Origin of the sequence: Pseudomonas algeriensis (assembly GCF_048847255.1) — a bacterium.
Classification (GTDB): Bacteria; Pseudomonadota; Gammaproteobacteria; order Pseudomonadales; family Pseudomonadaceae; genus Aquipseudomonas.
Window position 1 is genome coordinate 170,448 of the sequence record NZ_JBKKRK010000010.1, and the last position, 56,789, is coordinate 227,236.

The window sequence follows — 56,789 nt, forward strand, 5'->3', positions numbered from 1 at the left end:
AACAAGGGTTTCGAAGGGCTGGCCTATGACTCCATCGGCAAGCGGCTGTTCGTCGCCAAGGAACGCGACCCGATGCTGATTTATGAAGTACACGGATTTCCCCACCACAATCCGGAAAAATCCTACGCTGTCCACGTAATCAACAACCCCAAGCGCGATGCAGGACTGTTCGTGCGCGATCTCTCCAGCCTGCAATACGACGAACGCAGCGGCCATCTGCTGGCGCTGTCCGATGAGTCGCGGTTGATTATCGAGTTGGATATCGATGGTCGGCCGTTAAGCACGCTGTCGTTGAGCAAGGGCCGCCACGGACTGGAGAAAACCATTCCCCAACCGGAAGGCTTGGCCATGGATGACGATGGCAATCTGTATGTGGTGAGCGAGCCGAATCTGTTCTATGTGTTCAAGAAGCCGCAGCCTTGAACCACTCCTGACCCAGCTCGCTCCCACAGGGTTTGGTGTTGAATCAGCCCGGATTATTCCGCCCGCAGGGTCTTCACGCCATCAGCAGTCCCCAACAACAGCACATCCGCCGGGCGAGCGGCGAACAAGCCGTTGGTGACTACGCCGACGATGGCGTTGATCTGGCTTTCCAGTTCAACCGGGTTGGTGATCTGCAGGTTATGCACGTCAAGGATGATGTTGCCGTTATCGGTCAGCACGCCTTCGCGATACACCGGATCGCCGCCCAGCTTCACCAATTGCCGGGCAACGTGGCTGCGGGCCATCGGGATGACTTCCACCGGCAGCGGGAACGCGCCGAGCACCGGGACCAGTTTGCTGGCATCGGCGATGCAGATGAACGTCTTGGCGACGGCCGCAACGATCTTCTCGCGAGTCAGGGCCGCACCGCCGCCCTTGATCAGGTTCAAGTGCGCGTCGCTTTCGTCGGCGCCGTCGATGTAGAACTCCAGGTCGCTCACGGTGTTGAGCTCGTACACTGGGATCCCGTGGCCCTTGAGGCGCGCGGCGGTGGCTTCGGAGCTGGCGACCGCGCCGTCGAACGCGCCTTTGTGCTGCGCCAAGGCGTCGATGAAGCAATTGGCGGTAGAGCCGGTGCCGACCCCGACGATGCTCTTGTCATCCAGTTTCGGGAGGATGAGGTCGACAGCGGCCTGGGCCACGGCCTGTTTGAGTTGATCCTGGGTCATGCGGGCTCCGAAGGTGCCGAGAGAGAACGAAAGGCCGGCATTATAGGCGTAGAAACCGTGGCGAGGGAGCAAGCTCGCGCTTGAGTGCGAAGCGCTCATCGCTTTTTCTGGGGCCGCTGCGCGACCCAACGGGAGCAAGCTCCCTCGCCACGGGGGTTCCTGCGCTCAAAGTGCCTTAATTCGTGTGGTCGCCCGGCCAAAAGCCGGGTTAGACTCCTTGGCCCTGCCCAACCCGCTCAGTGATGCTTTCCGATGCTTGAACAGTACGTCAAAAAGATCCTCACCTCGCGCGTTTACGACGTTGCCGTAGAAACCCCGCTGCAGACCGCCCGCCAGCTCTCCGAACGGCTGGGCAACGAGGTCTGGCTCAAGCGTGAAGACTTGCAGCCGGTGTTCTCGTTCAAGATTCGCGGGGCCTACAACAAGCTGACCCAGCTCACCGACGAAGAGCGCGCCCGTGGCGTTGTCACGGCCTCGGCGGGCAACCATGCCCAGGGCCTGGCGCTGGCCGCCAAGGTGTTGGGGGTCAAGGCCACCATCGTCATGCCCAAGACCACGCCGGAAATCAAAGTCGAGGGCGTGCGCTCCCGGGGCGGCAAAGTGGTGTTGCATGGCGATTCGTTCCCTGAGGCCCTGGCCTATTCGTTGAAACTGGTCGACGAAAAAGGCTACGTCTACATTCATCCCTATGACGATCCTCACACCATTGCCGGGCAGGGCACCGTGGCGATGGAAATCCTGCGCCAGCACCCGGGGCGCCTGGACGCGATATTCGTCCCGGTGGGCGGTGGCGGGCTGATCGCAGGCATCGCGGCCTACGTGAAATACCTGCGCCCCGAGATCAAGATCATCGGCGTCGAACCGGACGATTCGAACTGCCTGCAAGCGGCCATGGCTGCTGGCGAACGCGTGGTCCTGCCAACCGTGGGCCTGTTCGCCGATGGCGTGGCGGTGGCACAGATCGGCCAGCACACCTTCGATATCTGCAAGCACTACGTGGATGAAGTCATCACCGTCAGCACCGACGAGATCTGCGCAGCGATCAAGGATATCTACGACGATACCCGCTCGATCACCGAACCTGCCGGCGCCTTGGGTGTTGCCGGCATCAAGAAGTATGTCGAGACACGCAGCATCAGCGGCCAGACGCTGGTGGCCATCGATTCCGGCGCCAACGTCAACTTCGACCGCCTGCGCCACGTGGCCGAGCGCGCCGAACTGGGCGAGGGCCGCGAGGCGATCATCGCCGTGACCATCCCCGAGAAGCCGGGCAGCTTCAAGGCGTTCTGCGAGGCCATCGGCAAACGCCAGATCACCGAATTCAACTACCGCTACAACACCGGCAGCGAAGCGCACATCTTCGTAGGCGTGCAGACGCATCCGGAAAACGACCCGCGCAGCAAGCTGATTGCCAGCCTGACCGAGCAAGGCTTCCCGGTGCTGGACCTGACCGACAATGAACTGGCCAAATTGCACATTCGCCACATGGTCGGCGGCCATGCCGCTCACGTCATCGACGAGGTGGTCCTGCGTTTCGAATTCCCGGAACGCCCGGGGGCGCTGTTCAACTTCCTCAATAAACTGGGCGGGCGCTGGAACATCTCGATGTTCCACTACCGAAACCATGGTGCGGCGGATGGCCGCGTGGTCGCCGGGCTGCAAGTGCCTCACGATGAGCGCCACCTGGTGCCGGCCGCCCTGGAGGAAATCGGCTATCCGTACTGGGATGAAAGCGATAACCCGGCCTATCAGCTGTTTCTCGGCTGAAGGGCTACGCTGAAGGACACCAGCCTAAGGAAACCCCATGGAAACTCTGCTGACCTTGAAAATCCTGCACGTCGCGGCCACGGTCTTGCTTCTGGCTTGCGCTGCAAGCCTAGCCGTTGTGGCCTGGCGCAAACGCAGCGAGGCACCAAGCTGCACGCTGCGGCGCCCTTGGCTGCTGGCGTGGGGCACGATGCTGGTCTGCATGCTGAGCATGCCGTTTACCGGCTGGTGGCTGGTTCATCTGGTGGGCTGGCCGCTGGGGCAAACCTGGCTGCTGGGTTCCAGCGTGATCTACACCGTGGCGGCGCTTTGCGTTTTCTGGCTGCTGGCACGGCTCAACCGCCTGCGCATGGGCAACGGTGGCGGCGGCAGGTTTACCCTGGCATTGGCGATCATCGGTGGCGTCGGCTTCCTGTCCATCGCCGCATTGATGGGTGCCAAACCGATCTAACCGACAAGGAACGTCATGAAAATCCTACTGGTGGGAGGCAGCGGCTTCATTGGACGCCACCTGCTGAGGGCGCTGCACGACGCCGGCCACTCGATCATCGCGACCCGTCGTGAACCCGGGCCGCCGAGTTCGCCTGGGGTTGAATGGCGGCAGCTGGATCTCGGCGTATTGTCGGCCGACCCGGCACATTTCGTCCTCCCTACGGACGTTGATTTGCTGATCAACGCGGCCGGCTTGCTCAGCGTAAATGCCCAAGCGCTGAGTCTGGTCCAGGATCGTGGCGCGTGCGCGTTGTTCGAGCAGGCCGCCCGCCGTGGCGTTCGCATCTTGCAGATTTCCGCACTGGGCGCGAGCGCTCAATCCGACGTACCGTTCCTGGCAAGCAAGGGACGGGCTGACGGATATCTGTCCAGCCTCCACATCCCATCGGTTGTGCTGCGGCCTTCGTTGGTGGTGGGGCCAGGCGGCGCGAGCAGCGGCTGGATGGAGGGCCTTTCACCGTGGCCACTGATTCCCTTGCTGGATCTGACGGCGCGCATCCAACCCGTGCACATCGATGACCTGACGGGCGCGGTGCTCGCCCTGCTGCGGCAATGGCCAACCGAGTCGGTGGTGGTGCCGCTGGTGGGACCCGAGCCGATGACGCTGGCCCGGCTCATCGATCATTTGCGAGCCGCGCAGGGCTGGGCGCCGGCACGCTACATCAAGGCGCCTGCGCTGTTGACCGAAGTGGGCAGCCGGATGGGGGACCGGTTCGGCTGGCGAGCGTTGAACCGGCAAAGCGTGGCCCTGGCACAACGGGACAACCTGGCCGACCCCGAGGTGCTCGCATCAATCTGCGGATACCGCGCCGCCCCCGTACAGACCCGCTTGCAGGGGTGGCCCGCCGTCGCCCAGAGCAGCCTTCGGGCGATCCGCCCGTTGATGCTGGCGGTGCTCGCACTCATCTGGTTGGGAACCGCCGTGGTATGCCTCGGCCCAGGCTTCGACTGGGGCCTGCGCATCATGGCCGAAGCCGGCGTGTACGGCGCCTGGGCCAAGCTTGCGGTCGTCAGCGGCGCGCTGCTTGATGGCGCGCTGGGCGTGGGCATGCTGTTCAAACGCTGGCGCCAACAGGCATTGCGGCTGCAGTTGGGTCTGATGCTCGGCTATACGCTGTGCATCAGCTTTATCCTGCCGCACTATTGGTTCGACCCTTTTGCGGCTGTCGCCAAGAATCTGGTATTGGTAGTCGCGACGTTATGGTTGCTTTGGACTGAGCCCCGCCGATGAGCATCTACTTGCTGTTGAAAACCCTGCACATCCTGTCTTCCACCATCCTGTTCGGCCTGGGCGCCGGGTCTGCCTACTACGCGCTCCGGGCCTGGCGCAGCGGCAAGGTTGAAGTCATTGCCGTCACCTTCAAGCATCTGGTTTTCGCCGATTGGGCATTCACCGCCACCACCGCCGTATTTCAGCCACTGAGCGGACTGGCCCTGATGCACATCGCCGGCTGGCAATTGCAACAGAGCTGGTTGGTGTGGAGCATCGGCCTTTATTGCCTGGCGGGCGCCTGCTGGCTGCCGGTGGTCTGGTTGCAGATCCGCGTACACAAAATGGCCGAGCAAGCCTTGCGGGACGGCACACCCATGCCAATCAAGGCCGCCACCTACATGCGCTGGTGGTTTGCGCTGGGCTGGCCGGCGTTCCTGGCATTCATGGCGATTTTCTACCTGATGGTAGCCAAGCCCGCGTAAGCGGCCCGCCGGTGTTTGCCCGGCGGGCGTGAGATTCAGTCGCGCAGACTGATGACCGGCCAACCACGCTTCTGGGCCTCGGCCCGAAGGTTCGGGTCCGGGTCGACCGCCACCGGATGCGTCACCGCTTCCAGCAGCGGCAAGTCGTTCATCGAATCGCTATAAAAGTAGCTATCGTCGAGGCAATACCCAGTCTCTTCCAGCCAACGGTTCAACCGGGTCACCTTGCCCTCGCGAAAGCAGGGAATGTCGGTGCTGCGGCCACTGTAACGGCCATCGATCATCTCGCATTCGGTGGCGATCAGGGTTTCTACTCCGAGTCGCTCGGCGATCGGCGCGGTGACGAAGCGATTGGTGGCGGTGATGATCACCAGTTTGTCGCCGGCGTCACGGTGTTTCTTCAACAGCGCGATCGCTTGGGGCAATACGATAGGTTCGATGCAGTCGCGCATGTAATCGAGGTGCCACTGTGCCAGCACTTCCATCTCGGTACGACCCAGGATTTCCAGGCAAAAATTCAGGTACGCGGCGTTGTCGAGCTTACCCGCCAGGTAGTCCTGGTAGAACTCATCGTTGCGTGCCTTGTAGCTCACGGCATCGAGGAAGCCGCGTTCGCACAGGTAATCGCCCCAGGCGTGATCGCTGTCACCGCCCAGCAGCGTGTTGTCCAAGTCGAATAAAGCCAGCCGCATTGCAGTTACTCGCTGAAATATCTGAAGAAAGGCGCCCAGAATACGTACTTTTCACAAGAGTGCACATAAGCTCGGCAGTCTCGTTGCTGCTTTCACAACCTTTGTGGAACAATGCGGCGACATGCGTTTGCGAGGTTGTTGCCGTGATCGATCCCGATGGTTTCCGTCCCAATGTGGGGATCATTCTTACGAATGATGCTGGGCAGGTGCTATGGGCACGCCGTATCAATCAAGACGCCTGGCAGTTTCCCCAGGGTGGGATCAACCCCCAGGAGACGCCGGAAGAAGCTTTGTACCGTGAGTTGAATGAAGAAGTCGGGCTGGAGCGCGAAGATGTCGAAATACTCGCCTGCACCCGAGGCTGGTTGCGCTATCGTTTGCCGCAACGCCTGGTCAGGACGCACAGCCAACCACTGTGCATCGGCCAGAAGCAGAAATGGTTTCTCCTGCGCCTGATCTCCAATGAGCAGCGGGTGCGGATGGATTTGACCGGTAAACCGGAGTTCGATGGCTGGCGCTGGGTCAGTTATTGGTATCCGTTGGGCCAGGTGGTGACATTCAAGCGCGAGGTGTATCGACGCGCTCTCAAAGAGCTTGCCCCGCGCCTGCTGACGCGCGACTGACGACGGAGTTCGACCCCGAGCCATGCTCAATACGCTGCGCAAGATCGTCCAGGAAGTTAACGCCGCCAAGGATCTCAAGGCGGCGTTGGGCATTATTGTATTGCGCGTCAAAGAGGCCATGGGCAGCCAAGTCTGCTCGGTCTACCTGCTTGACCCCGAGACCAACCGTTTTGTGCTCATGGCCACCGAGGGCTTGAACAAGCGCTCCATCGGCAAGGTCAGCATGGCGCCCAATGAAGGCCTGGTCGGCCTGGTCGGCACGCGGGAAGAACCCCTGAACCTTGAAAACGCCGCGGACCACCCGCGCTACCGCTACTTCGCGGAAACGGGTGAAGAGCGCTATGCGTCTTTCCTCGGCGCGCCGATCATTCACCACCGCCGCGTCGTCGGCGTGTTGGTCATCCAGCAGAAAGAGCGCCGCCAGTTCGATGAGGGTGAAGAAGCCTTCCTCGTCACCATGAGCGCGCAACTGGCCGGGGTTATCGCCCATGCCGAGGCCACCGGTTCGATCAGCGGCCTTGGCCGCCAGGGCAAGGGCATCCAGGAAGCCAAGTTCGTCGGCGTGCCAGGTTCCCCGGGCGCGGCGGTGGGCACCGCAGTGGTCATGTTGCCGCCCGCCGACCTCGATGTGGTGCCTGACAAGGCCATCGCCGACATCGACGCCGAGCTCGGTTTGTTCAAGACCGCCATCGAAGGCGTGCGGGCCGACATGCGTGCCCTTTCGGCCAAGCTGGCGACGCAGTTGCGCCCCGAAGAGCGCGCGCTGTTCGACGTTTACCTGATGATGCTTGACGATGCGTCCCTGGGCAGCGAAGTCACCACGGTCATCAAGACCGGCCAATGGGCCCAGGGCGCGTTGCGCCAGGTGGTGACCGACCACGTCAATCGTTTCGAGTTGATGGACGACGCCTACTTGCGCGAGCGCGCCTCCGACGTCAAGGACCTCGGTCGCCGGCTGCTGGCTTATTTGCAGCAAGAGCGCCAGCAGACCCTGGTCTATCCCGACAACACCATCCTGGTGAGCGAGGAGTTGACCCCGGCGATGCTCGGCGAAGTGCCGGAGGGCAAGCTGGCGGGCCTGGTCTCGGTGCTCGGTTCGGGCAACTCCCACGTGGCGATCCTGGCCCGGGCGATGGGCATCCCGACGGTCATGGGCGTGGTGGACCTGCCGTACTCCAAAGTCGACGGCATCCAGATGATCGTCGACGGCTACCACGGCGAGGTCTACACCAACCCCAGCGACGTGCTGCGCAAGCAGTTCGCCGACGTGGTGGAAGAAGAAAAGCAACTGTCCCTGGGACTCGATGCGCTGAAGGACCTGCCGTGCGTGACGCTCGACGGCCACCGCATGCCGCTGTGGGTCAATACCGGCCTGCTGGCCGATGTCGCCCGGGCGCAGAAACGTGGCGCCGAGGGCGTGGGCCTGTATCGCACCGAAGTGCCGTTCATGATCAACCAGCGCTTCCCCAGCGAAAAGGAACAGCTGGCGATCTACCGCGAGCAACTGTCGGCGTTCCATCCGCAGCCGGTGACCATGCGCAGCCTGGACATTGGCGGCGACAAATCCCTGTCCTATTTCCCGATCAAGGAAGACAACCCCTTCCTCGGCTGGCGCGGCATTCGCGTGACGCTCGACCACCCGGAAATCTTCCTGGTCCAGGCCCGCGCAATGCTCAAGGCCAGCGAAGGCCTGAACAACCTGCGCATCCTGTTGCCGATGATTTCCGGCACCCATGAGCTGGAAGAAGCGCTGCACCTGATTCACCGGGCCTGGGGCGAAGTGCGCGATGAAGGCACCGACGTGCCGATGCCACCCGTCGGGGTAATGATCGAAATCCCGGCGGCGGTGTACCAGACCAAGGAACTGGCGCGGCAGGTGGACTTCCTGTCGGTAGGCTCCAACGACCTGACCCAGTATTTGCTGGCCGTGGACCGCAACAACCCTCGGGTGGCCGACCTGTACGACTACCTGCACCCGGCGGTGCTGCAGGCCCTGCAGACAGTGGTCCGTGATGCCCATGCAGAAGGCAAGCCGGTGAGCATCTGCGGCGAAATGGCCGGCGACCCGGCGGCGGCGGTGCTGCTGATGGCGATGGGCTTCGACAGCCTGTCGATGAACGCCACCAACCTGCCGAAAGTGAAGTGGATGCTGCGCCAGATCAACCTCAGCAAGGCCCAGGAACTGCTGGCGGAGCTGATGACCATCGACAATCCGCAGGTGATCCACAGCTCCTTGCAGTTGGCGCTGAAGAACCTTGGGTTGGCGCGGATGATCAATCCGGCTTCGAGCAAGACCCTATAGGCACGAGCACCTGTGGCGAGGGAGCTTGCTCCCGCTGGGCTACGAAGTAGCCCCCGCTTTTATTGGGCGGGCTACGCCCACCAGCGGGAGCAAGCTCCCTCGCCACGGGTTCCTTGCTGCATTCAAACGATTAGCTCCACCTCCCCCAAATGCCCCCCATGGGGCCCGAAACTGCGCTCGACCATCTGCCGCGTTCCATCGGCATGGACGATCAGCGCCGTGCTCGCCCGCGTCCCGTAGGCCGGGCTGGCGATAAAGACACTCGACAGCAGCATTTCCGTCGCCAGCCCCACACCAGTGTCCGGCAACTCGGCCACTGGGGCCGGTTGCGGATCGCTCAACAGCGCCAGCAAGGCCTGGGGGTGCGGGTCATGCAATACCTCACTCAACGCAGCCCGGGCCTTGAGCAACTTGGGCCAAGGCGTGTTCAGCCCAGCGTTCGACAAGCCATAGACCCCTTCAGCCAACTGCTGAGGCCGGGCATCGCGTGCGTTGTAGTGCCACAGCTGCGTGCCGTCGCCAAGCAGCAGGTTGAAGCCGCCGTACTCGCCGGCACGCGGCACCACGTCGCTTAGATAATCAGCGATCGACAGATCCCCGATCAGGAACCGCGCCACCAGCTCGCCGCGAGACTTGAATGCTGGTAGCTGACCGGGGTCGCGGATGTTGGTCAGGGCCGCGAAGCGAGCACCGGCACCTACGCCAAGCCAGGTGCCGCCAGCCTCCAGGTCACGACCGGCATGGACATGGGGCGCGTCGGGCCACTGGGCCAGGGGCAAGGTCGGTCGCGCGTAGAACTCGTCGCGGTTGGCCGCGACGATCAGCGGCTGGGCGTGGCCAGGGCGCCAGGCAAATACGATCAGGCACATCAGGTGGTCCTGTTATAGGAATAAAACCGAGCAGCGTTTTTGTGGCGAGGGGATTTATCCCCTCGCCACAGAGATTCTGCGCAAGTCAGCTATGGGTCACTCTACCCATACATCACTGACGCATCCATCGCCTTCAGTGGAGCCGGATGCCCTCGATCCGTTACCATGCCGCTCTTATTTGCGATGGTCGAGGCAACGCTGGTGGAATTTGTGCTCTATCTGCTGCTCGGCGCCTGTGCCGGGGTGCTGGCCGGGCTGTTCGGCGTGGGGGGCGGCATGATCATCGTCCCGGTGTTGGTGTTCAGTTTTACCCTTCAGGGGTTCGATCCGCAGGTGTTGACGCACCTGGCCGTGGGCACTTCCCTGGCGTCGATCATCTTCACTTCGGTGAATGCCGTGCGCGAGCATCATCGAAAAGGGGCCGTGCGCTGGCAGATCTTTACCTGGATGACCGTCGGGATCCTGATCGGTGCCGGTTTCGGCGCGATCACCGCCGAAGCGATTTCCGGTCCGCACCTGCAAAAAATCATTGGTGTGTTCGCCATGCTCGTCGCCGCGCAACTGGCCTTGGATTTCAAGCCAAAGGCCAGCCGCACGGTACCGGGCAAGGTTGGCTTGTCCCTGGCCGGCACGGTGGTCGGCTGGGCCTCGGCGATTTTTGGCATCGGTGGCGGTTCGCTGACCGTACCGTTCCTGACCTGGCGCAGCGTACCGATGCAACAAGCGGTGGCGACTTCTTCGGCCTGTGGATTGCCCATCGCCCTGGTCAGTGCGTTAAGTTTCATGATTCTGGGGTGGCAGGATCCACTGTTGCCACCCCATAGTCTCGGTTTTGTGTATTTGCCGGCGCTGCTGGGCATCGCCTTGACGAGCATGGTCTTCGCTCGCGTCGGCGCGAGGTTGGCCCACCGTTTGTCGCCGCGCTTGCTCAAGCGGCTGTTCGCCGCCTTGCTGTTCAGCGTGGGCTTGAGTTTCCTGCTCTGACACAATCCTGGCTTAATCCCGAGGTGGCAGCGTCGCCCGGGAATTTTTGACGTTCATGAGGAATGCCCATGCTGCCTTACCCGCAGATCGATCCGGTGGCCCTGGCCATCGGTCCGCTGAAAATCCACTGGTACGGCCTGATGTACCTGATCGGTATCGGTGGCGCCTGGCTGCTGGCGTCGCGGCGGCTCAACCGCTTCGACCCGACCTGGAACAAGGAAAAGCTCTCCGACCTGGTGTTCTGGTTGTCCATGGGGGTGATCGTCGGCGGACGCCTGGGCTACGTCCTGTTCTACGACCTGAGCGCCTATCTTGCCAACCCGACGTTGATATTCGAAGTCTGGAAGGGCGGCATGTCATTCCACGGTGGGTTCATCGGCGTGATGCTGGCGGCGCTGTGGTTTGGCAAGCGCAACAACAAATCGTTTTTCGAGCTGATGGACTTCGTCGCGCCGATGGTACCGATCGGTCTGGGGGCCGGGCGCATCGGCAACTTCATCAATGCCGAGCTGTGGGGCAAGCCGACCGACGTACCGTGGGCGATGATCTTCCCACCGTTCAGTGACCCGTCGCAGTTGCCGCGCCACCCGTCGCAGCTCTATCAATTCGCCCTCGAAGGCGTGGCACTCTTCCTGATTCTCTGGCTGTTTTCGCGCAAGCCGCGACCGACCATGGCGGTGTCGGGCATGTTCGCGCTGTTCTATGGCATCTTTCGCTTCATCGTCGAGTTCGTCCGCGTCCCGGACGCCCAGCTCGGCTATCTGGCGTGGAACTGGCTGACCATGGGCCAGGTGCTGTGCCTGCCGATGATCATTGGCGGTCTGGCGCTGATCTGGCTGGCCTATCGTCGCGCGCCGGCTGCAGTGGCCAAGGTTTAAAAATTCGAACCCCGGGGCACGGCCTCGGGTTCAAGGACACAGGTAATCCATGAAGCAATATCTCGATCTGGTGGCCCACGTCATCAAGAACGGCACCAAGCAAGCCAACCGCACCGGCGTGAACACCATCAGCTTCCCTGGCGCCATGCTGCGCTATGACCTGAAGGAAGGCTTTCCCGCCATCACCACCCGCAAGATGGCCTTCAAGTCGGCCATCGGCGAGATGTGCGGTTTCCTCCGTGGCGTGAATAACGCCGCCGAGTTCCGCGCCCTGGGCTGCAAGGTCTGGGACCAGAACGCCAACGAAAATGCCCAATGGCTGGCCAACCCATTCCGCCAGGGCGAAGACGACCTGGGCGAGATCTACGGCGTGCAATGGCGCAAATGGCCGGCGTACAAACAGATCCCCCTGAGCAACCCGGCGGCCATCGAGCAGACGCTCGTCCAGGGTTACCGCCAGATCGCCGAGGGCGAAGAAAACGGCCAAGCCTACGTGGTGCTGTACAAAGCCATCGACCAGGTTCGCCAGTGCGTCGACACCATCATCAAGGACCCGGGCAGCCGGCGCATCCTGTTCCACGGCTGGAACTGCGCCCAGCTCGATGAAATGGCATTGCCGCCGTGCCATTTGCTCTACCAGTTCCACCCGAATGTCGAGACGAAGGAAATCTCCCTGACCCTCTACATCCGCTCCAACGACCTGGGCCTGGGCACGCCATTCAACCTCACCGAGGGCGCCGCGCTGCTGAGCCTGATCGGTCGCCTGACCGGCTACACGCCGCGCTGGTTCACCTATTTCATCGGCGATGCTCACGTCTACGAAAACCACCTGGACATGCTCAACGAACAGCTCACCCGCGAGCCGTTCCCGATGCCCAAGCTGGTGATTTCCGAGCGTGTACCGGAATTTGCCAAGACCGGCGTGTACCAGCCGGAGTGGCTGGAACAGGTGGAGCCTAGCGATTTTTCCCTGGAAGGCTACCAGCACCATGCGCCGATGACCGCGCCGATGGCGGTCTAAAAAACAGCACCCTTCCCTGTGGGAGCGAGCCTGCTCGCGATAGCGTCCTCACATTCATTACTTATGTGACTGATCCACCGCTATCGCGAGCAGGCTCGCTCCCACATTGGTTTTCCTTGCCGCTCAATGCCCATGGCTCCTGCCTACATGGGAATGTTCCACATCCGGCGCCACCGCCCCGCTCACTTCCAGCCGCTGCAAAATCCCACATTGGTCCAGATCCGGCCCTTCGCCACAGCGATGGCGCAGGTCGATCAGTTGTGCCTGCAACGCCATCAGGCCATCGATGCGGGCCTTGACGTGATGGATGTGCTCGTCGATCAGTGCATTGACGCTTTCGCACTGGTCCTGGGGGCTGTCGCGCAGGGCCAGGAGGCTGCGGATTTCTTCCAGGGTCATGTCCAAGGTGCGGCAGTTGCGGATGAACGTCAGCCGCTCGGCATGGGCCTGGGTGTAGACGCGGTAATTGCCGTCGCTGCGGGCCGGCTCCGGCAACAGGCCCTCACGTTCGTAGTAGCGGATGGTTTCCACCTGGCAGTCGGTGATTTTCGCCAGTTCTCCGATTTTCATGATGCAGCCTCCGAAATAGGTGCTTGACCCTATAGTGGCTACAGGGTCTTTACTGCGCAACAGGTACTTTTCATGGACGTCCCCGATGAGCGATTCCCTTCACCTTCATAACCCCGACCACGGCCACGGCCACGGGCATTCCTGCTGTGCTGCTAAAGCAGCACCGTCGGTGATCAACCTCGGCAAAACACCGACGGACGGTGCGCGGCTGAGCAGCTTTCGCATTCAAGCCATGGATTGCCCCACCGAGCAAACGCTGATCCAGAACAAACTCGGCAAGCTCGAAGGTGTGCAACAGCTGGAATTCAACCTGATCAACCGGGTATTGGGCGTGACCCACGACTTGCCCAACGACACCCCGATCATCAAAGCGATCGAGTCCCTCGGAATGCAAGCCGAGGCGTTGGCCGACGGCCAGGAGAACCCCACCCACACCCCACCCGCCCCAGCCAAGCCTTGGTGGCCGTTGGCACTGTCCGGCGTGACGGCATTGGCTGCCGAGGTGATTCATTTCACCAATGCCGCGCCGAACTGGGTGGTGGCGCTGGTTGCATTGGTCTCGATTCTCAGCGGCGGCCTCGGCACCTACAAGAAGGGCTGGATTGCCCTGAAAAACCTCAACCTGAACATCAATGCCTTGATGAGCATCGCCGTGACCGGCGCCGTCTTGATCGGCCAATGGCCGGAAGCGGCGATGGTGATGTTCCTGTTTACCGTGGCCGAGCTGATCGAGGCGAAATCCCTCGACCGGGCGCGCAACGCCATCAGCGGCCTGATGCAAATGGCGCCGGAGCAAGCCACGGTGCAACAGGCCGACGGCACATGGCAGGTAGAGGACGTAAAAACCATCGCCCTCGGCGCAAGGGTGCGGGTTCGTCCTGGCGAGCGGGTTGGGCTGGACGGTGACGTGGTCGCTGGACGCTCGACCATCGATCAGGCACCCATTACCGGTGAAAGCCTGCCGGTGGAAAAAACCGTGGGCGACAAAGTGTTCGCCGGCACGATCAATCAGGCCGGCGAACTGGAATACACCGTGACCGCCGGTGCCGACCAGTCCACCCTGGCGCGGATCATTCACGCCGTGGAGCAAGCCCAGGGTTCCCGGGCGCCGACCCAGCGTTTCGTTGATCAATTCTCGAAAATCTACACCCCGGCGGTGTTTGCCCTGGCCCTGGCCATGGCGGTCATCCCTCCGCTGTTCATGGACGCGAGCTGGTTCGACTGGATCTACCGCGCACTGGTCCTGCTGGTGGTGGCCTGTCCTTGTGCGCTGGTGATTTCCACCCCGGTGACCATCGTCAGCGGCCTGGCGGCTGCGGCGCGCAAAGGCATATTGGTCAAGGGCGGCGTTTACCTTGAGGGTGGCCACAAACTCGATTATCTGGCTTTGGACAAGACCGGCACGATTACCCATGGCAAACCGGTACAGACCGATTACGTACTGCTGGACCCGACTCTGGAGACGGCGGTCCCGGCCCTGGCCGCCAGCCTCGCGGCGCGCTCAGACCATCCGGTATCCCAGGCGATTGCCGAGGCGGCTGTGGATAAAAAACAGCCGCAGCAGACTGTGGATAACTTTGCGGCGCTCCCTGGGCGCGGCGTCCGTGGCGACATCGGTGGCCAGACGTATCACCTGGGCAATCATCGCCTGGTGGAAGACCTTGGCCTCTGCTCCCCTGAGCTTGAAGAGAAGCTCTTCGCCCTGGAAAAACAAGGCAAATCCGTGGTGCTGCTGCTCGACAGCACAAAACCCTTGGCACTGTTTGCCGTCGCGGACACCGTCAAGGATTCCAGCCGCGAAGCCATCCGGCAACTGCATGACCTGGGTATCAAGACGGTGATGCTGACCGGCGACAATGCCCACACCGCCGAAGCGATCGCCAGGCAGGTGGGCATGGATCAGGCCCGTGGCGACCTGCTGCCAGAGGACAAGCTACACGCCATCGAAAGTCTTTACGCCCAAGGCCACCGCGTCGGCATGGTCGGCGACGGCATCAACGACGCCCCGGCGCTTGCCCGCTCGGAAATCGGTTTCGCCATGGCGGCGGCCGGCACCGACACGGCCATCGAGACCGCCGACGTGGCCTTGATGGACGATGACCTGCGCAAGATTCCGGCATTCATCCGGCTGTCGCGGCAGACCTCAAGCATCCTCAAGCAGAACATCGCCCTGGCGCTGGTCATCAAGGCGATTTTCCTTGGGGTGACCTTTGCAGGGCTTGCGACCATGTGGATGGCGGTGTTTGCCGACATGGGGGTGAGTTTGCTGGTGGTATTCAATGGGTTGCGGTTGTTGCGCAAGTAAAAATTGCGCGCTGCCGAGACCAGACACCTAACCTGTGGCGAGGGGATTTATCCCCGCTGGGCTGCGAAGCAGCCCCAAAAGGCTGCAAACCCGGTGTATCAGGTTGAATGAGGTTGTTTTCTTTGGGGCTGCGGTGCAGCCCAGCGGGGATAAATCCCCTCGCCACATCTGACAGTACTCGGCCGCCTCAATCGCGCTTCGGCTCACGGATCTTGTACCAGGCCACGTACAACGCCGGCAGGAACAGCAGCGTCAGCAGCGTGGCGACGATGATGCCGCCGATCATCGCGTAGGCCATCGGCCCCCAGAACACTTCCCGGGCAATCGGGATCATCCCCAGGCTCGCCGCGGCAGCTGTCAGCAGGATCGGCCGGCGCCGATGCTCGGTGGCTTCCACCACGGCGTCCCACGGCTCGTAGCCGTCACGCTCATACTCATCGATCTGGGTCACCAGGATCACCGAGTTACGGATGATGATGCCGATCAACGCGAGGATGCCGAGGATCGCCACGAAGCCCATGGGCGTGCCCGTCGGAACCAGCGCCAGCACCACGCCAATCAGGCCCAACGGCGCGACGCTCGCCACCAGAAACAGCTTCTGCACGCTGTGCAGCTGGATCATGAGGAACGTCGCCATCAAGAACAGCATCAGCGGCACAACGCTGGCGATTGGCCCTTGGGCCTTGCTGCTTTCTTCCACCGTACCGCCGGTGGCGATCTTGTAGCCCACTGGCAATTTGGCGGCGAATTTGTCGATGTCCGGTTGCAGTTGCCGCACCAGATCCGTGGGCTGGATTTCATCGCGCACGGCGGCCTTGATGGTGATGGTGGGCTTGCGGTCGCGACGCCACACCAGCGGCTGCTCCAGCTCGTAACGCACCGTGGCGAAGGCCAGCAATGGAATCGACGTGCCGCTCGGGGTAACGATCTGCAGATTCTGCAGGGTTTCCGGCGAGCCGCGCTCGGCGTCTTCGGCGCGCCCTACCACGTCGATCAGGTAGATATCGTCGTTGACCTGGGTCACCGGCGAGCCGCTGACGATGCTGTTCATCAGCCGGGCGACATCGTCTGAAGACAAGCCCAGTTGCCGCGCCTTGTCTTGGGCGATGTCGATGCGCAGCACTTTGCCTGGCTCGTTCCAGTCGTAGATGATTTCGCCGATGTGGGAGTTCTTGTCCAGCTCGGTGGCCAGCTCGATGGCGTGCTTGCGCACCTGGTCGATGTCCTTGCCGCTGACGCGATACTGGATCGGACGGCCCACCGGCGGGCCCATTTCCAGGGCCTGCACGTAGCTGCCAATGCCGACGAAATCCTCCCGCAAGCGCTTTTGCAGACGTTCGGTCAGGGCCGCGCGCGACTCCAGGCCCTTGCTGACGATAACCAGTTGCGCGTAGTACGGATTTTGAAGCTGTTGGTCCAGCGGCAGATAGAAACGAATCGCGCCTTCGCCGATGTAAGTACTCCAGCGCGCGATGTCCGGGTCATCCTTGAGGGTCGCTTCCAGGCGATCGACCGCCCTGCGCGTCTCGTCCATCGAGGCGTTCTGCGGCAGGTTGAGGTCCACCAGGATCTCTGGGCGGTCCGAGGACGGGAAGAACTGGTTCTGCACGAAGCGCATGCAGAACACCGCCAACGCAAACAGCAACACCGTGATGCCAATGGCCCACCAGCGATTGCGCATCGCCCACAACAGGCCACCGTTGAAGGCCCGACCAATGCGCCCCGGCTCGGCGCTGTGGGGTTTGATGTTGGTGCTCAGGATGTGCACGCCGATCACCGGCGCAAACAGCACCGCGACGATCCATGACACCAGCATCGCCACGGCAATCACGGCGAACAGGGTGAAGGTGTATTCGCCCGCCGAACTGGCGTTCAGGCCGATGGGCACGAAACCGGCCACGGTGACCAGGGTCCCGGTGAGCATGGGGAAGGCGGTCGAGGTATAGGCAAAGGTGGCGGCCTGGTCCTTGGTTTCGCCTTTCTCCAAGCGGGTGACCATCATCTCCACGGTGATCATTGCATCGTCCACCAGCAGGCCCAGGGCGATGATCAGCGCGCCGAGGGAGATCCGCTGCATGGTGATGCCGCTGTATTCCATGAAGACAAAAACCATCGCCAACACCAGCGGGATCGAGCAGGCCACCACCAGCCCCGCCCGGATGCCGAGGCTGATGAAACTGACGACGAGCACGATGATCACCGCCTCGAACAACGCGCTGGTGAAGCCGCCGACGGCCTCCTCCACCACTTCGGCCTGGTCCGACACCGTGTGCACGCCGACGCCCACCGGAAGGTCGGCGGTCAGTTCGTTCATGCGTACATGCAGGGCCTTGCCGAATTCCTGGATGTTGCCGCCCTTCTTCATGGCGATGGCCAAGCCAATGGCCGGCGTGCCGTTGAAGCGGAACATCGGTGTGGCGGGGTCGACGTAGCCACGGCGGATATCGGCGATGTCGGCCAGTCGATAAAAGCGATCGTTGAGTCGCAGGTTGACGTTGGCCAGGTCCTTTTCCGATTGGAACTGGCCCGAGGTGCGCACGGAAATCCGCTCTGGCCCGGCGTCGATCACACCGGCCGGGGTCACCGCGTTCTGCGATTGCAGGCTCTGCACCACTTGGCGCTGGTCGATTCCCAGCGCCGCGAGTTTGCGGGTGGAGAAATTCAGGTACAGCACTTCGTCCTGCTCGCCGACCATTTCCACCTTGCCCAGGCCAGGCACCTCGCGGATCTCGGCGCGTACTTGCTCCACGTAGTCGCGCAACTGACGCATCGACAAGCCGTCGCCGGTGAAGGCGTACACCGAGCCATAGACGTCACCGAACTCGTCATTGAATCCCGGCCCTTGGAGGCCTTCCGGGAAATCGCCGCGAATGTCGTTGATCTTCTTGCGGACCTGGTACCAGATCTCGGGAATCTCTTCGGCGCCAGTGGTATCGCGCAGATAGACGAACACCGTCGATTCCCCGGGCCGGGTGTAGCTCTTCACATAATCGAGGGAGTCGAGCTCTTCGAGTTTTTTCTCGATGCGGTCCGTGACCTGCTTGAGGGTTTCTTCCTGGGTCGCGCCAGGCCAGCGCGTCTGGATGACCATGGTCTTGATGGTGAACGAGGGGTCCTCTTCGCGGCCCAGATTCAGGTACGAAAACACGCCCATCAGCAACGCGACGAACATCAGGTACCACACGAACGACTGATGCCGCAGGGCCCATTCCGATAAGTTGAAAGGCCCTTTCATCGTGCGTCCTCGTCGAGTTTCACTTTTTGCCCCGGCTGGAGGCTGTTCACGCCAGCGCTGACCACGCGGTCGCCGGGCTTGATGCCGTTGGCCACCAACACCGAGCCGTCCGACCGTTCCAGCACCTGCACGTCCCGTGGCGAAACCGTCTGGTCCTGCGGGTTGATCAGCCAGATTCGCGACTTGCCATCAACCTCTTGCAAGGCGCTGAGAGGCAGTTCGATGCGTGGCTCGATGGCCGAGCTCAGGGTCACGCTGATCGCCGTGCCCAGGCGAAATCCCGGTGGAGTATCGGTCAGCGTCAGGCGCGCGCGACGGGTGCGGGTGGCGCTCTGGGCCTGGGGCTCGATCTCGCGCACGATGGCCGTGGTGCGGGTCGCCGGGTCCAGTTGCGCGGCGACTTCGAACACCACGTCCTCGGGCAGGCGCTCGGCCAGCCCGGCGGGCAGGTCGATCACCGCTTCCTTCACGTCGGGCCGGGCCAGGGTCACTACTTGCTGGCCGGCGGTCACCACTTGCCCCGCCTCGGCATTCCAGGCCGTGACGACAGCGTCATGGTCGGTATGCAGCTCGCTGTAGTTGAGCTGGTCGCGGGCTTGCTCCACCGAGGCCCGGGCCTGCTCCAGGGACGCCGCGGTGGTTTTCAGGTCCGTCTGGGCGATGTCCAGTTGCGCCTGGGCACCGACCCCTCGGTCGAATAATTGTTGCTGCCGGCGAGCGTTGGCCTGGGCATTGATGTACTGCGCCTGGATCCGCGCGAGATCGCCTTGGGCAGCGCGCAATTGGTTCTGCTGATCAGTGGGATCGAGGGTCGCGAGCAGGTCGCCCTTCTTCACCTCGGCGCCGACATCGACGTTGCGGCTGGCAATGCGGCCCGGCACCCGGAACCCCACGTTGGTCTCGTAACGCGCCTGGATATTCCCCGCGAAACGTCCCAGCGCCTGTTGGTCCAAAGCCCGGACTTCGATGGACAACACCGGTCGCACCGGCTCCGGCGGCGCCTCTTCCTTCGAACAGGCGGCCAGCAGCAGGCCGGCCAAGACCATCCATAAGCGCTTCATGGCTGGGCTCCTGTCGGGGCTTTGGCGTAATTGTTTTCGGCGACCTCAACGCGCACGCCAGGATGGAGCAGCTGCCCGCCGGCAATGATGACCTTCTCGCCGCCCTTGAGCCCGTCGCTGATGATGACCTTGCCGGTCAAGTAACGACCGACCGTGACCGTATGCAATTGCGCCTTGCCTTCGTCGTCCACCAGCCACACGGCGGGCTCGCTGAGGTTCTTGGTCAGTGCCGACCAGGGCAGTTCCACGGCCGTCTTTCCGGCGGACTTGGCCGTGGCGCTGACCACGGATCCCAGGCGCATGCCTTCAGGCAAGTCATGAAGCGTGACCTTGACCTGCACGGTGCCGGTCTCGGCGGACACCGCCGGGGTGATCTCACGCACCGTACCGGTGGTCTTGATAGCAGGGTTGTCCAGCAGACTGATGGTGATAGCCGGGTCCGACGGCGGTTCGCGCAGCAGAGATTCATAGATGTTGAACACTGCGTCACGTTCACCGTCCCTGGCCAGGCTGAAGATCGGCTCGGTGGCCTGGACCACCTGGCCGACTTCCGCCTGGCGTGCCGTGATGATGCCAGGCGCCTCGGCGATCAGCGCGGTGTAGCTCAGCTGTTCGCGAGCATTGGCCAGTTGTGCCTGGGCCGCCGTCAGCGCGCTCTGGCTACTGCGCAGTTGAGCCTGGGCCGCGTCGTATTCACTCTGGCTGGTATAGCCTTTGGGCAAGAGCTTTTGCTGGCGCACGAAGGCGGCGGCGCTCTGCTTGACCCGCGCCTGTTCGGCGGCCACCTGGGCTTGGGCGGAGTCGACGTTGGTCTGCAAGTCGCGAGGATCGAGCCGGGCCAGCACTTGCCGGGCCGAGACCCGGTCACCGACGTCAACCTTGCGCTCGATGATCTTGCCGCTCACGCGAAACGAGAGGTCGGCCTGAACGCGGGCCTGGACATCGCCGGTCAGCGTTACGGAGGCCGCGTATTCGCTGGGCGTGGCTTGCTGTATGAACACCCGTGGCAAGGCTTTTTCCTCGGGTTTCTTATCACCGCACCCCGTCAACAACGCACACACGCCCAAGCCAACAATCAATTTGATTCCGGGACCAGTCATGCAGACTCCTTTGCGTTGTACCGACGTACCAGTGACGATACGACTCTGAGCTTAGAACAGGGTTCACCGAATGCACGGCAATCGGGCAGACTTGATTGCGACCACGCAAAGGAAATATGCATGCTCAAGACATTGGCGGTGGCCAACTACCGATCCATCAATAAATTGGTCATCCCGTTGGGTCGGTTGAACTTGATCACCGGCCCTAACGGCAGCGGCAAATCCAATCTGTACAGGGCCTTGCGACTGTTGGCGGAGACGGCACAGGGCGGAGTGGTAAATGCCTTGGCCCGTGAAGGCGGGCTGGATTCGACCTTCTGGGCCGGCCCCGAAGAAATCAGCCGGCGCATGCGCAACGGCGAAGTGCCAGTGCAGGCGGTCGTGCGTCAGGGCACCAAGCGCCTGCGCCTGGGATTCGCCAGTGAAGACTTCAGCTATTCGATCGCGCTCGGCCTGCCGGCGCCCAGTCGATCGGCGTTTTCATTGGACCCGGAAATCAAGCGCGAGTGCATCTGGGCCGGCCCCGTGTTCCGACCGGCCAGCCTGCTGGTGGACCGCAACGGGCCGATGGTCCGTGCCCGCGAAGGCCGGTCGTGGGATGTCCTGTCCCAGCACACCCCGACCTTCGATAGCCTGTTCGACCAGGTCGGCAGCCTGCGTGCTTCGCCGGAAGTGCTGCAAATGCGTGAATTCATCCGCCGCTGGCGTTTCTATGATCACTTTCGCAGCGACGCCGACGCCCCGGTGCGCCAACCGCAACTGGGCACACGCACCCCGGTGTTGCATCACGATGGGCGCGATTTGGCCGCAGCCCTCCAGACCATTCTTGAAATCGGTGACGTCGACGCGTTGCATGGGGCCATCGGCGATGCGTTCCCCGGTGCCCATCTGCACATCGACAAGCTGCAAGGCGGACGTTTCGCCATCGCGTTCCAGCAACACGGCCTGCTACGGCCGCTGACCGCCGCCGAACTGTCGGACGGGACCCTTCGCTACCTGCTGCTCGTGGCCGCGCTGCTCACACCGCGACCGCCCTCGCTGATGGTGCTCAACGAACCGGAAACCAGCCTGCACCCCGACCTGTTGCCGGCCCTGGCGCGCTTGATCATCCGCGCTTCGGCCAGTTGCCAGGTCTGGGTCGTATCCCACGCCTCGCGCCTGATTGCCGCGCTGGAGCAGGACGAGCACTGCAATTGCATCGTGCTGGAAAAGGACTTTGGGCAGACCGGGATTGCCGGGCAGCGCGCGCTGGATGAGCCGGCGTGGCATTGGCCGGACTAGTCGGCGCCAGATAGACCGCCTTCGCGAGCAGGCTCGCTCCCACAGTAAACCTTCAGTGAACACAGAACTGTGAGCATATGAAAATCCATTGTGGGAGCGAGCTTGCTCGCGATGGCTATCGGAAGGTCACCTCAACAATCAGAGAATCACCCCTGCCACTTACCCCCCTCGACAATCACGCTCTCAGGCTTGGTGTCATCGCTCAGTTCCTTGCGCACATATTGGTCGTACAGCTTGAGCAGGTATTTCTCTTCCCCCAGCTTCGCCAACTCGGCATTGACCCAATCACGCAGCTCAACATTGCCCTTCTTCACCGCCGGTGCGATCGGTGCTTCGGCGCCCAGTGTCTGCTCGAGCACCCGATAGCCGGGGTTCTGCTTGGCCCAACTGAACAGCACCAGATTGTCCTGGGCATAGGCATCGCCACGGCCGTTGGCCAATGCTTGCAAGGACTCGGAATTTTTCTCGAACTTGAGCAGTTTCCAATCCGGGTGATTCTTGGTCAGCCAGATATCCGCCGTCGTACCGGTCGTGACAATGGTGGTGCGGGTCGCCAGGTCATCAAGGCTTTTCACCGTGCTGGCCTGCGGCACCAGCGCCTGTACCGCGACCTTCAGATTCGGGTTGGTGAACTCCACCGCTTCCTTGCGCTCCGGGGTCACGGTCATGTTCGCCAGGATCAGGTCGACCTTGTCACTTTGCAGGAACGGAATCCGGCTCGCCGGCTCGACCGCCACAAACTCGACCTTGTTTTCATCGCCAAGCAGGTCCTTGGCAAATCGACGACCGATGTCGGTATCGAAGCCGACATACCGCCCCGCCTCGTCGACAAAACCAAACGGCGGCTTGTCCGTAAAGACGCCGACGATCAGCTTGTCCCGCGCCTTGATTTTTTCCAGGTAGCCGGCTGGCGCGCTGCTCTGGCTGGCGGTGTTCGGCTTCGGCGGTTCTTCGGTTTTATTGCAGCCGGCCAGCAGCGCAACAGCGAGCAATGGCAATAGCAGCAGAGAAGACTTGGCAGTTTTCATGACAGTTCCAGTTCCTTTGTTTGAGTCGTGTTGGGTAGTGCGGCGACGTAGGAGAACTTCTCCAGGAACTGCTGCGCTCGTGCGGTTTGCGGGTTCGTAAAGAAAATCTCGGGAGGGTTTTGTTCAAGGATGCGCCCGGCATCCATGAACACAATGCGGTCAGCCACGGCACGGGCGAACGCCATTTCGTGGGTGACGATCAGTAGGGTCATGCCTTCGCGAGCCAGGCCCTGGATGACGTCCAGCACCTCCTTGACCATTTCCGGATCGAGGGCGGCGGTGACTTCATCGAACAACATGACCTTGGGGTTCATGCACAGCGAACGCACGATGGCGATGCGTTGCTGCTGGCCGCCAGAGAGCTGGCGCGGGAAGGCATCGCGCTTGTCCAGCAGGCCCACCCGCGCCAGCAGGGCTTCGGCCTGGGCGCGCGCTTCGCGGCGGTCGCGTTTTTGCACCTTGACCGGGCCGAGCAGCACGTTGTCGAGCACGCTCATGTGCGGGAACAAGTGGTAGCTCTGGAACACCATGCCGATCTGTTGCCGCACTTCGCGCCAATCGGTGCCTTTGTCCAGCAGCTCGCGTCCGGCAAATGCCAGGCTGCCACCGTGGGCCACTTCCAGGCCGTTAAGGCAACGCAGCAAGGTACTTTTGCCGCAACCGCTGGGGCCGAGGATGACAATCACTTCGCCAGTCTTCACGTGCAGGTCGATGCCGTCGAGCACCTGCTGTTCGCCGAAAAACTTGTTGAAACCCTTGAACTCGATCAATGCGCTCATGCTTGCGTCCAGCGCCGCTCCAACACGCGCGAGGCGGCCGAGAGCGGGTAGCAGATGAAAAAGAAAAACAGGAACAGCGCGCCGTAAATCAGCACGGATTCGTAGGTACGCTCGATGATCTGCTGGCCGACCTTGATCACGTCCACCACGCCGATCAGCACGGCCAGGGAGCTGGTCTTGATGATGCGGGTGTAGACGTTGATGGTCGGCGGCGTCATGCGCCTGAGCGCTTGTGGCAGCAGCACATGGCCGTAGAGTTGCGGCCCGTTCAGCCCAATCGACAAGCCCGCCTCCCGTTGGCCCCGCGGCAGCGAATGCAAGGCGCCGCGCACCACTTCGCCGACCTCACTGGCGCCCCACAACGACAACACCAGGACGGCACACCAGAAGCTTGGAATGCTCAGGCCGAAAAAAATCGGCAGACCGAAAAACAGCAGGTACAACCAGACCAGCACCGGAATCGCCCGAAACAGCTCCAGATAGACCCGCAGGACGGCGTCCAGCCACTTCACGCCCAATGTCCGCAACACGCCATAAAGCACGCCGCCAACAGTGCTGAAGGCGATTCCCAGAAAGGAAATCGACAAGGTTTGGACGGCGCCCTCGCCCAGTTGCGGCAACGACACCCACAGCAACTCAAGACCCGAACTGGCCATGCTGGAGCCTCCTTTCCAGACGGCTGAGCAACAGCGACAGCGGCAAAAACAGCAGCACGCAGATCAGCGTCAGCACGGCGAGCATTTCGTAGGTCTTGTAGTAGAGCGCGATGTAGCTTTTGGTGGTGTAGAGAATCTCCGGCACCGCCACGGCCGAGACCACGGTGGTCTCCTTCAGCAGGAAAATGAAATTGGCGAACAGTGACGGCAGGCTGAGGATTCCGGCCTGCGGCAGGATCACGTAGCGCAGCAATTGCCCGTGGGACAGCCCGATGGAGCGACCGGACTCCAGTTGCGCCTGGGGCACAGCATCCACGCCGGCCCGCAGCACTTCCGTGAGGTAGGCGCCGCCCAGGAAGGTCATGGTGATGATCGCCGCCGCAAACCCCGAGATCTTGATGCCCAGCACCGGCAAGGCGAAATAGACGAAGAACAGCTGGATAAGCAGCGGTGTGTTGCGGGCCAGTTCCACATACAACCCCACCAGGCGTTGCAGATAAGGCGTGCGCAGCACCAGGATCGTCGCGTTGACCAGCGCCACCAGCAGCGACGTTACGATGGCGATAAGACCGACCTGCAGCGTCACGCCCACAGCCTTGAGAAACGCCGGGAGGGTGCTGAGGATAAAAGCGTAATCGAAGTTCATTGAAGATCCTGGACGCCACTGGGTAAGCGGCGGTGATGCGGTCCATGGGCAGCGGATGACTGCTCGCAGGCACTGACTTTATAGGTATAAGAAGTAGAATTTAAATACCGTTAAAGCATATTAATATCACACAAAAAACTATCTTCGGATTTGCCGGAAAGGACAAAGACGACTATTTTCCTTGCGCCGCAGGGAGGATCCTTTCGACATCCCCTCACCATTACAAGGAAGAAAAAAATGGCTGACGTGAAAGTGCCACAGCGACTGGAACCGCAGGAAATAGTCAAATTATTGGTGGCGTTGCGCCGGGCGTTGAAGACCAGAATGGCCTGATTTTCGCCTTTGATCTTGTGGCGAGGGAGCTTGCTCCCGCTGGCCTGCGTAGCAGGCCCCCAGCCGTCCTTCATGCAGATCGCATTAGCGGGTTTTGCGACTGCTGCGCAGCCGAGCGGGAGCAAGCTCCCTCGCCACAGGTAATCCTGTCCCTGACCCAAGCAATCTTTCGAGCATAAAAAACGCCGACGCTGTATCAGCCGTCGACGTTTGAAACCGTAACAGGGTTTACCGCGCGAATCAGAACGCCGGCAGTACCGCGCCGCTGTACTTCTTCTCGATGAACGCCTTCACTTCCGGGCTGGTCAGGGCCTTGGCCAGTTTCTGGATGGCGTCGCTGTCCTTGTTGTCCGGACGGGCGACCAGGAAGTTAACGTAAGGCGAATCCGAACCTTCGATCACCAAAGCGTCCTTGGCCGGGTTCAGGCCTGCTTCCAAGGCGTAGTTGGTGTTGATCATGTCCAGGTCAACCTGATCCAGCACGCGCGGCAACATGGCCGATTCCAATTCCTTGAACTTGAAGTTCTTCGGGTTCTCGGCGATGTCTTTCGGCGTCGCCAAGGCGTTTTTCGGATCCTTGAGTTTGATCAGGCCAGCCTTCTGCAGCAGGATCAGGGCCCGGCCGCTGTTGCTGCCTTCGTTAGGGATGGCGATGGTTGCGCCGTCCTTCAGCTCAGCCAGGCTCTTGACCTTTTTCGAGTAGCCGCCAAACGGTTCGACGTGCACGCCGATTACGGTTACCAGATCAGTGCCTTTGCCTTCGTTGAAGCTCTTGAGGTACGGCAGGGTCTGGAAGTAGTTGGCGTCCAGGCGCTTTTGGTCAACCTGTACGTTGGGTTGAACGTAGTCGGTAAAAACCTTGATCTCCAGGTCCACGCCTTCTTTGGCGAGGGCTGGCTTGATCAGCTCAAGGATTTCGGCGTGGGGTACCGGGGTGGCTGCGACGACCAGCTTCTCTGCGGCCTGGACCAGGCCCGAGGTGAGGGCTGCCGCCAATGCGGTGAACAATAGAACCTTTTTCATGCGGTGTCCTTATCGAAAATCACAGGCGTCATGGACGACGGCCAGAAGTAAAGTGCCAGCGAAGTGCTATCGCTGGCGTGATGCGCAAGATACCGATAATTTTTATGCCTTAACAATATCTTTTATTCAAGTTCATATTCATTTTACTCATATACGAAAACCGTAGATTTTGGTTGCGAGGGAGCGGGCACCTTCGCCGCCGTTGAACGGGTCCGGTCTAGAGCGTTTGGCTCAATTGAACGAGCAACGCTTTAAGGGCCAGGCGTTCGGTTTCCGAGCCCTGGGCGATAACCTGCGCCACCTGGCCGTCGATCAGTCCCAGGGCCGATGGCCGGGAGGGCAGATTCAAATGCTCCGGCAAAATCTCGTTTCCCGTGCTCACCAGCAATGCGAAGTGAATGACGTTTTCCAACTCGCGTGTATTGCCCGGCCAGCTGTGCCGTTCGAGGGCATGCTGCGCCGCTTCGCTGATCAGCGGCACCGTCAAACCAAGCCGCTGGCTGTAGATGCCCAAGAAGTATTCGGACAGGGACAGGATGTCGCCCACTCTTTCGCGCAAGGCCGGCAGCTCAAGCTGACCCTCGCAAAGGTAGTGGTAGAGCCGATCATGGAATTTTCCAGCCGACACCGCTTGCGCCAGATCGATACTGGTGGCCGCGACCAGACGTACGTCCACCGGACTGGGCTGGTGCGCACCAACGCGAGTGACTTCATGGTTCTCCAGGGCCGCCAGCAATTTGATCTGGATCGGCAACGGCAAGTCGCCAATCTCGTCCAGGTAAAGCGTGCCGCCGTTGGCCGAGCCGAACCACCCCGCCCGGCTGCTGGCTGAACCGCTATGGCTGCCAGCGGCGTAGCCAAACAACTCGGCATCGGCGTAAGTAGGGCTGATGGCGCCGCAATTGACTGAGACGAACAACCCGCCCCGATTGCTTTCGCGGTGGATGTGCCTGGCCAACAGCTCCTTGCCGGTGCCGGTTTCGCCGCGGATCAACACCGAGACCGAGCGCGGTGCCAATCGCTCCAGCTCCTGGCGTAACTGCCGCGAACGTGGGTCGACGAAAACCAGCGCCTTGGCGCGGATGCTCAGAGGGCTTTTTTCAGAGTCGGGAAAGGTCAGCAATGGCTGGCCAAAGGTTTCGTGCAAGGTCATGGCAGGCTCCCGCCCAAACCGCCGGGAGACGGAGGGCACTAAAATTCAGGCACGACGCAGGGCGTGATGCTCCATGCGCGTTTGCAGGCGGTAGAGATAAGCGAAACCCTGCTCCCAACGCTGATGTCCGGATTTCACATTGATATGCCCGGCCCCCGCCAGAATCCCGGCCTCGGCTCCCCAGTTGCGTGCAAGCTCCAGCGCACGCGGGGCACTGACTGCCGCGTCGTTGTCGGAACTGACCACTTGGCTGGGGAATGGCAGCAGGTTCGTCGGGATCGGCGCGAAATTGCGCAACGCCGGGGCGCAGGCCGGCCGCTCCACATCCGCCGGTGCCACGAGCAACGCGGCGCGCACCTGTCGTAACAGCTGCACCGGAGCTGTAGCAGCCCAATGGGCAACCGTGATGCAACCCAGGCTGTGCGCGATGAGAATCACCGGCGTGCTGTCAGCGGCGATGGCTTCTGCCAGCGCGGCGACCCAATCTTCTCGGCGTGGCGTCAACCAGTCAGCCTGTTCGACCCGGGTGCTATTGGGCAGGCTGGCCTGCCAGTGGGTTTGCCAATGATTGTCTGGCGATCCTTGCCAGCCCGGCACAATCAGGTAGCGAATCGATTCGTTGCGCATGGGGCTCTCCTGCGTATCTGTTTGCGAACGAGTATAAGGAGGAGAGCTGCATTGCTTAAGGAATAAGAAGCTATTTATTAAGGCTTAAATAGCATAACTGATCAGCCCATGGGGAAGCGCGCTTGCTCGCGATCTGTTGTGTCTGGCATCGGCACTGATTGATAGGCCGCTAGCACAAGTATTGCAGCATAAGCCTCAACCACTTCGGCCCTTGCGCAGCAGCACGTCGAGCTGATCCACCACCACCGCCCAATCGGCATCTTCGAGAATTTCATCACGCAGCAATTGCCGCTGGCTCTCGTTCCAGAAGAAAGCGTCGGCCAGATGCAATTCGGGCTTGAGCGGCGAGTGGCTGGCGATGAATTGATCAATGCTGACGGCGTCGTCGGGCAGGCCGAGTTGTTTGAAAAGCGCGGGAAGGTTATGGATCGGGGTTTCCATGCGAAACTCCTGAGCATGAAAGGATCGGCTGGGGGACTCTCGCAGTCTAGTCCTTTGAAGCGAACGCTGGACCCTTTGTGGCAAGCGCCTTCACCGCAGAAGCGGGATCGCCTGGACTACAACGATCTCAACGCTTCATAGGGTGCCTGCGCGTAACACCTGACCCGCTCATGCAACAGTGCCGAAGCCTCCCGGCGCTTGTCCTCGCTGTCGCCAGTGAACGCCTGCGCCGGCTGCTTGGCATGCTGCCCCACTTTTGCGAACACTCGCCTGCGTTGCTCATCATCAAGCCGGAAAAACGCCGCCAGCCTTCCCGTCATCGCCTCGGGCAGTTCGGTGTAGTCCACCGCCATTGCGGCAAATGCCTGGCAGTGCTCCAGACCCGTCGCCAACAAACGGCCCACCCGGCGCGAGATGAAATCTTCCTGGCTGACGAAGGGTAATTCATCGTCGAGCACGCTCGCCCCGATCAACCCCGGCACCATGTGCATGCCAGGGCGGCGCAGATGGGAGACGGCAATTTCCAGCGGATCGCGGTACAGGAACAGCCGAGGCGTATCGGGAAAACATTCGCGCAACAGCGCCAATTCGCCGATGTTCCAGGCGTCGAGCTTGATCACCAGCCGTTGCTCCCCACCTCGACGGCGCTGCCCATAGGCCGACACCAAGCCCTTGAGCGCCACGCGCCGTCCGGCAGGCGGCAAATCACTGCGCAGCAGCGCATCCAGGGGCGGCGGCTCCGAGATGACGATGTGGTCATCCAGTTGGGCGAGCATCTGGCTGATCAGTGTCGAGCCGCATCGGGAGGCATGGAAGATGAATGCGCTGGGCGCCAGGCCGGGGCTCTGTCGCTGCCATTGGCCCAGGACGTCCAAGGGTGTCTGGCGGCGGAACACCAGGTTGAAGGGCACGCGCAGGGCTTCTTCCACGGCATCGCCGAAGAACGGCTGCGACAGTCGTCGGTCACCGAACCAGCACCAATCGACTCGCCACTCACCGGCCTCCTGCCACACGCGGATCGGCAACCAGCCATCCAGCCTCAGGGCTTGCACTGGTCACTCCATTGTCGGCGACCGTGGCGCATGGCAGCCCGCAATTGCTCCCGGGTGAAATGCAGCCCTTGTTCCGCCCCGAGCGTCAGCACGGTTTCAACGAAAGTATCCAGGTCATGAAGGCCTTGCAATGCGCTGGCAAGCTGAGGATCGACCTCCACGCAATGCTGGAAACGGGCCAGGTCGCTTTGCCCAACGACGGCTTCGGGTGTACTACGCAGCCCCTCGGCTATCTGCTGGTCCAACCATGGCCCGGGGCGACAATCGAGCACCAGATGGATTCGCGCCTGGTCGCCTTGATTGGCAACGCGATGAGGACGCGCCAGATCGAGAAACCAACATTCGCCCACCTGCATCGCAATGATCTGCCCGTCCAGCCAGAACGTAACCCCCGGCGAGCTCAGCAGCGGAACGTGCAGGCGCAGGTCGGCGTCCGGACCGCCCAGGTCATAGTCGCGATGCTCATGGATGAAACCACCCGGGCCCAACCGCAACAGGCGGGCCGAGACGATATCCAGAGGCCAATCGGCCAATGCTTCTTGCCAGCGACCATCCTCTGACCAGGGCACGCGGTACACGGGCTTACCGTGCCCGGGCGACAGCTCGGTCAAGGCATCGGCAGCCGAAATCAACGCCACGCCACTCCAATCACCGCTGTGATAGGCAGTGTTGAAATGCCCTCGCCAACGCTCGTCCTTGACGGCTGCCAGCGCCTGCAACAGCAACGGCAGGTTCACCGTGACGGGCAGGCGGGAAAACGCCGGGCGCGTCATGGCTGTGCCCGGTTATTGAGTCATCGTGGCTGTTTTCGGCAGCGTGATATCGCCCTGCGCCCAGGCTGCTTCGCGATTGGCCAACGCAGTGGCAATCGACTGCACTTCGGTGGACTGCACCTCGTTCGGCAATGGGTCGAGGCCGGCACTGGCGAAGATTTGTCCGTAGGCGTTGCGCAGGTCGGCATAGGCCAGGTCCCGCCGCAGGTCCGCCTGCAAGGTATTCAGCTCGCCCTGGATCAAGTCCAGTTCGCCAATACCCGCAGCCTGGTGACGGCTACGCAGTTGACCGACGATTTGCCCATCGATGTCCGACAGCTCCTGGCTGGTCTTGAACTGGCGCAGCGCTTCGCGGTAGTTGGCGTTGGCAACGTATAGCTGCGCCAACACGGCGATCGACATCGCCTGGCGCCGTGCCGCCGCGACTTCTTCACCGGCCTTGGCCACGTCGATAGCCGCTGGAGCGGAGATGACATTGAACAGGTTCCAGGTGACTTTGACGCCGTAGTCGGCCCAGCCCTGCTCCACCAGGAACGAGTTGCTGTCGTAATGCCCGCCGGCGGAAAATTCCAGCCCCGGCAGCAAGCGCAACATGGCCTTGCGAGTTTCCGCCGCAGTGATGCGGGTCTGGTAGTCCTGCTCGCGCAGTTCCGGCCGGCTGGCCAGCGCTTCCTGTTCGAGGCGAGCCAAATCGACCTTGAGTTCCGGGATGGCGTACTCATCCTGGGTCGCCAGGGTCAGCTCGGTGCCCAACGGCAGATTGATCAGGGTCGCCAGTTCGGTCTTGGCCAGGGACAAGGCCCGGCGCTGTTCTTCCAACTGACGGGTCGCCTGTATCAGCGAGCGCTGGTAACCCAAGGCCTGCACCGGGTCGCCGATGCGCTGCTCGCTCATGCTCTGGCTGTTGCCTCGCGCCGCCTCGACCCGGGCCATCAGGCTGTCGATCTGCTTGAGCAAACGTTCGGCGGCCATGGCTCGCCAGTAGGCCGAGCGCACGTCCTGGACGATGGTATTGATCACCTTGCGCCGGCGTTCCTGCACGATCAATCTTTGGTCACCGGCCTGCTTGGCGCTGATGTAGCTGACGCCAAAATCGAGCACGTTCCAGACCATGGTCAGGTCCGCCACTTCGCGGTCGCGGTCTTGGGAGGTCGACGGTTCCAGGGACTGGGTGCCGGTTTCCACGCTCTGGCTGCTGGAGGCGCTGACGTTGTTACGCCCCACATAACCGGCATCGAGGGCCATGCGCGGCAGCATGTCGAAGCTGGCGAGGTCCAGCTGACGCTTGGCCAGGGCCTCTTCCATGATTTTCAGGCGGCCTTCGAGGTTGTACTTCACCGCGCGGGCCATGGCCTGGTGCAGCGTCAGCGGACCACTGAGGGGCTCCTGGTCCTTGTACATATTCTGCAGGTCGTTCCGGGCGCGCTGTTCGCTGGTGCTTCGATCGATCGGCTCGCTGGTGACCGCACAACCGCTGATCACCAACGCCAGCAAACTCACACCGAATAACTTCTGACTTCTATTCATCCCTGGATTGCCCCTGGCTACCGTATTTTTTATGGAATTCTCAGGCCAGCGCTTGGCTGGTGCCGGCCTGTTTCAAAGCCGTCGCGAGGCTGTCCACCTGGCGTTGTTCTGTGTCTTTGAGCTGCTGCAACTGCTGGCCCAAGGTCGGAGCGCCAAATACGCCGCGCAGGCCTTGGGAGGCATCGCCCCCCGTTATCGACCGGTTCTCGAAGGCATCCAGCGACTCGCCATCGGAACCCGTGTCCTGGTTGAACAAACTAGAAATCGTGCTGCTGCCAAACACGCCGCCGTCGCCGCCGCCAAAACCCAGGAACCCTTGGCCCGAGCCGTCCCCGCCGGCGTCACTGCTGAAAACCTGGGCGATATAGCTGGGCGCCAACTCGCCACGGTTGATGAAGATATCCCCGATGGGCCGAAGACCACCGCCCACGTCCCGTTGCTCGAACAGCGGCGGGAAGCCCAGCGGCGACCCCAAGTCGCCGGTTGGTGGGTTGAAAATGATTGGTTGCAAGGGCACCTCGGACGACGGGATGGCTGTGACCGGATCCGAGATCAGGAACTCTGGCGGTGGCTTCACATCGTTGGCCACCACGGTGTCGATCGCATAGTTGTTGGACACCGACACGCTTGACCCGGCGTTGCCCGACAGATCGCTGACGTTGCTGGTATCCAGGGCGATAAAGTTGCTCGGGTCGGTGAGGTCCACCGACGGAGTGAAGGTCGCTGTCCAGGTCTTGCCGCCGTCGTTGCTGCTCAGGTTGCTCAGTTCGCCGTTGGTGACGCTCAGGTCCGACAGGTCGAAATCCGTCACCGCCTCGCTGAAAGTGAACGTGACCTGGGTCGTCTGGCCCACGCCCAGGCTCGGATTGGCCACCACGATGGTCGCGGTCGGCCGGGTGGCGTCGAGGGCGTAGTTGGCGGAGATGGCAATGCCGACACCGGCATTGCCGGCGCTGTCCTGCACGTTACTGGCATCCAGCAAGATCAAATTGGTGGCGTCGTTGATACCCGCTGTCGGCGTCAGGGTCGCCGTCCAGGTCAGGCCGCCGTCAACGCTGGCGAGGTTGGACAGCACGCCATTGGCGACGCTGAGGTCCGACAAGTCGAAGCCGGACACCGCCTCGGTGAAGCTGATGGTCACTGTCGTGGTCTGGCCAATGCCCAGGGACGTATCGCCCACCACGATGGTGGCGCCCGGACGCACGGTGTCGACCGCGTAGTTGTTGGAATTGACTATGCTGACACCGTCATTGCCCGACACGTTTGACACACCGCTGGTGTCCAGGCTGATCAGGTTGCTGGTGTCGGTGACGTTGCTTGCCGGGGTAAACGTTGCCGTCCAGGTGACGCCGCCGTCGGTCGAGGACACATTGCTCAGCGTCCCGTTGCTGACGGTTAGGTCGCTGTTGTCTAAACCGCTCACCGCTTCAGAGAACGTGATCGTCACCAGTGACGTTTCGCCTACGCTCAGCGCTGGATCGGCCACCACGACGGTGGCGGTCGGCACGCGGGTCTCAACGGCGTAGTTGGCCGAATTGGTGGTACCGGTACCGGTGTTGCCGGCCCCATCGCTCACACCGGTGTTGTCGAGGACGATCAGGTTGGTGGTGTCGCTCACGCCCAGGGTCGGGGTAAACGTGGCAGTCCAGGTCAGGCCGCCGTCGCTGCTGCTCACGGCGCTCAAGGTGCCGTTGGCAACGCTCAAGTCATCATTGCTGAAGCCGCTCACCGCCTCGCTGAACGTTATGGTCACCTGGGCGGTTTCGCCCGGCCTCAATGATGAATCACTCAGCACGACAGTGGCGGTAGGGCGCTGGGTATCGAGCGCGTAGTTGTTGGAGACGGTCGCGCCGACGTTGCCATTGCCCGCCAGATCGATGATGCCGCCGCTATTGAGGGAGATCACGTTGCTGCTGTCGTTGATCCCGTTGGTGGGCGTAAGGGTCGCGGTCCAGGTGATACCGCCGTCGCTGCTGCTCAGCCCGGAAATCGTACCGTTGGCGACCGTCAGGTCCGCGGCGGTGAATGCGGTCACCGCCTCGCTGAAGGTGATGGTGACCAGCGACGTCTCGCCGGCACCGATGGCCGTGTCGGCCACGACAATGGTCGCGGTGGGTCGCACCGTATCCACCGCGTAATTGTTGGAGTCGGTGGTGCCGACACCCGCGTTGCCCGCCACGTTGATCACGCCGGTGTTGTCCAGGGTGATTACGTTGGTGGTATCGGAAATGCTGACGCTCGGCGTGAACGTGGCTGTCCAGGTAACACCGCCGTCGACACTGCCGACATTGCTCAGGGTGCCGTTGCTGACGGTCAGGTCACTGTTGTCGAAACCGCTCACCGCCGAGTTGAAGGTGATGGTCACGGTCGTGGTTTCGCCGATGCCGAGGGTGCTATCGGCAATCACGACGGTCGCTGTCGGCACGTTGGTATCGACTTGGTAATTGTTGGAACTGCTGGTGCCAGTGCCGCTGTTACCGGCCCCGTCCGCCACGCCGGTGTTGTTCAGGACGATGATGTTGGAGGTATCGCTCACCCCAAGGGCCGGCGTGAAAGTAGCGGTCCAGGTGATGCCGCCATCGCTGCTGCTCACTGCGCTCAACGTGCCGTTGGCCACGCTCAGGTCCGAATTGTCGAAACCGCTGACCGCTTCGGAGAAGGTGATGGTCACCAGGGAGGTTTCGCCGACGCTCAGCGCGGTATCGGCGATCACGATGGTGGCAGTTGGGCGCTGGGTGTCCACGGCGTAATTGTTGGAGTCGGTGGTGCCACTGCCAGTATTGCCCGCGCCATCCACCACGCCCGTGTTGTTGAGGGTGATCAGGTTGGTGGTGTCGGTGACGCCCGCCGATGGCGTGAAGGTCGCCGTGTAGGTGATGTTGTCGCTGGTGCTCAGGCCACTCAGGCTGCCGTTGGTGACGCTCAGGTCGGCCAGGGTAAAACCGGTCACCGCTTCGCTGAAGGTAATCGTCACCACCGAGGTTTCGCCTGCGCCAACGGCCGAGTCGGCGACCACGATCGTTGCAGTCGGACGCGCGGTGTCGATGGCGTAGTTGTTGGAATCGGTGGTGCCGCTGCCCGTATTGCCCGCCGCGTCAGTCACGCCGGTGTTATCCAGGGTGATGAGGTTGCTGGTGTCGCTGATGCTGGCGGTTGGCGTCAGCGTCCCGGTCCAGGTGATGCCGCCGTCGCCGCTGCTCAGGCCGATAACCGTGCCGTTGGCGACCGTCAGGTCAGCGGCGGTAAAGCCTGTCACTGCTTCGTTGAAGGTGATGGTCACCAGAGACGTTTCGCCGACGCTCAGCGAGGTATCGCTGACAACGATGCTGGCGGTGGGACGCTGGGTATCAACTGCGTAGTTGTTGGAGCTGGTGGTGCCGCTACCGGCATTGCCCGCCGCGTCCGATACACCGGTATTGGCCAGGACAATCAGGTTGGTCGCGTCGCTGATAGTGGCGCTCGGTGTGAGCGTCGCGGTCCAGGTGATGCCGCCATCGCTGCTGCTCAGTCCACTCAACGAGCCGTTGGCAACCGTCAGGTCCGCCAAGGTGAAGCCGGTAACGGGCTCGCTGAAGGTAATCGTCACCTGGGACGTTTCACCGATGTTCAGTGAGGTATCGGCCACCACGATGGAGGCGGTCGGGCGCTGTGTGTCGATGGCGTAGTTGTTCGAGTCGGTGGTGCCGCTGCCGATGTTGCCGGCCAGGTCGGTAATGCCACTGTTGGTCAGCGTGATCAGGTTGCTGGTGTCAGTGACACTGGCGCTCGGCGTCAGCGTTGCGGTCCAGGTAATGCCGCCGTCGCTGCTGCTCAACCCGGTGACCGCACCGTTGGCGACCGTCAGGTCGGCGCTGGTGAAACCGCTCACCGCCTCGCTGAAGGTGATGGTCACCAACGAGGTTTCGCCCGCGCTCAACGCGGTGTCGGCGACCACGATGGTGGCGGTCGGGCGTTGCGTGTCGATGGCGTAATTGTTGGAGTTGGTCGTCCCCACGCCGGCGTTGCCATTGAGGTCCGCCACGCCGGTGTTATTCAACACAACGAGATTGGAGGTATCGGTGACCGCCGCGTCCGGCGTCAACGTGGCCGTCCAGGTGATACCGCCGTCGCTGGTGCTCAGGCCGCTGAGCGAGCCATTGGCCACAGTCATGTCGGCCGTGGTAAAGCCGGAGACCGCCTCGGAGAAGGTGATGGTGACCGTCGACGTCTCGCCAATCCTGAGGGCCGTGTCGCTCACCACGATGGACGCCGTGGGCGCCACGGTGTCGTTGACCACGTAATTGTTCGAGTCGGTGGTGCCCACGCCGGTATTGCCCGCCAGGTCGGCCACACCGGTATTGTTCAGGGTGATGATGTTGGTGGTGTCGGCGATGTTGCTGGCCGCCGTCAAGGTGCCGGTCCAGGTGATGCCGCCGTCGCCGCTGCTCAAGAGGCCAACGGTGCCGTTCTGCACCGTCAGGTCCGCCGCGGTGAGGCCCGTTACGGCCTCGGAGAAGGTGATGGTCACCGTCGTCGTGCCACCGGAGTTCAGGTTGGTATTGGCCACCACGACGGTCGCGGTAGGCGGTGTCTCATCCGGTACATAGTTGGTATTGATGGTGCCGCCGTCACCGTAGACGTTGGCCACCGATGCCGGTGACACGCCGGCGCTGCCGGCACTCGTCCCACCCACACCACTGCCGCCGACGTTGCCGGCCAGGGCCGTGAAGTTGGCGGCGGTGATCAGGATCGTGCCTTTGTTCCAGATGGCGCCAACACCAACGCCGCCCGCACCGCCCGCCTGCGTGTAACCCCCACCGGCGCCACCACCGCCACCGCCACCGCCGGCACCGACGTTATTGGAGATAACCGAGTTGCCAATGACGCGCAGGGTCGCGCCGGTATCGTTATAGATACCCCCGACCGCGCCGCCACCTGCCCCACCGATGTCGTCATAACCGTCGCCACCGCCACCGCCACCGATGGACAAGCCACCGCTGCTGGCCGTGCCGCCGGCCGAACCGGTGCTGTAACCCGGATAGGCCGCACCGCCCGCACCACCCGTGGTGGAACCGCCACGCCCGCCGATGTTGAAGAAGCCGCCGCCCGCGCCACCCTGCCCGGCCGAGCCATTGGAACCCGTGGCGTTGAGCGTATCGCCGCCCTTGCCACCGATACCGCTACCGACCGCACCACCGCCACCACCGCCACCACCGGCGTATTGCGGCGTCACGCCACCGCCACCACCACCGCCAGACGCGGCGTTGGCGGTGACCGTGACGTTGCGCAGGGTCAGGGTGCCGGCGTTGTAGATACCACCGCCCTGGGAAACCAGTGCATCGTCGCCGCCATTGCCGCCGTTACCCGCCGCCATGCCCCGAGTGATCACCAGCCCATCGAGGGTTGCCGTCGTGCCGGCCGTCACGTTGATGATCTGGGTCCGGTATTGGCCATCCAGGGTCACGTCGGCAACGTTGTCGTTGTTGAGATCGCCATCGATGGTGACGTTCTTGTTGACCACCAGCACCGACGTCAGCCCGACGGTCATGGTGTTATTGAACGTGACGATGTCGCCGTTCTGTGCGGAGGCCAGGGCCGCACGCAGGGAACCGACGCCGGTGTTGAGGTTGTTGGTGGCGGTCCAGGTGGCCAGGCCCCATTGGTACTCGCTCATGGCCTTGCTCGACAGCACGTTGGCGCTTTCGATGGTGCCGGTGGCGATTTCCAGGTTCCAGTCGCCGCCCAGGCCGGTGCGGTCGTCGGAAGCGGCCACGTCTCGGCCGGTGAGCTGCGCCAGCGAATTGACCAGGCTCATGCCGCGGTCGCCTTCGGCGGTGTAGCAGCCGTAGATCAGGATATCGCCGCCGGCGTTCATGTCCTGGCCGATCTGCGCCAGCACCTCGGCGCGGGCCTGGACGTTGTCCGCCGACAGGTAGCTGTTGCCCAGCCACAAGTCACCGGCGTTGCCGTGGGCGATGATCTGCACCGAGCTGACGCCCTGGTGCGTGTCCAGGTAATCGGCGATCTGTTGCAGGCCGTCCTTGGTGGCATCCAGTTGCACCACCTCGGTCCCGGGGGCCACGCCTTGCAGCAGGCTGCCAGCGTCCTTGACCCGTGAATCGACGAACACCACGGACTTGCCCGGGACGGCGGCCTCGGTGGCATCGGCCTGGCCTTGGGGAACATGGGTGTCGGAAGGCTGGTCCGCGGTGGGCGTCTTGGCCGCCTCGGCAGTCGGTTGCGCGTCCGATTGCGCCGCATCGGCCACGGTGGCCGCCACCGCGCCGTCGAACAGCATTCGCGGTTCCAGAGACATGATCATTGGCGATGCCAGGGGTTGCGTGCTCTCGGTTACCCGCGATTTGCCTTTGCTCCACCACATGACGATCACCTGGACTCGAACTTATTCAACACGCCAATGAAAAAAAAACCGCGATCAGCTGACCGCGGCGTCGGTTTTCATACGAATGACATTCGCCGCGCTGGCTGCGCCATCGCGCCAGAACGACAACTCGGCATACTTCTCGAACAGATCCGGCGGCAGCAAGGTCCGCCGGGCTTGCGGCGCAACCTTGGGCTTGACCTTGTGCAGGCCGGCGACGCCCAGGGCCTGGTCGAAGGCCGGCGCGTCGTAGGTCAAGTGATTGAAATCGTGCTCGAACCAAGGCTCGCCGATGAACTCGTAGACCAGCCGCATGACCCGCTCGGGCGCCTGGCTCAACAGGTCGTAGTCAACGATCAGCAACGACTCGGCGTTCTCGCCGTAATAGGCTTCCTTGAGCGCTGTCCAGGCGAACCCCACCAGGCGATTGCGCTGGGCCAGGGTTTCGCAACGGCTGTAGACGGTGTTGCGCTCGTCATCGTCGTTGAACAGCTTGGTGTTCTCGAAGGGATTGGCGCGGTAGAGCCGCTCCAGGCTATCGAGGATCCAGGCGACGTTGCGCACGCAAGCGATGGTCTTGGCCTGGGGAAACAGGTCCTGCAAGGCCGGCAAGCGGGCGCACCATTGACGGTTGGTGTCGAAGATGACCGGTTTGTCGGCCTTGTCGGCGTAGTAGGAATCGAAGAGGCCACGCAACAGGCGACGGCGCAGATCAGTGTCGATCACCGAGCCGAATTCGCTGCCGGCGCTGCATTGCTGCAGGACGCTGCTGAACAGCGTACCGACAGGGCTGGTCATGCCGGCATGGAAGCGCGGATTCTGCAACAGGATGGCAGAAAGCAGGGTCGAGCCAGAGCGCGGTAAACCGGAAATAAAGTGAAACTGCGGCAATCCCTTCACCTTGTATTTAGTCCCTTCGTAGCCGAAGCGTAGCCGACAACAAAAATTTCGCCTAGTAGTGTTTTGCCATCAGGCGCGCCGAAAACCGTAAAGAAGATGGACGGTATCGAGGCGTCGAAACGCTGAATCGGTTAAGCGGAACGAAGATTTTTTTCACCCCCTCCGCCCGGCGAAATCAGACATCCCCGTCTACGCTCAGCCGTGCGTGACCAGGCCAGGGAACGAAGGAGTCGGGCTGATCGCACTCTTGTCCTTTTTGTGCCGGGCACCCGCAGACCAATAACCTGAGGGATGAGGAATCTATGGAAGTATTCATCGGCACGATCCAGTCATTCGCCTTCAACTTCGCACCCAGGGACTGGGCGCTGTGCAATGGGCAGACGCTGTCCCTTGCCCAATACCAGACCTTGTTCGCCTTGATCGGCGTGACGTACGGCGGCAACGGACAAACCACCTTCATGCTGCCCAACCTACAGGGCCGCATGCCCGTCGGCCAAGGCGACGGACTGGGCCTGACTCCCCGGGTGATCGGCGAAGTCGCCGGCACGGAAAACGTCACCGCAACGCTGAACAACCTGCCCAACCACACCCATGCATTGACCGGCATTACCGCCGCCACCACCTTGCAACTGGCGAACCCGGCCAGCAATCCGGTGAACACGCCGACGCCCACCCATTCATTCATCGGCACCTCGGGCACCGGGCCCGGTTCAGCGGCAATCTACTCCGATCAACAGGGCGCTTCGCCAGTGCCGTTGCAAGGCGTCAGCACCACCGTGAGCGGCACGGTATCCCCCACCGGCGGCAACATGCCCATGGCAATCATGAACCCGTTCCTGGCCATCAACTTCAGCATCGCGCTGCAAGGTTATTTTCCATCCCGCAACTGACAATCCGCCGGAAGGCCTTGGCCTTCCGGCCTTTGGGAGCATCGACATGCTGCAACAGGTTCATAGCCGCCATTTCCAACCGCTGCTGGGCCAGACCGGCAGCCTGACCCTGCCTGACGGCAGATGCCTGCCGGTGCGTTTCGACACCCTGGACGAAGCACCCAGGGCGAAAATGCCCAGCAGCGAACGCATGCCGTTCAGCGTTGAGTTCAACAGCCTGCAAGGCACAGACTTCGTCGATGGGCTCTGCGCACTGGATGTGCCGGAACTGGGAAGGCTCGAAGGGGTTTTCGTATCGCGAATACCACCGATGGGGCGGGATCCGTCGGTGGGTTATTTCTACATCGCGTTCAACTGACGGGACGCGCTCCCACACGCAAATGGCGCCGCTCAGTTTCCTTTCGGATACCACACCAATCGCTCTGCCGCCGGGTTGCGCTCTTGCACCTCAAAACCCAGCGCCAGGTAATGTTTGCGGGCGTGGGGGTTGCTGGCCCAGACCACGGTCGCCACCGGGCATCGGATCTGTTGCGCCGCCTTCTGCACCCCTTGCAATACCGCTCGGCCATAACCTTGCCCACGGGCCTGTGGAATGAAGGCCAGGTAGAGCACGCGAATTTCATTGGGGCCGAAATCCGTACTCAAGGCCCCGATGGCGCTGCCGAGTTTTTCCACGACGTAATGCATGGCGTTGGGGAAGTTCTCGCCCAGCCCTTGCTCCTGCACCTGGAACTGTTGCGCGATGATTTGCTGCACCTGCTCATGCTCGCCATCGATCCATTGCAGATCCGGTCGCGCCGCCTGGTACAGGCCCTGCAAGAACGGACCATCGCTGACCCGTGATGGACGCACCACCAACCCCTCTGCCGCCACTGAATCCATGCTCGCTCCCTAGAACCCGCTTTCCCTGACACCCAACGCCGCCACCCGACGCCAGGCCGCTCCCAATACCGATTCACCCTGCCCCTGCAACACCACCACGCCACGCAACGGCTGGGCCGGGGCGGGCGTCCCGTCGAGGGCGCTCAAGCGAACCCCATACTGCGCCTGCACCGGCTCGGCTCGCTGTTGCGAATCACGGCGCACGGCGATGGGGCCGTGGTGGTCGGACGTCAACGCCTGTTGCTCGACCCAGGCTACGCCGTTGGCGTCGATTTCGTTGAGCTGCACCGCAATCGAGGCGTGCATCGGATCGTCAGCAATAAACCGTCCCATGGCACCCGGCGCGACCCTCCAGAGCTCGGCTTCGGTGAGGTAGCCGCGCAAGCGTGAGTCATCCTGCACCACTCGAGCCAGGGGTTGGGTGGGCGACAGCCAGCGCCCGGCTTGCAGATCCGTCAGCAGGTCGCGTACTTGTCCGGCGTGGGGCGCGCGCAACAACAGGCGCTCACGCTGAGCGACCAGGCCCCGGTATTCGGCCACTGCTTCGGCCAGTTGCTGTTCGACGATACCGGCATCGGCGGCGGTTTCGCTGCGGCCGGCCTGGCGGCGCATCTGCAACTGTTGGATCTGGATTTCCCGGCGCACGATGGCCAGGCGCGACGCCATGTCCGGCGACTCCAGCTCGATCAACACATCGCCCTGGGCCACGACCTGGCCGTCATGGACATTGACCTGCTTGACCCGCGCCGCCACCGGCGCATGCAAGGCGCTGGCACGGCCGGCTTCCAGCATGGTCGGGACCTCCACCGCGCTGCGCCAAGGCAACAGCAGGACCAGCAGCAACACCAGCAGCACCAAGCCAGTCAGCAACACACGAGGGCGATGAGCCTGCTCGCGGCGGTTCCACCATTGCCGTCCTTCACTCACGATAGGCATGAAAATGAACCAGACCAATTCCACCATCATCAGGAAAATGCCCAGCACCTTGAAGAACAGGTGATAGACCGCCAGGGCGATACCGAGGAACAACGCCGCGCGCCACAGCCAGGCGCCATAGCCCCACACCAACAAGCGCCGGCGCATCTTCGGCGACCATGGCTCCGGCGCCGCCGCGCCATAACCGAACAAGGCTTCGCGCAGACGCCAGCGACACAAGGCGAATGCGCGGCCCTGGAGGTTATCCACCGCCCAAAAATCGCTGAGCAGGAAATACCCGTCGAAGCGCATGAAGGGATTGAGGTTGATGATCAGTGTGGTGATCCAGGTGGCGCTGGCAAGCATGAACGCCGCCGTGCGCGCCGGGCCATCGGGCAGCAGCGACCAGGCCAGCAAAGCGATGCAGGCCAGCAGCAATTCGGCGAGCACGCCGCCCGCGCCGATCAACAGCCGGGCCCGTCGATCCCTGATCCGCCAGGCGTCGCTGACGTCGGTATAAAACATCGGCAACAGCACCATGAATGCCACACCCATGCTCTGCACCCGGCAACCGGCGCGCTTGGCCATGAAGGCGTGACCGAATTCGTGGCACAACTTGGCAAAGAACAACGCCACGCCGAATGCCAGCGCGCCCCCCAGGCTGAACAGGTGTGGAAAGGTCGCCAGAAACCGCTGCCAGTCCCTGGACACCAGGAAAATGCCCAGACCCAGGGTCAGCGGTATTCCATAACGCAGCACGCCAGGGCCAAACCGCGCGAGCCAAGGCCAGGCGCGATTGAGAAACGCATCCGGACGCCACAGCGGTATGCGGAAAAACAGGTATTGATGCAGCAGGATCTGCCACACGCTCTGGCGCTGGGAAGCCGTCTTGTACTGATAGCTGTCACGTTGTTGCGGGTCCATGGCGCTGATCAGGTCATGTCCGCGCAAGAAGCCCAGCAACTGCTCCAGCGATTCGTCATTGAGCGGCAGGCCCGGCTCGCGGTTGGCCGCCTGCAGCACCTGTTCCGGATCGCCCAGGGACCAGTGTCGCAGCATGCGCATGGCCGCCGCGCCCAACTTGAAATAGCGGCCGCGTACCGGATCGGCCAGCGTCCATTGGGGTGAGCCGTCCGGGTCGGGGGCGGCCGCGGACAGTTGCAGATCGGCCCGCAAGCTCGGCAGGACCACGCTACAAGCCCACGCTCTGGCGCAGACCTGCCAGTGGCCGACGCAACAGGTACAACGCCAGCGGCGCGCGATCGCCGAAAATCTTCGCCGTTCCCCGCAGGCCGATGCGCGGCGCCGTGGCATCGAATCGCGCATCCAACCGATAGGCCAACTGTCCGGCGGCGGTAGGTTGCGCTTCGTAGGTCGAACGCTCAAGCCGGGCCAGGTGCCGTTGCAACGGATCGCTGTCGAGAAACAACGCCACCTGTGCGCCCGGCTCCAGAGCAATCGCATCGCCCACCGCCAACTCGATACGCAACTCGGCCTGGTTCGGATCGGCAATTTCCATCAGCCGCTCGCCGGTCTGCACGGGCTTGCCGAGCCAGCGCTCGGCGTCGGCGAATACCGCGATGCCGTCACGCTCGGCGCGGACTTCGCTGCGCTTGAGCAACTCCATCGCGTAGTCGCGCTCGGCGCGTTTCTGCTCGACGCGAGCCGCCAGCAAGTCGATCTTCGAACTGGACTCGGCGTCGGCAAACGAGCGCTGGGAATTGGCCTTGAGCTCCGCCTCGGCCACGCCCAACGCGCGCTCGGCCACATCGGCCTGGGCCTTGAGGGTGGTGCTTTCGAAGCGCAGCAACAGGTCCCCGCTTTTGACGGTCTGGTTGGGCTTGACCCGGAATTCGGCGATTACGCCATCCAACGGCGCCGCCACCACCTGCCCGCCCAACGGCACCACTTCAGCGGGGGCCAATACGGACTGGCGCACCGGAATCAGCAAGCCCAGCAGCAATACCGCCACCAACGCGACCTGGCGTTTGCGCGTCCAGCGCAGGCGCCACGGCTTGCGAGGTTGCAGCGCCAGCCACGCATGGCTGTAGGTGTCGCCCAGCTGCGACAGCAGCACTTGTTCCGGCGCCGTCCAGGGAAGGTCGCGGGCCAGCCACAAGCCACCGAAAACCTGGCCTTGATGATCGATCAATGGCAGCCAGAATACGTGCCCGGCCGACAGGCTTCGCCAATCCGCCTGGACCGATTCGCTCACCTCGTCAGGGGCAATGACCCGCGCCTTGTCCAGCGTCCCCTTTTTGAACAATTGCGCGACTGCTTGCTCGACAAACGCCACGAACGGCGCGTTCGGCTCGACGGCGCTGACGCCGGTCACGGCTTGCACTTTACCGGCGATCAATAGCGCGGCATGACGAAAGCCGAACAGGGCCTGGCCATCGTTCACCAAGCTGTAGCTCAGCTGCTCCGGCGTACGCGCGGCCCTCGTCTGGCGCTCCAGGTCGAGGAAGCGGGCAAACACTTGCTCGGCGCTGCCCGAAACCGGCGCGTTCACTTCGACTCCGAGAAGCGCGCCGTGCCGCTCATACCGGACAGCAGGCCGCTGGCATCCGGAACACTCGCCACCAGCAACAGCGTCTGGCTGCCCTCGTCGATGCGCGCGCCCAGGCGCTTGACCGTCGCTTGCAGCGGCTGGCCAGTTTCATCGGGAACAAAGGTAAAGGGCTGGCCGGGCTTGAGCTTGCCCATCCAACGCGAGGGAATCAGCAGGTGAATTTCCAGCGTGCGGTTGTCCACGACGTCCAGCAACGGCGCTCCGGCCGCGACGCTTTCATAACGCTGGACCTTGCGCGCCACCACCCGCCCGTCGAACGGCGCGATAACGCTGCAGCGCTTGACCTGCACTTGATAAACCTGGGACTGCGCCTGGGCCTCGCTGAGCCGGGCCTCGGCCCGCGACACCTCGAAACGCCCGACGGATTTCAACGCGGCGAGCTGCCGATTGTGGGCCAGCTCTTCACTGGCGCCCCGGCTCGCCGCCTGGGCCGCGTTGAGCTGGGCCTGATAGGCCGAGCAATCGAAACGCGCCAAGGTGTCGCCCTTCTTGAACGACTCACCCTCACTGAACGGCAACTCGACAATCCGCCCGGCCAACTCGCTGGCGAGCACGGCTTGATCCCGCGCCCGAAGCACTCCTCGCGCCTCGCTGCTCGACGCACTGGCGGAGATGTTGCCCTCCAGCAACGGATCGTCGGAAGCCGGCGTCTGCGCCTGAACCCCGCACGTTATGAAGGCCAATCCCACAACCCAACTGCACAAACGTCGCATGACCGTTACTCCCTGACGGATGGGCGGAGTCTACGACAGCGGTGGAGAGCGTCAAGGAGGAACCGTGAGAGGTATGAAATCTGCTGGTCCTGCGCGCACTGTGGCGAGGGGATTTATCCCCGTTGGGCTGCGCAGCAGACCTAAATGGTTGAAGACCAACAGCCTGACACACCGAGATAACTGTTTTCAGGGCCGCTTCGCGTCCCATCGGGGATGAATCCCCTCGCCACGGGTTGAGTAACATCAGCACTGATAGCGTTGGCCTTACACTTTCTTCTACTTAGGATGCCCCCACTCAACCCCATACGCAGAGATTAAATTCGCTGGCCGTTGGGGTGAAAACACCGGCTTCGGCCGGTTTTTTCGTTTCTGCGGATTGAGAACAACCCTGAACTGAACGCACTCCCTGTGGCGAGAGAGCAAGCCTGCTCGCGATGACGTCAGCCCAGACAACCCCAAACCTGTGGCGAGGGAGCTTGCTCCCGCTGGCCTGCGCAGCAGGCCCCCAACATTCCTTCAGGCAAACCGCATGGCCCGGTTTTGCTGCGCAGCCGAGCGGGAGCGAGCTCCCTCGCCACGGGTTCGGAGGATGACTTCAGAACGATTCAACGCTGCATCCCCCAACGCTTCACCGTCACCCGCTCCAGACTGTCGAACACCAGGTTCTCGACGAGCAGCCCGATAAGGATCACCACCGCCAAACCGGCAAACACCTTGTCGGTGTACAGCTCGTTGCGGTTCTGGAAGATGTACCAGCCCAAACCGCCCTTGCCGCTCGTGGCGCCGAACACCAGTTCGGCAGCGATAAGGGTTCGCCAGGCGAAGGCCCAGCCGATCTTCAGCCCGGCGAGGATCGACGGCAACGCGGCCGGGATGAGGATGAACAGCACAAAGCGCAGGCCCTTGAGCCCGTAGTTGCGCCCGGCCATGCGCAGCGTTTCGGACACGCCCAGAAAACCCGCATACATGTTCAACGCCAGCGCCCATAGCACCGAATGCACCAGCACGAAAATCAGGCTGTTCTGTCCCAGGCCGAACCACAACAGCGCCAACGGCAACAGGGCGATGGCTGGCAATGGATTGAACATCGACGTCAACGTGCTAAGCAGGTCGCGGCCCAACTGCGTCGACACCGCCAAAGTGGTCAAGCCAAACGCCAGGATGATGCCCAGCAGATAACCCTTGAGCAGCACCACCAGGGAAATCCACACCTTGCCCAGCAGCTCGCCGCTGAGCAAACCGTCGTACAACGCGTTGGCGGTTTGCAGGAAGCTCGGCAGCAGCAAATCGTTGTTCTGGTAACGCGCCACGCCCTCCCACAGCACCGCCAGCGCTATCAGGATCAGGCTTTTGCGCAGCCAACCCTGTTGCCACAGGCGCTGGCCCAAGGGCAACTCCCGCTCCAGCGGCACGTGGGTCAGCGGTTGCAGATCGACTTCGTATTCTTCGCGCACTGGCAATAACTGGCTCATCAAACCCTTTCCTCAATACGCGATACGGATATCGGCAAACCCCAGCTCACGCTCGGCCTCCGGCGACTGGCCTTGCTCGAACAGCAACGAATGAATCCGCCGTGCCGTGTGCTGGAAACCCACGCCGCCAAGGCTGTGCAGATCGTATTGATGGCTGTGGATTTCCGCCCGGACCCGTCCCGGGTGCGGCGACAACAGCAGAATACGATTGCCCACCACCAGCGCCTCCTCGATGGAGTGAGTGACGAACAGCAGGGTGAAACGCACCTCCTCCCAGAGCAGCAACAATTCTTCCTGCATTTTACGCCGGGTCAGGGCATCGAGTGCGGCGAAGGGCTCGTCCATCAACAGGATTTTCGGCTGCATCGCAAGCGCCCGGGCAATCGCGACACGGGCCTTCATGCCCCCCGACAAGGTGTGGGGGTAGGCATCGGCAAACGCCGCCAGCCCCACTTTGTCGAGATAGTGCAGCGCCCGCTCTTCGGCTTCGCGACGCTTGAGCGTGCCCGACGCCAGCAGCGCGAACATCACGTTCTGCTTGACGCTTTTCCAGGGCGGCAGTTGGTCGAACTCCTGGAACACGACGATCCGGTCCGGACCCGGCGCGTTGACGGTTTGGCCTTGCAGTCGGATCTCGCCTTCACTCGGCGCGATGAAACCGCCGATGGCCTTGAGCAGCGTGGACTTGCCGCACCCGGACGGGCCGAGCAGTACAAAACGGTCCGCCGGATCGACTTCGAAACTGACTTGATGGGTAGCCCGCACCACACGCTGCGGGGTGCGGTATTCCAGGCTGACGTTGTCCACCGCCAGCAACGCGGTGTCGGTGCGGGTGGCGTTGCTGGCCGCGTGGCCTTGCAATGGCGCGTTCATGACGATCAGCTCCCCTGCAACGGTTTTGCGTCCTGGAAGAAATAATCTTCCCAGGAGGCCGGTTTGTTCTTGATCGCACCGACGCGGTAGAGGAACTCAGCCAATGGGTAAGTGTTCTTCGGCGTGACGGTGAATTCGATCTGGGGGTTTTCGATGATCTTGAGCAAGGTCGCGCGGTCAATCTTGGCCTTTGTCACCCGCAGGTAAGTGTCCGCCGCCGCGCCTTTGTCATTCTGGGCAAACTCGGCGGCCTCGGTCAGGGCCTCGATGAACGCCTTGTACGTCTTCGGGTTTTCATCACGGAATTTTTCGGTCGCGAACAGTACGGTGGGCGAGTTCGGCCCGAGCACGTCATAGGAATTGAGTACGACGTGGACGTTGGGGTTTTGCAGGGCCTGATCCTGGAACGGCGGGTTGGAAAAGTGCCCGGTCAACTCGGTGCCGCCGGCCATCAGCGCGGCCGTGGCGTCCGGGTGCGGGACGGCCAGGGTGTACTTGTCGAGACGATTGAAATCCTTGTCGCCCCACTGCTTGGCGGCGGCCAGTTGCAAGAACCGCGATTGCACCGACACGCCCACCGCCGGCACCGCGATGCGGTCCTTCTCGGTGAAGTCAGCGATGGTCTTGACGGTCGGGTTGTTGCTCAGCAGGTAATAGGGGAAATTGCCCAAGGATGCCACGGCCTTGACGTTCTGCTTGCCACGGGTGCGGTCCCAGACCGTCAACAACGGCCCGACACCGGCCCCGGCAATGTCGATGGAGCCCGACAACAACGCATCGTTGACCGCCGCACCGCCCGACAGTTGGGTCCAGTCGACCTTGATATCGATGCCCTCCTCCTTACCGTGTTTCTCGATCAGTTGCTGGTCGCGAACCACGTTCAACAACAAGTAAACGATGCCGAACTGCTCGGCGATGCGAATCTCGCCTTCGGCGTGGGCGCTGGCCGGCGCGATCAGGCTGCTGGCGAGCAGGCTGAACCCCAGGCCGATAGCTGCGGCCAGCGGTGCAAAAACAAGGCGTTTGGACATGGTGATTCTCCGGGCAATTTGCGCGCTGCGCAGCCGATCAGAAAGGGGCGTCGCCCTGGATGGTGGTGCGGTACAGCTTGCGACGCAGATGGCTCGGGCAACCGGCTGCCAAGTGGATCAGCGAGCGGTTGTCCCAGAACACCAGGTCGTGGGGCTGCCATTGATGGCGATAGATGTTCTGGGGCAGCACGCTGTGGGCATACAGCTGCGTCAGGATTGCGGTGCTTTCATCCTCTGGCAAACCAACGATGCGGGTGGTGAAGCCCTCGCTGACGAACAACGATTTACGCCCGGTTTCCGGGTGGGTGCGGACGATTGGATGCACCACTTCGGCCACCTGGGCCAGTTGCTCTGGCGTCAACGTCGGGCGCCAGTTGCCTTCGAATTTGGTCTCGCTGTAGCGCGCCGTGTAGGAATGCGCCGCCGAACGGCCCTCGACCGCCTTCCGCAGCGTTTCGGGCAAACCGTCCCAGGCCTTGTGCATGTCAGCGAATAGCGTATCGCCGCCTTCGCTCGGCAGCTCCTGGGCATGGAGCATCGAGCCGAGGCTGGGCAATTGCTTATAGGAAAGGTCCGAATGCCAGAACTTGCCGGCGTCCCCAAGGCCGACGGATTGACCGTTTTCGATGATGTTGGAAACGATGAGGATTTCCGGATGCCCGGCCAGCAGGAACTGCTTGAGCACATGGGTCTGCAGCACGCCAAAACGACGGCTGAAGGCGATGTGCTGTTCGGGGGTGATGCGTTGGTCGCGCAACACCACCACGTGATAGTCGAGGTGGGCGCGGTGGATGCGAGCGAAATCCTGGTCGTCGATGGGCCGGGACAGGTCCAGGCCGATAATCTCGGCGCCTACGGCATCGGGGAATGGGCGGATCTCGAACGACTGCGGCGCGATGTTCGCGGCATTTGAATCTGGAGAAAAAGAAATGGCTGACATACATCACTCCCACGCACGGCGCGCTTCAATGGCGCGCAATCGATCAAAACTCACGGCGTTACCGTGTTGGTTTGTGTCGTGCGGCGCGCCGATTGGTCGGCAGGTACGCAGGGGGATGACTCTAAAGATATAAGAGCGTTAGTTTAAATATTAAAAACGCATAATCATATGGCCGAACCGACGGTCTGGAAACGACGCCCTTGGCGAGGGAGCTTGCTCCCGCTTGAGTGCGCGGCGCTCGTCGCTTTTTATGGGGCCGCTGCGCGACCCAGCGGGAGCAAGCTCCCTCGCCACAAAAGCACCGAGTCACAGCTCGATTAATTTACCGCTCGTGCAAAGCCTCGGCCCGGGCTTTGACGATCGGCTTGAGCAGGTAGCTCAGCACGGTCTTCTTGCCGGTGATGATGTCCACTGACGCCACCATCCCCGGGATGATCAGCAACGGCTTTTCAGGCGTGCCCAGGTGGCTACGCTCGGTGCGCAGCTTGATGATGTAGTAAGTGCTTTTCTTGTCTTCATCGGTGATGGTGTCGGCGCCGATCTGTTCCAGCTTGGCTTTCAGCCCGCCATAGATGGTGTAGTCGTAAGCCGTGAATTTCACCGTGGCGTCCTGGCCGGGGTGCAGGAAGGCGATGTCCTGGGGACGGATTTTCGCCTCCACCAGGATGGTGTCGTCCAGCGGCACGATCTCCACCAGGTCGCTACCCGGCTGGATCACGCCACCGATGGTGTTCACCAGCATTTTGTTGACGATGCCGCGCACCGGCGACGTCACCAGAGTCCGGCTCACGCGGTCTTCCAGGGCCTTGCCGGTGGCCTGGGCCTTGTTCAGGTCGGTGCGCGCTTCGTTGAGTTGGGTCAAGGCTTCGCTGCGGAATTTACCGCGGGTCTCGTCGATCTTGCGCTGCACTTCCTTGATGGCCGACTCGGCGCGAGGAATCGCCAGCGTCGTGGCGTCCAGTTGCCCGCGGGTCTCGACTTCGGCGCGCTTGAGCCGCAGCACCTCCACCGGCGACACCGCGCCTTGGGCCACCAGCGGCTCGGACATGTTGATTTCCTGGCGTTGCAGCGCCAGGCCGGAGCGGTACTGCGCCTGCTTGGACACGAACTCGCGCAGCTCCTGCTGGCGCTGGATCAACTGCTCCTGCAAGCCACCGATCTCATCGTGCAGTTGCTGGCGACGGCTGATGTACAACGACTTTTCGCTGGCGGCCTGGCCCGGTACGGCCTCGAGCACATCGGCCGGAAAATTCAGCGGTCTATCTTCAACCTCGGCGCTCAGGCGCTCGACCCGCAGCAGCATCGACAGGCGATCGGCCTCGGTTTCCCCGACATTGGAGACAAACCGCGTGTCGTCCAGGCGAATCAACGGCGCGCCAGCCTCGACGATCTGCCCTTCCTTGATGAACAGCTCAGCGACGATGCCACCTTCCAGGTTCTGGATCTTCTGGATCTTGGACGATGGGATTGCCTTGCCGTCGCCCTTGGTCACTTCGTCGATCTCAGCGAAGTTGGCCCACAGCACCAAGAACACAAAGAAGCCGATGATGCCCCAGATCGTCAGGCGCACCACTCGCGGGGCGTCCTCGATCAGTGCCTTGTTGACCTCGGGCAGCGGTTGGCCATGCAGCGAGTCGGAACCCTTGAAATAGCGGCCCACAGCGCCCTTCAAACCTGATTTAAGCAACACTGATCTGCCCCTTTTTCAACGCTTCCATCACGGCGGCCTTGGGACCGTCGGCGAGGATCTGCCCTCGGTCGACCACCAACAGGCGATCCACCAGCGACAGCAACGACGCCCGGTGCGTCACCAACAGCACCGTCTTGTTTTCCACCACGGCGGCCAAGCGCTGTTTCAAGCGTTCTTCGCCGGTGTTGTCCATGGCGCTGGTAGGTTCGTCCAGCAACAGGATGGGCGGATTGAGTAGCAACGCGCGAGCCAGGGCGACGTTCTGGCGCTGGCCGCCGGACAGGTTCTGCCCCCGCTCGCCCACTTGCAGCTCGTAGCCTTGCGGATGCAGGCGTGCGAACTCGTGTACGCCTGCCAGTTCCGCAGCCTGGAGCACCAATTCGTCTTCGACGTAACGGGCGCCGGAGGTCAGGTTGTCGCGCAGGGTGCCGGCCAACAACTGGATGTCCTGGGGCACATAGCCAATGTTGTAACGCAGCTCGCTGACGTCGATCTGGCGAATGTCCACGCCGTCCACCAGCAACGCGCCGTCGTCAGGCTGGTACAGACCCACCAGCAATTTGGCGAGCGAGCTTTTGCCCGAGCCACTGCGGCCGATGATGCCGATCTTTTCGCCCGGCTTGATCACCAGGTTGATGTTCTTCAACGCGGGGTTCTGCTGGTTCGGGTAGGTGAAATTCAACTGCCGGCATTCAACTGCACCCTGCAAGACCTTGCGGCTAAGCGGACGCTCTTCGAAATTGCGTTCCTGGGGCAGCTCCATCATTTGATCGACAGACGTCATGGTCACCCGCGCCTGCTGGTAACGGGTCAACAAGCCCGACAGCGACGCCAATGGGCTCAGGGCACGACCGCTGAGCATGTAGCAAGCGATCAACCCGCCCATGCTCAGGTTGCCGGCGATGATCTGGTAGACACCGAAAACGATCATGATCACCCCGGCCAGTTGCTGGATCAGCAAGGTGATGTTCATCGCCAGGCCGGACAGCATTTTCACCCGCAGTTCGAGACGGCCCAGGGTGCCGATGGTTTGTTCCCACTGATATTGCCGCTCACTCTCGGCGTTGTTGACCTTCACCGCATCCAGGCCGGCGAGGGTTTCGATCAGGCTGGATTGACGCTCGGCGCCCAGGGCCATGGTGCGCTCCATGGTCGCGACCAGGGGCTTTTGCAACGCATAACCGATCAGCAAGGCAATCGGGAACGCCAGCACCGGAATCCACACCAGATGCCCACCGAGGATCGCGATGACCATGAAGATCAGCAGGGTGAACGGCAGGTCGATCAGGCTGGTGAGGGTCAGCGAGGCAAGGAAATCCCGCAGGCTCTGAAACTCATGAATATTCTGGGCAAAGCTGCCCACCCGCGCAGGGCGGTATTTCATGGCCATGCCGACGATGCGCTCGAACAGCGTCGCCGAAATGATCAAGTCGGTTTTCTTGCCCGCCAAATCCAGGCACAAGCTGCGCAGCATTTTCAGGATCAGGTCGAACACATAGGCGCCGGTGATCCCGACGGCGAGTACCCACAGCGTCGACTCGGCCTGGTTCGGCACCACGCGATCGTAGACGTTCATCACGAACAGCGGAGCGGCCATGGCGATGATGTTGATCAACAGGCTGGCGGCGATGGCGTCGGCGTACAACCAGCGGGAACGCATGAGCGTGTCGCGAAACCAGGAACGCGCGCGGGGAATGAGCGTGCCGTGGTTGACGTCAAATTTATGCTGCGGTTGGGCGAAAAAGACTTTGCCGCTGTAGTCGTCGGCAAGCAGCTCATGGCTCACCGTGACTTCGCCGCCTTCGCTTTCGCTGAGCAGCAAGCGCGCCTGGCCGTCCCCGGTCCAGCCCAGCAGCACGGCGCTGCGGCCTTCCTTAAGCAGCAACAGGGCCGGCATTGCAATGGCGGGGATTTGTTCAAGCTTGCGCTGCAGCACCCGGCCTTGCAGACCGGCACGGGCCGCCGCACGCGACAATAATTCGACGCTCAGCCGTTGCTTGGGCAACGGCAGGCCGGTGGTGAGCATCGCCGCGCTGGCAGGCTTCTGATGCAGCATGCAAAGCGCCAGCAAACCATCCAACAATGGGTCGTCGTGCAGCGTGCGCGGGTCATGGACTAGTTCGACTGGACTGACTTCTGATTCCACGCTCGGCACTCTGACTGATAAAAACGGGTGGGAGGACTCAATTCATCCCAGGTAACTGGACCTTGGGTTTCACGTCGTTCTGCACAACCGATGCCAACGGCGCGACCACACCCTGGCTTTTCAGCAACTGGCCCATGGTTGCCTTGATCCGGTACTGGGTGAACAGCTGCACGTTCTTGATTTCCGCCAGGCGACGGGAAGCGCTGAACAACTCGTTTTCGCTGTCGAGCAAGTCGAGCAAGGTACGCTCGCCGAGGCTGAACTGCTTCTGATAGGCCGTGCGCACGTTGGCGCTGCGGTCGACGTATTGCTGGGCGATCGGCACTTGGGCGTTGGCGTTGTTCAACGCGTTCCAGGCCAGGCCCAATTCTTCGTTCAACTGGCGCAGCGCGTTGTTGCGGATATCCAGCGCCTGGTTGGACAGGTAGGACTTGGATTCCAGGTCGGCCTTGTTACTGCCACCGGCGTATAGGTTGAAGCGCATGCGCAGCATGGCTTGCCATTCATTGTTGTGGCCGTTCTGGCCGTCCAGGTCATTGTCGGCGGTGCGACCCAACTCTGCGTCGAAGCGCGGATAGAAGCTCGACTTGGCGGCCGCGTACTGCTGCTCGGCAGCGGCGATATCCGCTTCGGCCGAACGCAGCACCGGGCTGTTGTCCAGCATCTGGGCGCGGGCTTCGGTGAGGTTGGCCGGCAGCAGCGCCATAAAGTCGGCGGGACGCTCCAATTGATCCGGCAGTTGGCCGACGGCGCTGAGGTAATTGGTCTCGGCGTCGGCCAGGTTGGTCTGTTCGGTGATGAGGTTATTGCGGGCCTGGGCCATGCGCGCTTCGGCCTGGTCCAGGTCGGCGCCGCTGCCTACGCCACGGGAGGTGCGCAGCTTGATCTGATCGAAGATGCGTTCGTGGCTTTTGAGGTTTTCCTCGGCCAGGCGCACGAATTCGCGACGGGTCAGCACGTCCAGGTACACCTGGGCCACGGTCAAGCCAGTGCGCTCAGAGGCGTCGAGCAAGGAATAGGCACGGGCATTGACGTTGGCTTGTTGACGCCCCACTTCGCTGGACGTCGCAAAACCGTCAAAAACCATTTGCGACAGGCGCAGGCTCGACTCGCTGCGGTTCAAGGTTTCCCAATGATTATTGGTGCCCGAACGGGTGGTCACGCTGTCGGTGCCTTCACGGCCGTACCCGGCTGCGAGGTCCACTCTAGGCAGGTAGCCGCCCTTGGCAGCCTTGAGCTGATAATCCGCCGCCAGGCGACTGTTCACGCCCGCCTGGATTTCCGGATGAACATCCAATGCTTGTTGCATGGCCTGCGGCAAGGTTTGTGCTTGTACGAAACTGGCGGCGAGGGCGAAAGGTAAAGCCTTGAGCAGATGCGAACGCATGGTTGGTTAAATCCCGAAAACGCTTGTCTTGAATCACAGCGAAACGTGGCGCTGCATCGGATGATGGCAACCGGAATGACCGTATGTCGGAAAGTTCAAAACAGGGGTTGGAACACGCACTGAAAGAACAGGTCGCCGCTTAAATATCAATGTGACATTACAGAAGCGATTGTTTAGGATGGCCGGCAGAAGGTCAATAGTTTGGCAGCAACAAAAACCTTCCGCAGTTGCCGCCAATAAACCGTCAAATTTAAAGCGTCAAAACATTTTTCCTTAGTGAGCATGTACGTCCAGACCGCTACGGCCAACGAGGCTGTCGGGTCCATGGAAGTCTACTGAACGTGGTACCCGGAGAGTCTTCAATGAGCAGTGTTATTGCCGTCGTCAAAAGCATTGTTGGTCAGGTTTTCGCCGTATCCCCCGAGGGTATTCGGCGCGTACTCATTGAAGGCGACCGCCTTAACGTGGGCGACCAGTTGGACACCGGCCCTGCCGGTGCCGTCACATTGGAGCTGGCCGATGGCCGCTCGCTGGACCTGGGCCGGGACACCCAATGGAGCGCCAATGCTGCGGACTCCTCCACTGATCTGGAACAGGCCGCCGCCCAAGCCGCGCCCTCGGTAGACGAACTGCAACAAGCCATCGCCGCGGGCGTCGACCCGACGACCGCTCTGGAAGCCACCGCTGCCGGCCCAACCGCTGCTGGCACGGGCGGTGCGGCCGGTGGTGGCCACAGCTTCGTCGTACTGGATGCCACGGCTGGCAGCGTCGATCCGACAATCGGTTTTCCTACGGAAGGACTCGCCGCGGCTGCCGCCACCGATGACAACATCCTGGGTGGTGACACCACTGCCGATACGACCGCCAACGCCGTGCTCAATGCGACCATGACGCTGAGCGCCACGCCGACCCTGACCGAGGCCGGCGGCGTGCTGGTCTACACCGCGACCGTCACCCAGGCGCCGCTGACCAACCTGACCGTGACCTTGTCCAACGGTGCAGTCATCGTCATTCCAGCCGGACAACTGACCGGCAGCGTCAATGTGCCGCTCGCGCCAAACGACACGGTCTATAACGACCCAAGCCAGATCAGCGTGACTGTCACCGGCACCACCGGCGGCAGCGGCATCGCCGTGACCGTACCCACCACGCCCGCCGTTACCCAGATCACCGACACCGTCGACACCACCACCGTCACCCTGAGCGCAGGCGACACCGTTACCGAAGGCGGTCAGATCACTTACACCGCCACGCTGACCAATCCTGCCCAGACGCCAGTGACCGTGACCTTGAGCAACGGCTCGGTCATCACCATTGCCGCCGGCCAGACCACCGGCACCGTCGCTGTCGATACTCCGCCGAACGATGTCTACAACAATGGCAGTACTGTCAGCGCCACCATTACTGGCGCAACTGGGGGTAACTTCGAGAACCTGGTTCCGAATACGGCGCCTGCGGTCACGACGATCACTGATTCGCTTGACACCACGACCGTGACGTTGACCGCTAACCCGACGGTGAATGAAAACGGCACGATCACTTACACCGCCACGCTGACGGGTGCCGATGGCAAACCCGTCACTGCTCAGAACGGTCCGGTTACCGTGACGCTGGAAAGCGGTAAAACCATCACCATCGCAGCGGGCGCAAGCTCGGGTGTGTTGGATGTAGCGGTTGGCAACGACGTTTACCAGGGTCCAACGACGGTTACCGAATCGATTGCCTCGGCATCCGGTGGCAACCTCGAAGCTATCGCACCTAACACCACGCCAGTCAGCACTGTGGTCAGCGATGTCAACGACACCACTACCGTGACCTTGACTGCTAACCCAACCGTGAACGAAAACGGCACCATCACCTACACCGCCACCCTGACCGGCGCCGATGGCAAGCCCGTCACTGCCCAGAATGGTCCTGTAACGGTCACGCTCGAAAGCGGTAAGACGATCACCA

Annotated in this window: 46 protein-coding genes (1 of these 46 only partly in view); 15 read left to right on the top strand and 31 right to left on the bottom strand. The window is 62.1% G+C overall.

What is annotated here, in order from left to right; all coding sequences use genetic code 11:
• Positions 1-423: the 3' end of an SdiA-regulated domain-containing protein gene (locus ACLK1G_RS16955; protein WP_420766460.1), read on the top strand. The gene continues 492 nt to the left of window position 1, outside the view; 423 of the gene's 915 nt are visible here — the last part of the coding sequence; the start codon falls outside the window, past its left edge; its stop codon occupies positions 421-423.
• Between the two features lie 53 nt (positions 424-476).
• Here the strand turns inward: ACLK1G_RS16955 and rpiA are convergent, their stop codons facing one another.
• Positions 477-1,151, bottom strand: a complete 675-nt coding sequence (rpiA, locus tag ACLK1G_RS16960; RefSeq protein ID WP_181290264.1) for a ribose-5-phosphate isomerase RpiA — start codon at positions 1,149-1,151, stop codon at positions 477-479.
• Between the two features lie 252 nt (positions 1,152-1,403).
• On the opposite strand from rpiA, the gene ilvA reads away from it, so the two are divergent.
• From ilvA to ACLK1G_RS16980, 4 genes are read left to right on the top strand one after another with little or no spacing between them, the layout of a single operon-like run.
• On the top strand, positions 1,404-2,918 hold the full coding sequence (gene ilvA / locus ACLK1G_RS16965) for a threonine ammonia-lyase, biosynthetic (protein WP_420766461.1): 1,515 nt from the start codon (positions 1,404-1,406) through the stop codon (positions 2,916-2,918).
• A 37-nt stretch (positions 2,919-2,955) separates the two neighbouring features.
• A complete protein-coding gene (locus ACLK1G_RS16970) occupies positions 2,956-3,369 on the top strand; it encodes a DUF2269 family protein (RefSeq protein WP_420766462.1) in 414 nt (137 codons plus the stop codon).
• Positions 3,370-3,384: 15 nt separating this feature from the next.
• On the top strand, positions 3,385-4,641 hold the full coding sequence (locus ACLK1G_RS16975) for an SDR family oxidoreductase (RefSeq protein WP_420766463.1): 1,257 nt from the start codon (positions 3,385-3,387) through the stop codon (positions 4,639-4,641).
• Positions 4,638-5,105: a DUF2269 family protein gene (locus tag ACLK1G_RS16980; protein WP_420766464.1), complete on the top strand. Its 468-nt coding sequence runs from the start codon at positions 4,638-4,640 to the stop codon at positions 5,103-5,105. Before ACLK1G_RS16975 ends, ACLK1G_RS16980 begins: the two co-directional genes overlap by 4 nt.
• Positions 5,106-5,140: 35 nt before the next feature.
• Here ACLK1G_RS16980 and ACLK1G_RS16985 read toward each other — a convergent pair whose 3' ends face one another.
• Positions 5,141-5,797, bottom strand: coding sequence for a histidinol-phosphatase (locus tag ACLK1G_RS16985; RefSeq protein ID WP_420766465.1), 657 nt, complete (start codon positions 5,795-5,797; stop codon positions 5,141-5,143).
• 143 nt (positions 5,798-5,940) lie between these two features.
• Between ACLK1G_RS16985 and ACLK1G_RS16990 the strand changes: the two genes are divergently transcribed.
• A complete protein-coding gene (locus ACLK1G_RS16990) occupies positions 5,941-6,420 on the top strand; it encodes an RNA pyrophosphohydrolase (protein ID WP_003186867.1) in 480 nt (159 codons plus the stop codon).
• 22 nt (positions 6,421-6,442) lie between these two features.
• On the top strand, positions 6,443-8,722 hold the full coding sequence (gene ptsP, locus ACLK1G_RS16995; protein ID WP_420766466.1) for a phosphoenolpyruvate--protein phosphotransferase: 2,280 nt from the start codon (positions 6,443-6,445) through the stop codon (positions 8,720-8,722).
• Positions 8,723-8,844: 122 nt separating this feature from the next.
• On the opposite strand, the gene ACLK1G_RS17000 is transcribed toward ptsP, so the two are convergent.
• Positions 8,845-9,591 carry an NRDE family protein gene (locus ACLK1G_RS17000; protein ID WP_420766467.1) on the bottom strand — a complete coding sequence of 249 codons (747 nt, stop codon included), beginning with the start codon at positions 9,589-9,591 and terminating at the stop codon, positions 8,845-8,847.
• A 201-nt stretch (positions 9,592-9,792) separates the two neighbouring features.
• Between ACLK1G_RS17000 and ACLK1G_RS17005 the strand changes: the two genes are divergently transcribed.
• The 3 genes from ACLK1G_RS17005 to ACLK1G_RS17015 all read left to right on the top strand — a co-directional run bounded on the left by ACLK1G_RS17005 (position 9,793) and on the right by ACLK1G_RS17015 (position 12,474).
• Entirely contained in the window at positions 9,793-10,575 is a 783-nt protein-coding gene (locus ACLK1G_RS17005) for a sulfite exporter TauE/SafE family protein (protein ID WP_420766509.1), read from the top strand.
• Positions 10,576-10,643: 68 nt separating this feature from the next.
• Positions 10,644-11,453 (top strand): prolipoprotein diacylglyceryl transferase, encoded by an 810-nt coding sequence (gene lgt / locus ACLK1G_RS17010; RefSeq protein WP_420766468.1) that lies wholly within the window; start codon positions 10,644-10,646, stop codon positions 11,451-11,453.
• 49 nt (positions 11,454-11,502) lie between these two features.
• Positions 11,503-12,474, top strand: coding sequence for a thymidylate synthase (locus ACLK1G_RS17015; protein ID WP_420766469.1), 972 nt, complete (start codon positions 11,503-11,505; stop codon positions 12,472-12,474).
• A gap of 123 nt (positions 12,475-12,597) precedes the next feature.
• Here ACLK1G_RS17015 and cadR read toward each other — a convergent pair whose 3' ends face one another.
• Positions 12,598-13,044 carry a Cd(II)/Pb(II)-responsive transcriptional regulator gene (gene cadR, locus ACLK1G_RS17020; protein ID WP_420766470.1) on the bottom strand — a complete coding sequence of 149 codons (447 nt, stop codon included), beginning with the start codon at positions 13,042-13,044 and terminating at the stop codon, positions 12,598-12,600.
• An 85-nt stretch (positions 13,045-13,129) separates the two neighbouring features.
• Between cadR and ACLK1G_RS17025 the strand changes: the two genes are divergently transcribed.
• Positions 13,130-15,349, top strand: coding sequence for a heavy metal translocating P-type ATPase (locus tag ACLK1G_RS17025; RefSeq protein ID WP_420766471.1), 2,220 nt, complete (start codon positions 13,130-13,132; stop codon positions 15,347-15,349).
• Positions 15,350-15,536: 187 nt separating this feature from the next.
• On the opposite strand, the gene ACLK1G_RS17030 is transcribed toward ACLK1G_RS17025, so the two are convergent.
• The 3 genes from ACLK1G_RS17030 to ACLK1G_RS17040 are packed head-to-tail and all read right to left on the bottom strand — an operon-like array spanning position 15,537 to position 20,745.
• The gene (locus ACLK1G_RS17030) at positions 15,537-18,584 is read right to left on the bottom strand and encodes an efflux RND transporter permease subunit (protein WP_420766472.1); all 3,048 of its coding nucleotides are present in this window, start codon (positions 18,582-18,584) and stop codon (positions 15,537-15,539) included.
• Positions 18,581-19,645 (bottom strand): efflux RND transporter periplasmic adaptor subunit, encoded by a 1,065-nt coding sequence (locus ACLK1G_RS17035; RefSeq protein ID WP_420766473.1) that lies wholly within the window; start codon positions 19,643-19,645, stop codon positions 18,581-18,583. The genes ACLK1G_RS17030 and ACLK1G_RS17035 overlap by 4 nt, the downstream gene beginning before the upstream one ends.
• Positions 19,642-20,745, bottom strand: a complete 1,104-nt coding sequence (locus ACLK1G_RS17040; protein ID WP_420766474.1) for an efflux RND transporter periplasmic adaptor subunit — start codon at positions 20,743-20,745, stop codon at positions 19,642-19,644. The genes ACLK1G_RS17035 and ACLK1G_RS17040 overlap by 4 nt, the downstream gene beginning before the upstream one ends.
• Positions 20,746-20,865: 120 nt before the next feature.
• Here ACLK1G_RS17040 and ACLK1G_RS17045 point away from each other — a divergent pair, with 120 nt between their 5' ends.
• Complete coding sequence (locus tag ACLK1G_RS17045) at positions 20,866-22,026, top strand: AAA family ATPase (RefSeq protein WP_420766475.1); 1,161 nt, start codon at positions 20,866-20,868, stop codon at positions 22,024-22,026.
• 146 nt (positions 22,027-22,172) lie between these two features.
• Here the strand turns inward: ACLK1G_RS17045 and ACLK1G_RS17050 are convergent, their stop codons facing one another.
• From ACLK1G_RS17050 to ACLK1G_RS17110, 13 genes are all read right to left on the bottom strand, one after another.
• A complete protein-coding gene (locus ACLK1G_RS17050) occupies positions 22,173-23,054 on the bottom strand; it encodes a transporter substrate-binding domain-containing protein (RefSeq protein WP_420766476.1) in 882 nt (293 codons plus the stop codon).
• Positions 23,051-23,833: an amino acid ABC transporter ATP-binding protein gene (locus tag ACLK1G_RS17055; protein WP_420766477.1), complete on the bottom strand. Its 783-nt coding sequence runs from the start codon at positions 23,831-23,833 to the stop codon at positions 23,051-23,053. The genes ACLK1G_RS17050 and ACLK1G_RS17055 overlap by 4 nt, the downstream gene beginning before the upstream one ends.
• Positions 23,830-24,489 carry an amino acid ABC transporter permease gene (locus tag ACLK1G_RS17060; protein ID WP_420766478.1) on the bottom strand — a complete coding sequence of 220 codons (660 nt, stop codon included), beginning with the start codon at positions 24,487-24,489 and terminating at the stop codon, positions 23,830-23,832. Before ACLK1G_RS17060 ends, ACLK1G_RS17055 begins: the two co-directional genes overlap by 4 nt.
• Positions 24,470-25,135, bottom strand: coding sequence for an amino acid ABC transporter permease (locus tag ACLK1G_RS17065; protein WP_420766479.1), 666 nt, complete (start codon positions 25,133-25,135; stop codon positions 24,470-24,472). Before ACLK1G_RS17065 ends, ACLK1G_RS17060 begins: the two co-directional genes overlap by 20 nt.
• Before the next feature lie 573 nt (positions 25,136-25,708).
• On the bottom strand, positions 25,709-26,491 hold the full coding sequence (locus ACLK1G_RS17070; protein WP_420766480.1) for a MetQ/NlpA family ABC transporter substrate-binding protein: 783 nt from the start codon (positions 26,489-26,491) through the stop codon (positions 25,709-25,711).
• Between the two features lie 217 nt (positions 26,492-26,708).
• Positions 26,709-27,644, bottom strand: coding sequence for a sigma 54-interacting transcriptional regulator (locus ACLK1G_RS17075; protein WP_420766481.1), 936 nt, complete (start codon positions 27,642-27,644; stop codon positions 26,709-26,711).
• A 45-nt stretch (positions 27,645-27,689) separates the two neighbouring features.
• On the bottom strand, positions 27,690-28,271 hold the full coding sequence (locus ACLK1G_RS17080) for an alpha/beta hydrolase (RefSeq protein ID WP_420766482.1): 582 nt from the start codon (positions 28,269-28,271) through the stop codon (positions 27,690-27,692).
• Between the two features lie 195 nt (positions 28,272-28,466).
• Positions 28,467-28,712 carry a DUF2789 domain-containing protein gene (locus ACLK1G_RS17085; protein WP_420766483.1) on the bottom strand — a complete coding sequence of 82 codons (246 nt, stop codon included), beginning with the start codon at positions 28,710-28,712 and terminating at the stop codon, positions 28,467-28,469.
• 116 nt (positions 28,713-28,828) lie between these two features.
• Complete coding sequence (locus ACLK1G_RS17090) at positions 28,829-29,764, bottom strand: sulfotransferase family protein (RefSeq protein ID WP_420766484.1); 936 nt, start codon at positions 29,762-29,764, stop codon at positions 28,829-28,831.
• The gene (locus tag ACLK1G_RS17095) at positions 29,752-30,537 is read right to left on the bottom strand and encodes an aspartyl/asparaginyl beta-hydroxylase domain-containing protein (RefSeq protein WP_420766485.1); all 786 of its coding nucleotides are present in this window, start codon (positions 30,535-30,537) and stop codon (positions 29,752-29,754) included. The genes ACLK1G_RS17090 and ACLK1G_RS17095 overlap by 13 nt, the downstream gene beginning before the upstream one ends.
• 12 nt (positions 30,538-30,549) lie before the next feature.
• On the bottom strand, positions 30,550-32,064 hold the full coding sequence (locus ACLK1G_RS17100; RefSeq protein ID WP_420766486.1) for a TolC family protein: 1,515 nt from the start codon (positions 32,062-32,064) through the stop codon (positions 30,550-30,552).
• A gap of 40 nt (positions 32,065-32,104) precedes the next feature.
• Positions 32,105-38,425, bottom strand: a complete 6,321-nt coding sequence (locus ACLK1G_RS17105) for an Ig-like domain-containing protein (RefSeq protein ID WP_420766487.1) — start codon at positions 38,423-38,425, stop codon at positions 32,105-32,107.
• Positions 38,426-38,479: 54 nt separating this feature from the next.
• Positions 38,480-39,325 (bottom strand): sulfotransferase family protein, encoded by an 846-nt coding sequence (locus ACLK1G_RS17110; RefSeq protein WP_039592590.1) that lies wholly within the window; start codon positions 39,323-39,325, stop codon positions 38,480-38,482.
• Between the two features lie 302 nt (positions 39,326-39,627).
• Between ACLK1G_RS17110 and ACLK1G_RS17115 the strand changes: the two genes are divergently transcribed.
• Both ACLK1G_RS17115 and ACLK1G_RS17120 read left to right on the top strand, forming a co-directional pair.
• Positions 39,628-40,215: a phage tail protein gene (locus ACLK1G_RS17115; RefSeq protein ID WP_420766488.1), complete on the top strand. Its 588-nt coding sequence runs from the start codon at positions 39,628-39,630 to the stop codon at positions 40,213-40,215.
• 46 nt (positions 40,216-40,261) lie between these two features.
• Positions 40,262-40,573 carry a DUF6916 family protein gene (locus ACLK1G_RS17120; RefSeq protein ID WP_420766489.1) on the top strand — a complete coding sequence of 104 codons (312 nt, stop codon included), beginning with the start codon at positions 40,262-40,264 and terminating at the stop codon, positions 40,571-40,573.
• Between the two features lie 32 nt (positions 40,574-40,605).
• Here ACLK1G_RS17120 and ACLK1G_RS17125 read toward each other — a convergent pair whose 3' ends face one another.
• The 11 genes from ACLK1G_RS17125 to ACLK1G_RS17175 all read right to left on the bottom strand — a co-directional run bounded on the left by ACLK1G_RS17125 (position 40,606) and on the right by ACLK1G_RS17175 (position 54,836).
• A complete protein-coding gene (locus tag ACLK1G_RS17125; protein ID WP_420766490.1) occupies positions 40,606-41,097 on the bottom strand; it encodes a GNAT family N-acetyltransferase in 492 nt (163 codons plus the stop codon).
• Between the two features lie 9 nt (positions 41,098-41,106).
• A complete protein-coding gene (locus ACLK1G_RS17130; protein WP_420766491.1) occupies positions 41,107-43,203 on the bottom strand; it encodes a site-2 protease family protein in 2,097 nt (698 codons plus the stop codon).
• A gap of 1 nt (position 43,204) precedes the next feature.
• Complete coding sequence (locus tag ACLK1G_RS17135; RefSeq protein WP_420766492.1) at positions 43,205-44,524, bottom strand: efflux RND transporter periplasmic adaptor subunit; 1,320 nt, start codon at positions 44,522-44,524, stop codon at positions 43,205-43,207.
• A complete protein-coding gene (locus ACLK1G_RS17140; protein WP_420766493.1) occupies positions 44,521-45,297 on the bottom strand; it encodes an efflux RND transporter periplasmic adaptor subunit in 777 nt (258 codons plus the stop codon). The genes ACLK1G_RS17135 and ACLK1G_RS17140 overlap by 4 nt, the downstream gene beginning before the upstream one ends.
• 605 nt (positions 45,298-45,902) lie before the next feature.
• Positions 45,903-46,769 carry an ABC transporter permease gene (locus ACLK1G_RS17145; protein ID WP_420766494.1) on the bottom strand — a complete coding sequence of 289 codons (867 nt, stop codon included), beginning with the start codon at positions 46,767-46,769 and terminating at the stop codon, positions 45,903-45,905.
• Between the two features lie 12 nt (positions 46,770-46,781).
• Positions 46,782-47,642, bottom strand: coding sequence for an ABC transporter ATP-binding protein (locus ACLK1G_RS17150; RefSeq protein WP_420766495.1), 861 nt, complete (start codon positions 47,640-47,642; stop codon positions 46,782-46,784).
• Positions 47,643-47,647: 5 nt separating this feature from the next.
• Entirely contained in the window at positions 47,648-48,673 is a 1,026-nt protein-coding gene (locus tag ACLK1G_RS17155) for an ABC transporter substrate-binding protein (RefSeq protein WP_420766496.1), read from the bottom strand.
• Positions 48,674-48,710: 37 nt separating this feature from the next.
• Positions 48,711-49,613: a TauD/TfdA dioxygenase family protein gene (locus ACLK1G_RS17160; protein WP_420766497.1), complete on the bottom strand. Its 903-nt coding sequence runs from the start codon at positions 49,611-49,613 to the stop codon at positions 48,711-48,713.
• Between the two features lie 322 nt (positions 49,614-49,935).
• On the bottom strand, positions 49,936-51,303 hold the full coding sequence (locus ACLK1G_RS17165) for an HlyD family type I secretion periplasmic adaptor subunit (protein ID WP_420766498.1): 1,368 nt from the start codon (positions 51,301-51,303) through the stop codon (positions 49,936-49,938).
• A complete protein-coding gene (locus ACLK1G_RS17170; protein WP_420766499.1) occupies positions 51,293-53,449 on the bottom strand; it encodes a type I secretion system permease/ATPase in 2,157 nt (718 codons plus the stop codon). The genes ACLK1G_RS17165 and ACLK1G_RS17170 overlap by 11 nt, the downstream gene beginning before the upstream one ends.
• Positions 53,450-53,486: 37 nt before the next feature.
• Positions 53,487-54,836 carry a TolC family outer membrane protein gene (locus tag ACLK1G_RS17175; protein WP_420766500.1) on the bottom strand — a complete coding sequence of 450 codons (1,350 nt, stop codon included), beginning with the start codon at positions 54,834-54,836 and terminating at the stop codon, positions 53,487-53,489.
• A gap of 362 nt (positions 54,837-55,198) precedes the next feature.
• On the opposite strand from ACLK1G_RS17175, the gene ACLK1G_RS17180 reads away from it, so the two are divergent.
• On the top strand, positions 55,199-56,789 hold a 1,591-nt coding region (locus ACLK1G_RS17180), incomplete at its 3' end, for a retention module-containing protein (RefSeq protein WP_420766501.1).

Bases quoted from the DNA above. Each gene is read 5' to 3' on its own strand.
- rpiA (WP_181290264.1), bottom strand. From the start codon at position 1,151: ATGACCCAGGATCAACTCAAACAGGCCGTGGCCCAGGCCGCTGTCGAC.
- ilvA (WP_420766461.1), top strand. From the start codon at position 1,404: ATGCTTGAACAGTACGTCAAAAAGATCCTCACCTCGCGCGTTTACGAC.
- ACLK1G_RS16970 (WP_420766462.1), top strand. From the start codon at position 2,956: ATGGAAACTCTGCTGACCTTGAAAATCCTGCACGTCGCGGCCACGGTC.
- ACLK1G_RS16975 (WP_420766463.1), top strand. From the start codon at position 3,385: ATGAAAATCCTACTGGTGGGAGGCAGCGGCTTCATTGGACGCCACCTG.
- ACLK1G_RS16980 (WP_420766464.1), top strand. From the start codon at position 4,638: ATGAGCATCTACTTGCTGTTGAAAACCCTGCACATCCTGTCTTCCACC.
- ACLK1G_RS16985 (WP_420766465.1), bottom strand. From the start codon at position 5,797: ATGCGGCTGGCTTTATTCGACTTGGACAACACGCTGCTGGGCGGTGAC.
- ptsP (WP_420766466.1), top strand. From the start codon at position 6,443: ATGCTCAATACGCTGCGCAAGATCGTCCAGGAAGTTAACGCCGCCAAG.
- ACLK1G_RS17000 (WP_420766467.1), bottom strand. From the start codon at position 9,591: ATGTGCCTGATCGTATTTGCCTGGCGCCCTGGCCACGCCCAGCCGCTG.
- lgt (WP_420766468.1), top strand. From the start codon at position 10,644: ATGCTGCCTTACCCGCAGATCGATCCGGTGGCCCTGGCCATCGGTCCG.
- ACLK1G_RS17015 (WP_420766469.1), top strand. From the start codon at position 11,503: ATGAAGCAATATCTCGATCTGGTGGCCCACGTCATCAAGAACGGCACC.
- cadR (WP_420766470.1), bottom strand. From the start codon at position 13,044: ATGAAAATCGGAGAACTGGCGAAAATCACCGACTGCCAGGTGGAAACC.
- ACLK1G_RS17025 (WP_420766471.1), top strand. From the start codon at position 13,130: ATGAGCGATTCCCTTCACCTTCATAACCCCGACCACGGCCACGGCCAC.
- ACLK1G_RS17030 (WP_420766472.1), bottom strand. From the start codon at position 18,584: ATGAAAGGGCCTTTCAACTTATCGGAATGGGCCCTGCGGCATCAGTCG.
- ACLK1G_RS17035 (WP_420766473.1), bottom strand. From the start codon at position 19,645: ATGAAGCGCTTATGGATGGTCTTGGCCGGCCTGCTGCTGGCCGCCTGT.
- ACLK1G_RS17040 (WP_420766474.1), bottom strand. From the start codon at position 20,745: ATGACTGGTCCCGGAATCAAATTGATTGTTGGCTTGGGCGTGTGTGCG.
- ACLK1G_RS17045 (WP_420766475.1), top strand. From the start codon at position 20,866: ATGCTCAAGACATTGGCGGTGGCCAACTACCGATCCATCAATAAATTG.
- ACLK1G_RS17050 (WP_420766476.1), bottom strand. From the start codon at position 23,054: ATGAAAACTGCCAAGTCTTCTCTGCTGCTATTGCCATTGCTCGCTGTT.
- ACLK1G_RS17055 (WP_420766477.1), bottom strand. From the start codon at position 23,833: ATGAGCGCATTGATCGAGTTCAAGGGTTTCAACAAGTTTTTCGGCGAA.
- ACLK1G_RS17060 (WP_420766478.1), bottom strand. From the start codon at position 24,489: ATGGCCAGTTCGGGTCTTGAGTTGCTGTGGGTGTCGTTGCCGCAACTG.
- ACLK1G_RS17065 (WP_420766479.1), bottom strand. From the start codon at position 25,135: ATGAACTTCGATTACGCTTTTATCCTCAGCACCCTCCCGGCGTTTCTC.
- ACLK1G_RS17070 (WP_420766480.1), bottom strand. From the start codon at position 26,491: ATGAAAAAGGTTCTATTGTTCACCGCATTGGCGGCAGCCCTCACCTCG.
- ACLK1G_RS17075 (WP_420766481.1), bottom strand. From the start codon at position 27,644: ATGACCTTGCACGAAACCTTTGGCCAGCCATTGCTGACCTTTCCCGAC.
- ACLK1G_RS17080 (WP_420766482.1), bottom strand. From the start codon at position 28,271: ATGCGCAACGAATCGATTCGCTACCTGATTGTGCCGGGCTGGCAAGGA.
- ACLK1G_RS17085 (WP_420766483.1), bottom strand. From the start codon at position 28,712: ATGGAAACCCCGATCCATAACCTTCCCGCGCTTTTCAAACAACTCGGC.
- ACLK1G_RS17095 (WP_420766485.1), bottom strand. From the start codon at position 30,537: ATGACGCGCCCGGCGTTTTCCCGCCTGCCCGTCACGGTGAACCTGCCG.
- ACLK1G_RS17100 (WP_420766486.1), bottom strand. From the start codon at position 32,064: ATGAATAGAAGTCAGAAGTTATTCGGTGTGAGTTTGCTGGCGTTGGTG.
- ACLK1G_RS17105 (WP_420766487.1), bottom strand. From the start codon at position 38,425: ATGTGGTGGAGCAAAGGCAAATCGCGGGTAACCGAGAGCACGCAACCC.
- ACLK1G_RS17115 (WP_420766488.1), top strand. From the start codon at position 39,628: ATGGAAGTATTCATCGGCACGATCCAGTCATTCGCCTTCAACTTCGCA.
- ACLK1G_RS17120 (WP_420766489.1), top strand. From the start codon at position 40,262: ATGCTGCAACAGGTTCATAGCCGCCATTTCCAACCGCTGCTGGGCCAG.
- ACLK1G_RS17125 (WP_420766490.1), bottom strand. From the start codon at position 41,097: ATGGATTCAGTGGCGGCAGAGGGGTTGGTGGTGCGTCCATCACGGGTC.
- ACLK1G_RS17140 (WP_420766493.1), bottom strand. From the start codon at position 45,297: ATGCGACGTTTGTGCAGTTGGGTTGTGGGATTGGCCTTCATAACGTGC.
- ACLK1G_RS17145 (WP_420766494.1), bottom strand. From the start codon at position 46,769: ATGAGCCAGTTATTGCCAGTGCGCGAAGAATACGAAGTCGATCTGCAA.
- ACLK1G_RS17150 (WP_420766495.1), bottom strand. From the start codon at position 47,642: ATGAACGCGCCATTGCAAGGCCACGCGGCCAGCAACGCCACCCGCACC.
- ACLK1G_RS17155 (WP_420766496.1), bottom strand. From the start codon at position 48,673: ATGTCCAAACGCCTTGTTTTTGCACCGCTGGCCGCAGCTATCGGCCTG.
- ACLK1G_RS17160 (WP_420766497.1), bottom strand. From the start codon at position 49,613: ATGTCAGCCATTTCTTTTTCTCCAGATTCAAATGCCGCGAACATCGCG.
- ACLK1G_RS17175 (WP_420766500.1), bottom strand. From the start codon at position 54,836: ATGCGTTCGCATCTGCTCAAGGCTTTACCTTTCGCCCTCGCCGCCAGT.